This is a genomic window from Acinetobacter sp. AOR12_HL (assembly GCF_027855275.1).
GTDB lineage: Bacteria > Pseudomonadota > Gammaproteobacteria > Pseudomonadales > Moraxellaceae > Acinetobacter > Acinetobacter baumannii.
This window is the reverse complement of sequence record NZ_JAKTIJ010000015.1, coordinates 1-57,671: the sequence shown is the minus strand read 5'-3', so window position 1 is coordinate 57,671 and position 57,671 is coordinate 1. Positions and strand designations below refer to the sequence as shown.

The 57,671-nt window shown below is 39.2% G+C and carries 53 protein-coding genes and 2 pseudogenes (1 of these 55 running past the window's edge); 24 read left to right on the top strand and 31 right to left on the bottom strand.

Annotated elements, in window-relative coordinates:
- Positions 1 to 586, top strand: partial view of a tryptophan--tRNA ligase gene (gene trpS / locus MKL36_RS06440; protein WP_000072941.1) — the 3' portion only. The gene continues 428 nt to the left of window position 1, outside the view; 586 of the gene's 1,014 nt are visible here — the last part of the coding sequence; its start codon lies off the left edge, out of view; the stop codon is at positions 584 to 586.
- 412 nt (positions 587 to 998) lie between these two features.
- On the opposite strand, the gene sucD is transcribed toward trpS, so the two are convergent.
- The 10 genes and pseudogenes from sucD to sdhC all read right to left on the bottom strand — a co-directional run bounded on the left by sucD (position 999) and on the right by sdhC (position 12,660).
- Positions 999 to 1,889: a succinate--CoA ligase subunit alpha gene (gene sucD, locus MKL36_RS06435; RefSeq protein WP_000114637.1), complete on the bottom strand. Its 891-nt coding sequence runs from the start codon at positions 1,887 to 1,889 to the stop codon at positions 999 to 1,001.
- 14 nt (positions 1,890 to 1,903) lie between these two features.
- Positions 1,904 to 3,070: an ADP-forming succinate--CoA ligase subunit beta gene (gene sucC / locus MKL36_RS06430; protein ID WP_001048573.1), complete on the bottom strand. Its 1,167-nt coding sequence runs from the start codon at positions 3,068 to 3,070 to the stop codon at positions 1,904 to 1,906.
- Between the two features lie 147 nt (positions 3,071 to 3,217).
- Entirely contained in the window at positions 3,218 to 4,651 is a 1,434-nt protein-coding gene (gene lpdA / locus MKL36_RS06425; protein WP_000082610.1) for a dihydrolipoyl dehydrogenase, read from the bottom strand.
- Positions 4,652 to 4,713: 62 nt separating this feature from the next.
- Positions 4,714 to 5,910 (bottom strand): 2-oxoglutarate dehydrogenase complex dihydrolipoyllysine-residue succinyltransferase, encoded by a 1,197-nt coding sequence (gene odhB / locus MKL36_RS06420; RefSeq protein ID WP_000179879.1) that lies wholly within the window; start codon positions 5,908 to 5,910, stop codon positions 4,714 to 4,716.
- Complete coding sequence (locus tag MKL36_RS06415; protein ID WP_001984866.1) at positions 5,910 to 8,750, bottom strand: 2-oxoglutarate dehydrogenase E1 component; 2,841 nt, start codon at positions 8,748 to 8,750, stop codon at positions 5,910 to 5,912. Before MKL36_RS06415 ends, odhB begins: the two co-directional genes overlap by 1 nt.
- Positions 8,751 to 8,907: 157 nt before the next feature.
- Positions 8,908 to 9,037, bottom strand: a pseudogene (locus tag MKL36_RS06405) (hypothetical protein).
- A 283-nt stretch (positions 9,038 to 9,320) separates the two neighbouring features.
- Positions 9,321 to 10,031 carry a succinate dehydrogenase iron-sulfur subunit gene (locus MKL36_RS06400; RefSeq protein WP_000086385.1) on the bottom strand — a complete coding sequence of 237 codons (711 nt, stop codon included), beginning with the start codon at positions 10,029 to 10,031 and terminating at the stop codon, positions 9,321 to 9,323.
- A 14-nt stretch (positions 10,032 to 10,045) separates the two neighbouring features.
- Positions 10,046 to 11,881: a succinate dehydrogenase flavoprotein subunit gene (gene sdhA, locus MKL36_RS06395; RefSeq protein WP_000500957.1), complete on the bottom strand. Its 1,836-nt coding sequence runs from the start codon at positions 11,879 to 11,881 to the stop codon at positions 10,046 to 10,048.
- A gap of 12 nt (positions 11,882 to 11,893) precedes the next feature.
- Positions 11,894 to 12,259, bottom strand: a complete 366-nt coding sequence (gene sdhD / locus MKL36_RS06390; RefSeq protein ID WP_000833672.1) for a succinate dehydrogenase, hydrophobic membrane anchor protein — start codon at positions 12,257 to 12,259, stop codon at positions 11,894 to 11,896.
- A complete protein-coding gene (sdhC, locus tag MKL36_RS06385) occupies positions 12,259 to 12,660 on the bottom strand; it encodes a succinate dehydrogenase, cytochrome b556 subunit (RefSeq protein ID WP_001984863.1) in 402 nt (133 codons plus the stop codon). The genes sdhD and sdhC overlap by 1 nt, the downstream gene beginning before the upstream one ends.
- Before the next feature lie 954 nt (positions 12,661 to 13,614).
- Between sdhC and gltA the strand changes: the two genes are divergently transcribed.
- Entirely contained in the window at positions 13,615 to 14,889 is a 1,275-nt protein-coding gene (gene gltA, locus MKL36_RS06380; RefSeq protein ID WP_001287579.1) for a citrate synthase, read from the top strand.
- A gap of 69 nt (positions 14,890 to 14,958) precedes the next feature.
- Here gltA and MKL36_RS06375 read toward each other — a convergent pair whose 3' ends face one another.
- Positions 14,959 to 15,444 (bottom strand): DUF1289 domain-containing protein, encoded by a 486-nt coding sequence (locus tag MKL36_RS06375; protein ID WP_001981983.1) that lies wholly within the window; start codon positions 15,442 to 15,444, stop codon positions 14,959 to 14,961.
- A 111-nt stretch (positions 15,445 to 15,555) separates the two neighbouring features.
- Between MKL36_RS06375 and trhO the strand changes: the two genes are divergently transcribed.
- Positions 15,556 to 16,488 carry an oxygen-dependent tRNA uridine(34) hydroxylase TrhO gene (gene trhO / locus MKL36_RS06370; protein WP_000994655.1) on the top strand — a complete coding sequence of 311 codons (933 nt, stop codon included), beginning with the start codon at positions 15,556 to 15,558 and terminating at the stop codon, positions 16,486 to 16,488.
- A 123-nt stretch (positions 16,489 to 16,611) separates the two neighbouring features.
- On the opposite strand, the gene MKL36_RS06365 is transcribed toward trhO, so the two are convergent.
- Both MKL36_RS06365 and MKL36_RS06360 read right to left on the bottom strand, forming a co-directional pair.
- Complete coding sequence (locus MKL36_RS06365; RefSeq protein WP_001274941.1) at positions 16,612 to 17,136, bottom strand: YecA/YgfB family protein; 525 nt, start codon at positions 17,134 to 17,136, stop codon at positions 16,612 to 16,614.
- Between the two features lie 75 nt (positions 17,137 to 17,211).
- The gene (locus tag MKL36_RS06360) at positions 17,212 to 17,418 is read right to left on the bottom strand and encodes a PA3496 family putative envelope integrity protein (RefSeq protein ID WP_000099358.1); all 207 of its coding nucleotides are present in this window, start codon (positions 17,416 to 17,418) and stop codon (positions 17,212 to 17,214) included.
- A gap of 358 nt (positions 17,419 to 17,776) precedes the next feature.
- Here MKL36_RS06360 and rpoD point away from each other — a divergent pair, with 358 nt between their 5' ends.
- From rpoD to MKL36_RS06330, 6 genes are all read left to right on the top strand, one after another.
- A complete protein-coding gene (gene rpoD, locus MKL36_RS06355; RefSeq protein ID WP_001281941.1) occupies positions 17,777 to 19,663 on the top strand; it encodes an RNA polymerase sigma factor RpoD in 1,887 nt (628 codons plus the stop codon).
- A 97-nt stretch (positions 19,664 to 19,760) separates the two neighbouring features.
- The gene (locus MKL36_RS06350; protein ID WP_000887099.1) at positions 19,761 to 20,048 is read left to right on the top strand and encodes a YbeD family protein; all 288 of its coding nucleotides are present in this window, start codon (positions 19,761 to 19,763) and stop codon (positions 20,046 to 20,048) included.
- 184 nt (positions 20,049 to 20,232) lie between these two features.
- Positions 20,233 to 20,886, top strand: a complete 654-nt coding sequence (gene lipB / locus MKL36_RS06345; RefSeq protein ID WP_000050858.1) for a lipoyl(octanoyl) transferase LipB — start codon at positions 20,233 to 20,235, stop codon at positions 20,884 to 20,886.
- Between the two features lie 80 nt (positions 20,887 to 20,966).
- Positions 20,967 to 21,500: a hypothetical protein gene (locus tag MKL36_RS06340; protein WP_000626048.1), complete on the top strand. Its 534-nt coding sequence runs from the start codon at positions 20,967 to 20,969 to the stop codon at positions 21,498 to 21,500.
- Position 21,501: 1 nt separating this feature from the next.
- Positions 21,502 to 22,686 (top strand): iron-containing alcohol dehydrogenase, encoded by a 1,185-nt coding sequence (locus MKL36_RS06335; protein ID WP_001118410.1) that lies wholly within the window; start codon positions 21,502 to 21,504, stop codon positions 22,684 to 22,686.
- A gap of 265 nt (positions 22,687 to 22,951) precedes the next feature.
- Positions 22,952 to 24,337: an APC family permease gene (locus MKL36_RS06330; protein WP_000183443.1), complete on the top strand. Its 1,386-nt coding sequence runs from the start codon at positions 22,952 to 22,954 to the stop codon at positions 24,335 to 24,337.
- Between the two features lie 38 nt (positions 24,338 to 24,375).
- Here the strand turns inward: MKL36_RS06330 and MKL36_RS06325 are convergent, their stop codons facing one another.
- On the bottom strand, positions 24,376 to 24,936 hold the full coding sequence (locus tag MKL36_RS06325; RefSeq protein WP_000071874.1) for a flavodoxin family protein: 561 nt from the start codon (positions 24,934 to 24,936) through the stop codon (positions 24,376 to 24,378).
- 117 nt (positions 24,937 to 25,053) lie between these two features.
- On the opposite strand from MKL36_RS06325, the gene MKL36_RS06320 reads away from it, so the two are divergent.
- Positions 25,054 to 25,434, top strand: a complete 381-nt coding sequence (locus MKL36_RS06320; protein WP_001001262.1) for a winged helix-turn-helix transcriptional regulator — start codon at positions 25,054 to 25,056, stop codon at positions 25,432 to 25,434.
- Between the two features lie 49 nt (positions 25,435 to 25,483).
- On the opposite strand, the gene MKL36_RS06315 is transcribed toward MKL36_RS06320, so the two are convergent.
- The 7 genes from MKL36_RS06315 to rplU all read right to left on the bottom strand — a co-directional run bounded on the left by MKL36_RS06315 (position 25,484) and on the right by rplU (position 31,304).
- A complete protein-coding gene (locus MKL36_RS06315) occupies positions 25,484 to 25,957 on the bottom strand; it encodes a tRNA (cytidine(34)-2'-O)-methyltransferase (RefSeq protein WP_000582207.1) in 474 nt (157 codons plus the stop codon).
- Positions 25,958 to 26,033: 76 nt separating this feature from the next.
- On the bottom strand, positions 26,034 to 27,407 hold the full coding sequence (cysG, locus tag MKL36_RS06310; RefSeq protein WP_021511329.1) for a siroheme synthase CysG: 1,374 nt from the start codon (positions 27,405 to 27,407) through the stop codon (positions 26,034 to 26,036).
- A 67-nt stretch (positions 27,408 to 27,474) separates the two neighbouring features.
- Positions 27,475 to 28,746: a serine--tRNA ligase gene (gene serS / locus MKL36_RS06305; RefSeq protein ID WP_000566834.1), complete on the bottom strand. Its 1,272-nt coding sequence runs from the start codon at positions 28,744 to 28,746 to the stop codon at positions 27,475 to 27,477.
- Between the two features lie 118 nt (positions 28,747 to 28,864).
- The gene (locus MKL36_RS06300; protein WP_001177768.1) at positions 28,865 to 29,653 is read right to left on the bottom strand and encodes an RsiV family protein; all 789 of its coding nucleotides are present in this window, start codon (positions 29,651 to 29,653) and stop codon (positions 28,865 to 28,867) included.
- A 127-nt stretch (positions 29,654 to 29,780) separates the two neighbouring features.
- Positions 29,781 to 30,476, bottom strand: a complete 696-nt coding sequence (lolA, locus tag MKL36_RS06295) for an outer membrane lipoprotein chaperone LolA (protein WP_001056757.1) — start codon at positions 30,474 to 30,476, stop codon at positions 29,781 to 29,783.
- Positions 30,477 to 30,716: 240 nt separating this feature from the next.
- Positions 30,717 to 30,974, bottom strand: a complete 258-nt coding sequence (gene rpmA, locus MKL36_RS06290; protein WP_000201632.1) for a 50S ribosomal protein L27 — start codon at positions 30,972 to 30,974, stop codon at positions 30,717 to 30,719.
- Positions 30,975 to 30,992: 18 nt separating this feature from the next.
- A complete protein-coding gene (gene rplU, locus MKL36_RS06285) occupies positions 30,993 to 31,304 on the bottom strand; it encodes a 50S ribosomal protein L21 (RefSeq protein WP_000271409.1) in 312 nt (103 codons plus the stop codon).
- A 96-nt stretch (positions 31,305 to 31,400) separates the two neighbouring features.
- Here rplU and MKL36_RS06280 point away from each other — a divergent pair, with 96 nt between their 5' ends.
- The 9 genes from MKL36_RS06280 to MKL36_RS06240 all read left to right on the top strand — a co-directional run bounded on the left by MKL36_RS06280 (position 31,401) and on the right by MKL36_RS06240 (position 42,431).
- Positions 31,401 to 31,700, top strand: coding sequence for a hypothetical protein (locus MKL36_RS06280; RefSeq protein ID WP_021511328.1), 300 nt, complete (start codon positions 31,401 to 31,403; stop codon positions 31,698 to 31,700).
- 47 nt (positions 31,701 to 31,747) lie between these two features.
- Positions 31,748 to 32,725, top strand: a complete 978-nt coding sequence (gene sdsA, locus MKL36_RS06275; RefSeq protein WP_000234081.1) for an All-trans-nonaprenyl-diphosphate synthase — start codon at positions 31,748 to 31,750, stop codon at positions 32,723 to 32,725.
- 14 nt (positions 32,726 to 32,739) lie between these two features.
- Entirely contained in the window at positions 32,740 to 34,800 is a 2,061-nt protein-coding gene (locus tag MKL36_RS06270; RefSeq protein ID WP_000547886.1) for a site-specific recombinase, read from the top strand.
- A gap of 184 nt (positions 34,801 to 34,984) precedes the next feature.
- Complete coding sequence (locus MKL36_RS06265) at positions 34,985 to 35,611, top strand: phosphatase PAP2 family protein (RefSeq protein ID WP_002004370.1); 627 nt, start codon at positions 34,985 to 34,987, stop codon at positions 35,609 to 35,611.
- Between the two features lie 24 nt (positions 35,612 to 35,635).
- A complete protein-coding gene (gene adeI / locus MKL36_RS06260; RefSeq protein WP_000986589.1) occupies positions 35,636 to 36,886 on the top strand; it encodes a multidrug efflux RND transporter periplasmic adaptor subunit AdeI in 1,251 nt (416 codons plus the stop codon).
- 12 nt (positions 36,887 to 36,898) lie between these two features.
- On the top strand, positions 36,899 to 40,075 hold the full coding sequence (adeJ, locus tag MKL36_RS06255; protein WP_000046678.1) for a multidrug efflux RND transporter permease subunit AdeJ: 3,177 nt from the start codon (positions 36,899 to 36,901) through the stop codon (positions 40,073 to 40,075).
- Complete coding sequence (gene adeK, locus MKL36_RS06250; RefSeq protein ID WP_001174793.1) at positions 40,075 to 41,529, top strand: multidrug efflux RND transporter outer membrane channel subunit AdeK; 1,455 nt, start codon at positions 40,075 to 40,077, stop codon at positions 41,527 to 41,529. The genes adeJ and adeK overlap by 1 nt, the downstream gene beginning before the upstream one ends.
- Positions 41,530 to 41,638: 109 nt before the next feature.
- Positions 41,639 to 41,989, top strand: coding sequence for a YbjQ family protein (locus MKL36_RS06245; protein WP_000927245.1), 351 nt, complete (start codon positions 41,639 to 41,641; stop codon positions 41,987 to 41,989).
- Between the two features lie 7 nt (positions 41,990 to 41,996).
- Positions 41,997 to 42,431, top strand: coding sequence for a YbjQ family protein (locus MKL36_RS06240; protein ID WP_000369287.1), 435 nt, complete (start codon positions 41,997 to 41,999; stop codon positions 42,429 to 42,431).
- Here the strand turns inward: MKL36_RS06240 and MKL36_RS06235 are convergent.
- From MKL36_RS06235 to MKL36_RS06225, 3 genes are read right to left on the bottom strand one after another with little or no spacing between them, the layout of a single operon-like run.
- The gene (locus tag MKL36_RS06235) at positions 42,428 to 42,862 is read right to left on the bottom strand and encodes a nuclear transport factor 2 family protein (RefSeq protein ID WP_000371755.1); all 435 of its coding nucleotides are present in this window, start codon (positions 42,860 to 42,862) and stop codon (positions 42,428 to 42,430) included. The two genes, MKL36_RS06240 and MKL36_RS06235, sit on opposite strands and share 4 nt — an antisense overlap.
- Before the next feature lie 54 nt (positions 42,863 to 42,916).
- Positions 42,917 to 43,723: an SDR family NAD(P)-dependent oxidoreductase gene (locus MKL36_RS06230; protein ID WP_001086059.1), complete on the bottom strand. Its 807-nt coding sequence runs from the start codon at positions 43,721 to 43,723 to the stop codon at positions 42,917 to 42,919.
- 25 nt (positions 43,724 to 43,748) lie between these two features.
- Positions 43,749 to 44,426, bottom strand: a complete 678-nt coding sequence (locus tag MKL36_RS06225; protein ID WP_000120765.1) for a hypothetical protein — start codon at positions 44,424 to 44,426, stop codon at positions 43,749 to 43,751.
- Between the two features lie 196 nt (positions 44,427 to 44,622).
- On the opposite strand from MKL36_RS06225, the gene MKL36_RS06220 reads away from it, so the two are divergent.
- Positions 44,623 to 47,502 carry a valine--tRNA ligase gene (locus tag MKL36_RS06220; protein ID WP_000128724.1) on the top strand — a complete coding sequence of 960 codons (2,880 nt, stop codon included), beginning with the start codon at positions 44,623 to 44,625 and terminating at the stop codon, positions 47,500 to 47,502.
- Positions 47,503 to 47,567: 65 nt separating this feature from the next.
- Here MKL36_RS06220 and MKL36_RS06215 read toward each other — a convergent pair whose 3' ends face one another.
- The gene (locus tag MKL36_RS06215; RefSeq protein ID WP_021511326.1) at positions 47,568 to 48,146 is read right to left on the bottom strand and encodes a methyltransferase domain-containing protein; all 579 of its coding nucleotides are present in this window, start codon (positions 48,144 to 48,146) and stop codon (positions 47,568 to 47,570) included.
- Positions 48,147 to 48,234: 88 nt separating this feature from the next.
- On the opposite strand from MKL36_RS06215, the pseudogene MKL36_RS19085 reads away from it, so the two are divergent.
- Positions 48,235 to 48,333 (top strand): annotated as a pseudogene (locus MKL36_RS19085) (hypothetical protein); the annotation flags it as partial.
- A gap of 277 nt (positions 48,334 to 48,610) precedes the next feature.
- Here MKL36_RS19085 and MKL36_RS06210 read toward each other — a convergent pair.
- From MKL36_RS06210 to MKL36_RS06200, 3 genes are all read right to left on the bottom strand, one after another.
- On the bottom strand, positions 48,611 to 49,750 hold the full coding sequence (locus MKL36_RS06210; protein WP_086374065.1) for a DUF3800 domain-containing protein: 1,140 nt from the start codon (positions 49,748 to 49,750) through the stop codon (positions 48,611 to 48,613).
- A gap of 253 nt (positions 49,751 to 50,003) precedes the next feature.
- The gene (locus MKL36_RS06205) at positions 50,004 to 51,020 is read right to left on the bottom strand and encodes a hypothetical protein (protein ID WP_021511323.1); all 1,017 of its coding nucleotides are present in this window, start codon (positions 51,018 to 51,020) and stop codon (positions 50,004 to 50,006) included.
- A gap of 128 nt (positions 51,021 to 51,148) precedes the next feature.
- Entirely contained in the window at positions 51,149 to 52,054 is a 906-nt protein-coding gene (locus MKL36_RS06200; protein ID WP_021511322.1) for an AEC family transporter, read from the bottom strand.
- Between the two features lie 117 nt (positions 52,055 to 52,171).
- On the opposite strand from MKL36_RS06200, the gene MKL36_RS06195 reads away from it, so the two are divergent.
- The 3 genes from MKL36_RS06195 to MKL36_RS06185 all read left to right on the top strand — a co-directional run bounded on the left by MKL36_RS06195 (position 52,172) and on the right by MKL36_RS06185 (position 55,397).
- Positions 52,172 to 53,056: a LysR family transcriptional regulator gene (locus MKL36_RS06195; RefSeq protein WP_000144737.1), complete on the top strand. Its 885-nt coding sequence runs from the start codon at positions 52,172 to 52,174 to the stop codon at positions 53,054 to 53,056.
- Between the two features lie 302 nt (positions 53,057 to 53,358).
- Complete coding sequence (locus MKL36_RS06190) at positions 53,359 to 54,546, top strand: ammonium transporter (RefSeq protein WP_001181774.1); 1,188 nt, start codon at positions 53,359 to 53,361, stop codon at positions 54,544 to 54,546.
- A gap of 152 nt (positions 54,547 to 54,698) precedes the next feature.
- Entirely contained in the window at positions 54,699 to 55,397 is a 699-nt protein-coding gene (locus MKL36_RS06185; RefSeq protein ID WP_000184466.1) for a phosphatase PAP2 family protein, read from the top strand.
- Here MKL36_RS06185 and MKL36_RS06180 read toward each other — a convergent pair whose 3' ends face one another.
- The 3 genes from MKL36_RS06180 to MKL36_RS06170 all read right to left on the bottom strand — a co-directional run.
- Positions 55,398 to 56,732, bottom strand: a complete 1,335-nt coding sequence (locus tag MKL36_RS06180; protein WP_000559382.1) for a two-component system sensor histidine kinase PmrB — start codon at positions 56,730 to 56,732, stop codon at positions 55,398 to 55,400. It lies immediately after the preceding gene.
- 25 nt (positions 56,733 to 56,757) lie between these two features.
- Positions 56,758 to 57,432 (bottom strand): response regulator transcription factor, encoded by a 675-nt coding sequence (locus tag MKL36_RS06175; protein ID WP_000161505.1) that lies wholly within the window; start codon positions 57,430 to 57,432, stop codon positions 56,758 to 56,760.
- A gap of 14 nt (positions 57,433 to 57,446) precedes the next feature.
- The coding region (locus MKL36_RS06170; protein ID WP_270908987.1) for a sulfatase-like hydrolase/transferase at positions 57,447 to 57,671 on the bottom strand (225 nt) is incomplete at its 5' end.

Sequence of the window (57,671 nt, the reverse complement as noted above, 5' to 3'; positions counted from 1 at the left end):
TACGGCTTTTAAAGCGACTGTAGTACCAGTAGGCGAAGATCAAATTCCAATGATTGAGCAAACTAACGAAATCGTGCGTCGTGTAAACCGTCAAATTGGTCAAGACCTTTTACCTGAATGTAAAGCATTGCTTTCTAATATGGCTCGTTTACCTGGTTTTGATGGTAAAGCGAAAATGTCTAAGTCATTAGGCAATACCATTGTTTTAAATGCTTCTGACAAAGACATTAAAAAAGCTGTAAATGCGATGTATACCGATCCAAATCATCTTCGCATCGAAGATCCGGGTCAAGTTGAAGGAAACATTGTATTTACTTATTTAGATGCATTTGATCCAAATAAAGAAGAAGTTGAAGAGCTAAAAGCACACTACCGCCGTGGTGGTCTTGGTGATGGTACAGTTAAAAAACGTCTTGAAGGTGTACTAAAAGAATTGATTACACCTATACGTGAACGTCGTGAAGAACTTGCTAAAGATCCTGACTACATTATGGATGTTTTACGCCAAGGTACTGATAAATGTCGAATCATTACTCAGCAGACTTTGGACGAAGTTAAAGATGGATTAGGCTTATTTAAGTTCTAATTTTTATATTAGAGATATAAATCGAAAAAGCCCTACGGGGCTTTTTTTATAATTATATTTAGATTCAATAATTTAATTTTTTAGAATTTCTATATATTTATTATGATTCACACGCTTTTACCCTTTTAACGTGAAGTAACACTAATTAACGTGAACCTTAATGAACAAATAAGAATGCGTCACTAATATAACTTGAGTAGGTTGATATGAACCTCACGACATTTCTCCTTAAGCCGAAACTGTTTTTAACAGATTCGTTGTTCTACGCAGTGATCACCCCAATCATTGCGTATTTTTTTGTCTTTTTTAACCAAATTATTCCTTATATCAATTTTATTTAACTTTTCAATAATACAAAAAAATACCGCACCATTTTTCAGATGCGGTATTTTTTAAAGATTCAAGGAAGCAATTAAGCTAAACCTTTCTCTTTTAATACTTGCAACATAGTTGAACCAAGCTCAGCTGGGCTACGAGTGTAAGCCATACCTGCTTTTTCAAATGCAGCGAATTTCTCTTCAGCAGTACCTTGACCACCAGAAATGATCGCACCAGCGTGACCCATACGCTTACCTTTAGGCGCAGTTACACCAGCGATGTAACCTACTACAGGTTTAGTCACGTTAGATTTGATGAATTCAGCAGCTTCTTCTTCCGCTGTACCACCGATCTCACCGATCATGATGATTGCATCAGTATCTGGATCGTCTTGGAACAATTGAAGAGCTTCAATTTGGTTCATACCTGGGATCGGGTCACCACCGATACCGATACAAGTAGACTGACCTAAACCAAGCTTAGTTGTTTGAGCAACAGCTTCATAAGTCAATGTACCTGAACGTGAGATGATACCAATACGACCTGGTTGGTGGATGTGACCAGGCATAATACCGATTTTACATTCACCCGGAGTGATCACGCCTGGGCAGTTAGGACCAACTAAACGAGTACCGTTACCGTTAGTTTCTAAATAACGTTTTGCTTTAAGCATGTCGATTGTTGGAACACCTTCAGTGATCACAACGATTAGGCCAACACCTGAATCAACCGCTTCAACGATTGAGTCTAAAACGAATGGAGCTGGTACATAGATTACAGATGCATCTGCATTTGTTTCACGTACAGCTTCTTTCATTGTGTTGAATACTGGTAAATCAAGGTGAGTTGTACCACCTTTACCTGGAGTAACACCACCAACAACTTTTGTACCGTAGTCTAAAGCTTGTGCAGAGTGGAAAGTACCGTTTTTACCAGTAAAACCTTGTACCAATACTTTAGTGTCTTTATTAATTAATACGCTCATGATTGATACTCCCCTTACGCTTTAACTGCAGCTACAACTTTTTCTGCGGCATCAGACAAACCGTTCGCAGAAATTAATTTCAAACCAGATTCATCAAGTAATTTCGCACCTAACTCAGCGTTGTTACCTTCTAAACGAACAACCACTGGAACAGTTACGTTTACTTCTTGAACCGCTGCAATAATTGCTTCAGCAATCATGTCACAACGTACGATACCACCGAAGATGTTGATTAAAACACCTTGTACAGACGTGTCAGCAAGAATGATTTTGAACGCTTCAATTACACGCTCTTTAGTTGCACCGCCACCAACGTCAAGGAAGTTTGCAGGCTGACCACCATAAAGTTTAATGATGTCCATAGTTGCCATTGCAAGACCAGCACCGTTAACCATACAACCAATGTTACCTTCTAAAGCAACATAGTTAAGATCAAATTCAGATGCTTTTAACTCACGCTCATTCTCTTGAGATTTATCACGTAAAGCAGCAACTTTAGGTAAACGGTAAAGCGCGTTAGAGTCGATACCTACTTTCGCATCTACACATAAAATTTCGCCATTTTCACGAACTGAAAGTGGGTTAATTTCAAATAAAGCGAAATCATTTTCAACAAATGCTTGGTAAGCAGCTGTCATGATTTTCACGAATTGACCGATTTGTTTGTCTTTCAAACCTAAAGCAAACGCAACTTCACGTGCTTGGAATGGTTGTAAACCAACTAATGGATCAACTTCAACTTTGATAATTTTTTCTGGAGTTTCTTCCGCAACTTTCTCGATTTCTACACCACCTTCTGTAGAAGCCATGAAAGTAATACGACGGCTAGAACGGTCTACAACCGCGCCCAAGTAAAGCTCACGCTCAACTGGATATACGTCTTCAGCAACAATGATGCTGTTTACTGGTTGACCATTTGCATCTGTTTGATACGTTACAAGACGAGTACCAATGATATTGTTTGCAAATTCGATAACATCTTCTTTAGATTTTGCAACTTTAACGCCACCAGCCTTACCACGACCACCAGCATGAACTTGCGCCTTCATTACAGCGAATTTACCACCAAGCTGTTCAAATGCAGCAACTGCTTCGTCTGCATTGGTTGCCAAGATACCTTCTTGTACCGGCATACCATATTCTTTCAATAACGCTTTAGCTTGATACTCATGTAAGTTCATTTAGTTACCTACTTAACTTTGTTTGTTGTCTTCAATTTGCGCAACATTCTCATGTTGTATAAGCAAATTGCTGTCTACGTCTATCAACTTGATGATTTTTTAATCACACCATCGAATGTGAAAAAGAGCGGAGAACCGCTCTTTATTTTATTTACGCTTACGTTGAATCGCGTGAATTGCACGACCATCTACAGCAAGTGCAGCTTCATGAACAACTTCAGAGAATGTTGGGTGACCAAAAGTCATCAACTGAAGATCTTCAACAGAAGATACAAATTCAAGTGCGATCATACCTTGGTGAACGATATCAGATGCCGCAGGCCCAATCACATGCATACCTAATAAACGGTCAGTTTTTGCATCAGCAACAAACTTAACAAAACCTGCACCTTCACCAGCAGCTAAAGCACGACCATTTACAGCAAAACCGAATTGACCAGTTTTTACTTCATGACCTTTTTCTTTAGCTTGCTCTTCAGTTAAACCAACCCACGCCGCTTCAGGGTGTGTATAGATAACAGAAATGATTGTGTCATAGTTTACTTGAGCTGCATGACCATGAATACGTTCAACAGCCATTACGCCCTCTTCCATTGCTTTATGAGCAAGCATTGGACCGCGTACTAAGTCACCAATCGCATATACACCTTCTACAGAAGTTGCACAGTGATCATTTACTTCAACTAAACCACGTTCAGTTAATTTAATACCTGAATCTTCAGCCAATAAACCTTCCGCATAAGCTTTACGGCCAACACAAACGATTAACTTATCAAACGTTTGTTCTTTGTCTTCACCAGCTTGAGTATATTTAACAGTCACTTCACGACCGTTTACTTCAGTACCAGATACTTTTGCACCAATGCGGATATCTAAACCTTGTTTAGTCAAGATTTTTTGATATTCCTTAGAAAGTGCTTTATCAGCCATTGGCAAGAATGCATCCATTGCTTCAAATACAACAACTTCTGCACCAAGACGACGCCATACTGAACCAAGTTCTAAACCGATTACACCTGCACCAATTACACCTAAACGCTTAGGTACTTCAGGGAAGTTTAATGCGCCAGTTGAATCAACAATAATATCTTGATCTACAGGAGCTACAGGAATATTTACAGGCACAGAACCAGACGCAAGAATTACGTATTTAGGTTCTAAAATTTGAGTTTCACCTTCATGTGGAACAAACTCAACTTTTTTACCAGCAAGTAATTTACCTGTACCTTTTAACCACTCGATACCGTTGCCTTTAAGCAATTGATCAATACCGCCAGTTAATTGGTCAACAATTTTGTCTTTACGAGCAAGAAGTTTTGCAAGATCGAAATTCACTTCACCAGTTGTAATACCGTGATCAGCTAAATGATGCACTGTATCTTCATAACGATGAGAAGAATCAAGCAAAGCTTTAGAAGGGATACAACCTACGTTTAAGCAAGTACCACCTAAAGAAGGCTTACCGTTATGAATACGTTTTTCAATACAAGCGACTTTGAAGCCTAGTTGAGCAGCGCGAATCGCAGCTTCATAACCACCAGGACCACCGCCAATGACAACAAGATCAAATTGTTGAGACATTTTTATCTCCATAAACCAGGATAGAGGATTACTCTACCCTGGTAGGTATTTATTCGAAGAAATTAAAGATCAAGAATGAGTTTAGCTGGTTCTTCTAACAATTCTTTGATTGCTACCAAGAAACCTACAGCTTCTTTACCATCGATCATACGGTGGTCATAAGAAAGCGCTAAGTACATCATTGGCAAGATTTCAACTTGACCATTTACCGCCATAGGACGTTCTTGGATTTTATGCATACCCAAGATACCAGTTTGCGGCTGGTTCAAAATTGGAGTTGAAAGTAATGAACCGAAAGTACCACCGTTAGTGATTGTGAAAGTACCGCCAGTCATTTCTTCGATAGATAATTTACCATCACGTGCTTTAGCAGCGTAAGCAGCAATACCTGCTTCAACTTCTGCATAGCTCATACGGTCAGTATCACGTAATACTGGTACAACAAGACCACGATCAGAAGATACTGCAACACCGATGTCGTAGTAACCGTGATAAACGATATCATCGCCATCAATTGAAGCATTTACAGCTGGGTAGCGTTTAAGCGCTTCAGTTGCTGCTTTAACGAAGAATGACATGAAGCCTAAACGAGCACCATGACGTTTTTCGAAAGCATCTTTATATTGCTTACGTAATTCCATGATTGGCTTCATGTTAACTTCGTTAAATGTAGTTAACATTGCTGTTTCTTGAGTAGCTGCAAGAAGACGCTCAGCTACACGTTTACGTAAACGAGTCATTGGAACACGTTTTTCGATACGTTCGCCAACAGCAACGCTTAATGGAGTAACGTTAGCAGCTGGTTTAGCTTGATGGTTCGCAACATCTTCTTTAGTGATACGACCACCACGACCAGTACCTTGTACGTCAGAAGCAGCAATGCCAGATTCAGTTAACGCTTTACGTACTGCAGGAGCTTGATCAGATACAGTTTCGTTACGCTCAACAACAGGAGCAGCACCAGCTTGAGTCTGAGCAACTGCTTGTTCTACTGCCGCAGGAGCAGCAGCCGCTGCGCCAGCACCAGCTTCGAATTGAGCAATAACTTCGTCAGAAAGAACTGTATCGCCTTCACCTTTAATGATTGCAACCAAGCTACCATCTGCAGGAGCAACAACTTCTAAAACAACTTTGTCGGTTTCAATATCACAGATTACTTCATCACGTGATACAGGTTCACCCACCTTTTTATGCCAAGTTGCGATGGTTCCATCTGCAACAGACTCTGGGAATACCGGTGCTTTAATTTCGGTTGCCATTATTGAGAATCTCCTGATTGTTCAGCTTCGATTGCCAATGCATCATTAATTAGCTGAGCTTGTTGTTTTGCATGCAAGTACGGTGAGCCACAAGCTGGTGCAGCAGAAGCTTCACGACCTGCAAAACTGATACGGATTTGTTTGCCAGATTTTAAGATATCGTCATATAAACGCGGTGCGATAAACAACCAAGCACCTTGGTTCTTCGGCTCTTCTTGCGCCCAAACGAGTTCTTTCACATTTGGATAAGCAGCCAAGATTTCCGCAAGACGTTGCTCTGGGTATGGATACAACTGTTCAATACGTACAATTGCAACATTAGTTAAGTTTTGTTCACGACGTTTTTCGAGTAAGTCGTAATAAACTTTACCGCCACAAAGTACAAGACGAGTTACATCTGACTTGTTAATTTGATCGATTTCGTCAATTACAGTTTGGAATGAACCATGTGCTAACTCTTCTAAAGTAGAAGTCGCAAGTTTATGACGAAGTAAAGATTTCGGTGACATTACGATTAATGGCTTACGAATTGGGCGTACAGCCTGACGACGTAATGCATGGAAAATCTGTGCAGGTGTCGTTGGAGTGATCACTTGCATGTTGTCTTCAGCACATAACTGTAAGAAACGTTCTAAACGAGCTGAAGAGTGCTCTGGACCTTGACCTTCGAAACCGTGTGGTAACAACATTGTTAAACCACAAACACGCTCCCACTTAGTCTCACCAGAAGCAATAAACTGGTCAATCACAACTTGAGCACAGTTTACGAAGTCACCAAATTGTGCTTCCCAAATAATCAAGCTCTTAGGAATTGTAGTTGCGTAACCATATTCGAACGCAAGAACTGCTTCTTCAGATAAAAGAGAGTCGTAAATCGCAAAACGTGGTTGGTTCTCTTTCACATGGCAAAGAGGAATGTAAGTTGAACCATCAACTTGGTTATGCAATTTTGCATGACGGTGTGAGAAGGTACCACGACCCACGTCTTCACCAGTAATACGAACTAGATAGTCTTCATCTAATAAAGTTGCATAAGCTAAAGTTTCTGCTGCACCCCAGTTCAATGGAGTTTCACCAGTTTGCATTTTCACGCGGTCTTCAATTACTTTTTGAACCTGACGCTGCATTACAAACCCTTCAGGAAGCTTGCTCATGCCCTCGCCTAATTCTTTAAGGCGGTTTATGTCAAATGAAGTATCCCAATCGTCTGTATATTCATGGCCCAAATATGGAGTCCAATCTACAAACATTTTAGTGTTCGGTTCAAGAATCAAAGCATTCGCTACATGATTACCCGCTTCTAAATCAGCACGATAATCTTCAACCATTTGGTCAGCTTCAGCACGGTCAAGTACTTTCTCTTGTACCAATTGATCAGCATAAAGTGTACGAGTAGTTGCTTTCTTAGCAATCACTTGATACATCAATGGTTGTGTACCAGATGGCTCATCTGCTTCGTTATGGCCGCGACGACGGTAACAGAACAAATCGATGACTACATCTTTACGGAATTCGTGACGGAAATCATGTGCTAATTGAGTAGCAAAGATAACAGCTTCAGGATCATCACCATTTACATGGAAGATAGGAGCCTGAATCATTTTAGCAACGTCTGTACAGTATTCTGTCGAACGCGCATCACGTGGATCAGAAGTTGTGAAACCAACTTGGTTGTTCACAATAATATGAACTGTACCACCAACCGTATAGCCACGAGTTTGTGACATCTGGAAGGTTTCCATGTTCACGCCCTGACCTGCAAATGCAGCATCACCATGAACAATAACTGGTAATACGTCATCACCGCCGATGTCTCTACGACGTACTTGACGCGCACGTACAGAACCTTCAACTACAGGGCCAACGATTTCCAAGTGAGATGGGTTAAATGCCAATGCCAAGTGAACTTCACCACCTGGAGTCATTACATTACTTGAGAAACCTTGGTGGTATTTAACGTCACCAGAACCTTTCTTATGAAGTGCTTTACCTTCGAACTCACCAAATAAGTCCGCAGGGTTTTTACCCATAATATTAACAAGAAGGTTCAAACGACCACGGTGTGGCATACCGATAACAACTTCTTTACAACCTACGGCACCAGCACGCTGGATAATCTCATTTACCATAGGAATAAAAGATTCGCCGCCTTCAACACCAAAACGTTTAGCGCCGACGTATTTATTACCGAGATATTTTTCTAAGCCTTCAGCAGCAGTTAAGCGCTCTAAGAAGCCTTTCTTTTGTTCATTTGAGAAATTGAATTTACCACGGGCACTTTCAAGACGTTGTTGAATCCAACGTTTCTCTTTTGTGTCCACGATATGCATATATTCAACACCGATCGAACCACAATAGATTGCTTCCATTGCTTCAATCATCTCAGCAAGCGTTGCTTCGCTTTTACCGATCTCAAGATTGCCTGTGTTGAATACTGTGTCTAAATCTGATTTGGTTAAACCGTGTGCTGAAAGATCTAAATCAGGAATATCTTCACGCTTAGCAAGACCTAACGGATCTAGCTTAGCTTTTTGATGTCCGCGATTGCGATAAGCAGCAATGAGTTGTAAAACGCCAATTTGACGACGCTCATGTTCAGTACTTACAGTACTTTGTACAACAGGTTGAACACGATTAGCATTACGTCCTAGTAATAGGAATTGCTCACGCACAGCGCTGTGTGGTTGGTCACCCTTTGGATATTTATCGAAATATTGGCGCCAGTCCTCAGCGACGGAGGTTGGGGAAGTCAGGTACTGCTCGTAAAGTTCTTCAATATACGCTGCACTATCAGCGGAAAGTTCAGTGTCAAGACGCAATGCGTCAGCAACTTCTTGCATTTGTGGACCCATTTCCTATTGCAAAAAATATTACAGGCTGCCTTTTAAGCATACCCATGATGCATAATGTCAAATTGGTAAAAATGACACTACTTACCCAACAGGTCTTCAAGACCATGGGGCGTCATACTACCTAGAGAGAAAACTCCATAGGTAATTAATGAATCACAACGCCCTCAATGGCATCATCACTCACCTTATACTCGATAAAAAACCGAGCAATTTTTTGCAAATCTTTTTAGAAAAATTAACTTTAAAATTAACTTTTCTAAAATGACTTTAACCATAAAAATTAAGCACAGATCTAAGATCGTGCCACTTAATTTAATTTCACTAGTATACGCTTTTTTCACCTATAACTTTGTGGCAAATCGTATCATGTTCTTAACGAACGATTGATTTTTTTGACACATACCATCTATAAATTGGCGAAATACATATCCAATTTTATCTATTAATATATGGTGCTTTATATAAAAACCCCTCTTTTACCGACTAAAGTATAAGACACGTATTATAAAATTAAAAAAAAACGCACATCAAGGATGTGCGTTCTCTATTTGCGCAGAATTAACCCGCTTGATCTAACAACATATTACGGATATGACCGATTGCTTTTGTTGGATTCAAACCTTTAGGACATACTGACACACAGTTCATAATACCTTTACAACGGAACAAACTGAACGGATCGTCAAGACGAGCCAAACGTTCTGCAGTTGCAGTATCACGAGAGTCGATAATAAAACGATATGCATTCAACAACGCTGAAGGGCCCAAGAATTTATCAGGGTTCCACCAGAATGATGGGCATGAAGTTGAACAACATGCACAAAGAATACACTCATACAAACCATTTAAGTGTTCACGCTCTTCAGGAGATTGCAAACGCTCTTTAGGTGGAGCAGGTTGATTATTGATCAAGAATGGCTGAATTTTGTCATACTGATCATAGAATTGGTTCATATCAACAACCAAATCTTTAACAACCGGCAAACCAGGTAATGGACGAATTACGATTTTCTCTGGTAAATCGTTAAGGTTTTGCAAGCAAGCCAAACCATTTTTACCATTGATATTCACACCATCAGAACCACAAATACCTTCACGGCAAGAACGACGGAATGTTAACGTTTCGTCTTGAACCTTCAAAGCAAGCAATGCATCAAGCAACATACGGTGCTTATCAGTCAACTCAAGCTTGAAAGTTTGCATGTACGGCGCTTTATCCTTATCAGGATCATAGCGGTAGATTTCGAATGTACGAGTACCTCTACTCATCTTTATACTCCCGATTAGAATGTACGTGGTGCTGGTGGAATTGGATCAACAGTTAACGGCTTGAAGCGCACTGGCTTATATTCCAAACGGTTATCTGATGAATACCATAAAGTGTGTTTCATCCACTCATCATCACGGCGACCGTATGAATAAGTTGGGTGATCAGCTGGTAATTCATAATCAACTACCGTATGCGCACCACGACATTCTTTACGCGCAGCAGCTGAAATTAATGTAGCTTTTGCAACTTCATATAAGTTTTCAACTTCAAGCGCTTCAACACGTGCAGTGTTAAATACTTTAGATTTATCTTTCAAGTGAATGTTACGCACGCGTGGTTCAAGAGCAAGAATCTCTTTAACACCTTTATCAAGCAATGCTTGAGTACGGAATACACCTGCGTGGTCTTGAACGATATCACGAATTGCATCAGCAACTTCTTGAGCATTTTCGCCAGAAGTTGATTCATCCAATTTACGTACACGAGCTAAAGTTTGCTCTAATACATTTGTTGGAAGCGGTGCATATTCATCACCATGATGCTTAGTTACGTAATCGATAATGTGCTCACCAGCAGCCTTACCAAATACAACCAAGTCAAGAAGTGAGTTAGTACCCAAACGGTTCGCACCATGTACTGATACGCATGAACACTCACCGATTGCATAGAAACCTTTTACAGGTTTAGTGTAGTTGTCTGTACCAGGCTCTGGTAAGCACACTTGACCATGCATATTCGTAGGAATACCACCCATTTGATAATGGATTGTTGGTACTACTGGAATTGGTTCTTTAGTGATGTCAACGTTTGCGAATTTTTTACCAATCTCAAATACAGATGGTAAACGCTTCATAATTGTGTCAGCACCCAAGTGAGTCATATCAAGCAAGATATAATCACCTTTTGGACCACAACCACGACCTTCTTTAATTTCTTGGTCCATAGAACGTGATACGAAGTCACGCGGAGCCAAGTCTTTTAAAGTTGGCGCATAACGTTCCATGAATGGTTCGCCGTCTTTGTTACGAAGGATCGCACCTTCACCACGACAACCTTCAGTCAACAATACGCCTGCGCCCGCAACACCTGTAGGGTGGAATTGCCAGAATTCCATATCTTGTAATGGAATACCAGCACGAGCAGCCATACCAAGACCGTCACCAGTGTTGATATAAGCATTTGTTGATGCACGATAAACACGACCAGCACCACCAGTTGCAAATAATGTTGCTTTTGCTTGGAATACTGCAATGTTACCAGTTTCTTGGTCAATTGCAGTTACACCGAGTACATCACCTGCTTCGTTACGGATCAAATCAAGAGCGATCCACTCAACGAAGAATTGAGTACCCATTTTCACGTTGCTTTGATAAAGCGTGTGCAATAAAGCGTGACCAGTACGGTCAGCAGCAGCACAAGCACGTGGAACTGGTTTATCACCATAGTTTGCAGAGTGACCACCGAATGGACGTTGGTAAATTGTACCATCAGCGTTACGGTCAAACGGCATACCTAAGTGTTCAAGTTCATAAACAACTTTTGGCGCCTCACGACACATAAACTCGATTGCGTCTTGGTCACCTAACCAGTCAGAACCTTTTACTGTATCGTAAAAGTGGAAATGCCAGTTATCTTCTTGCATGTTACCTAACGACGCACCAATACCGCCCTGAGCAGCAACTGTATGTGAACGTGTTGGGAAAACTTTAGTAAGTACTGCAACTTTCAAACCTGCTTGAGCAAGTTGGTAAGATGCACGCATACCAGAACCACCACCACCAACGATAACAGCATCGAAAGTGAGGTTTTGAATATTTGAATAATCTTCTTTAGGGTTTATCGCGCCCATGATATCTTCCTATCAATTCGCCCAGAAAATCTGGATACCCCAGATTGCGTACACAAACACTGCAATAATGACAGCCGTAGTCAGTACAAGGCGTAAACCTTTCGCTGAAGGACCCATTTGACGAGTAGTGACATAGTCAGTAAAAACCTGCCACATACCAATCCATGCGTGTGCGATAAGCGACAAAATTGCCAATAAAGAGAAAATCTTCATTGGTAATGTCATCATGAAGCCAGCCCATTGTTGATAGTCAAATCCGCCTTTGCAGAGGATCCAACCAAAAAGAACAACAGTATAAGCTGCCAATACCACAGCACTTACACGCTGGATAAACCAATCACGAGAACCTGAACCTGTTAAACCTGTAGCACTTTTCATTAGAACATAATCCATACAAAGGCTGCGATAATGGCTACCACAGATAAGATCAATGAAATTGTCGCTGCAATACGACCGCTTTGCAGTTCTTCAGCAAAACCTAGATCTGCAAGCAAATGCTTAACCCCAGCAATAAAGTGGAAAATCAAGCCGGCTACAAATACCCACACAACAAAACGTACGAGGATATTTCCAAAAACGACATTTTTAACGTAGTCAAATCCTTCTGGTGAAGATAATGATTTATCTAGAATCCATAAGAGAACTGGTACTAATAAGAAAACGATGACACCTGATAAACGGTGTAAAATTGATGCAATAGCCACGGGTGAGCGTAAATTTACCGCTAACACCTGACCCATGGACAAATTGACAGGTCTGTTGCTTTTCACAGCGGGCATCCTGTAGGTAGAAACTCCGACCGGAGTTTGTTGAATTAATTCCAAGGAAAGCTGGCATTGTTAGGCAAGCACAGCTCATGCCTAACCTATAAACGACACTGAATTATAAAACGCGAAATATCAAAATACAAACAATCGACTTTGGCTTTTCCGCAAAAACTCATCAAATAAGAATCATTCACATAGCCAAACAGCATCCTTTCCTATCCCGAAGTTAAGATTAAACAAAACATGTGCTTGTTTAATCTCATCTTTTATAAAAAATTGCTTTTCTACAGTTTTATTTAAAATAAGTGCATTTTAGACTAAAGATAAAGTTAATAAATCATCAACTCAAGACAAAAATATAAATAAAACTACTTCTTACCTGCTAATTTTATTCGGTTTTATCTATAAAGAGGGATTATCCGTATTTATATCAAAAGAAATAAAGTGCTACTTGACTGTTAACAATGATCACTATTTTTACAAAAAATGAGTTTTAATTTTTTCTAGACTGTTCAATGAGCTATTTTTTAAACAATTAAACTTAAAAAAAAGACAACTTTTGGAATTATCAAATAGTGATAATGTGGCGATTTTTGAATCACAATTTAAAATTACAGTCTGAGTTTTATGATTTTTTTAATCGGATTGGCATTTTATAACGTTACCCTATTCTTAATTTTTATTTAAAAATTTGCTTACAATTGTACTCACGCTTCATTTTTTTTCTGCACGTTCTTCTTGAATTGACTTATGATACCATCCCGATGCAGTGATTTTACTGACTTTTTTTGCTCGGGTCTTGATGACTAACTCTCTGTGGGAACGTCATTTTTTATCCATAAGTATAATTGACAAAATTTCAGTACTCACTAATCTTATAGCAAATTTTGACACCGTCTGATTCGCACATGAGAAAATTAGGATTTCGAGTCAGATAATCATTCACCAGGACAGGAGATCTATTGAATGTCTGAAGCAACTGGCAAAAAAGCCGTATTACATCTTGATGGCAAAGAAATTGAATTACCAATTTACAGTGGCACATTAGGTCCCGATGTAATCGACGTTAAAGATGTATTGGCCTCAGGTCACTTTACTTTTGATCCTGGTTTTATGGCGACAGCTTCATGCGAGTCTAAAATCACATTTATCGATGGTGACAAAGGTATTTTATTACACCGCGGTTACCCGATTGACCAGTTAGCGACTCAAGCAGACTACCTTGAAACTTGTTATTTATTATTAAATGGCGAGTTACCAACTGCTGAACAAAAAGTTGAGTTCGATGCGAAAGTTCGTGCTCATACTATGGTTCATGATCAAGTTAGCCGTTTCTTCAATGGTTTCCGTCGTGATGCTCACCCTATGGCAATCATGGTTGGTGTAGTAGGCGCATTATCTGCTTTCTATCACAACAACCTTGACATTGAAGACATCAACCACCGCGAAATTACTGCGATTCGTTTGATTGCTAAAATTCCAACGCTTGCTGCTTGGAGCTACAAATATACTGTAGGTCAGCCATTCATCTATCCACGTAATGACTTAAATTACGCGGAAAACTTCTTACACATGATGTTTGCAACTCCTGCAGACCGTGACTACAAAGTAAACCCTGTTCTTGCACGTGCAATGGATCGTATCTTTACGCTTCACGCTGACCATGAACAAAACGCGTCTACTTCTACAGTTCGTCTTGCTGGTTCTACTGGTGCGAATCCATATGCGTGTATCTCTGCTGGTATCTCTGCTCTTTGGGGTCCTGCACACGGTGGTGCGAACGAAGCAGTTCTTAAAATGCTTGATGAAATCGGTAGCGTTGAAAATGTTGCTGAGTTCATGGAAAAAGTTAAACGCAAAGAAGTTAAACTTATGGGCTTCGGTCACCGCGTTTACAAAAACTTCGATCCACGTGCTAAAGTGATGAAGCAAACTTGTGACGAAGTTCTTGAAGCATTAGGTATCAATGATCCTCAATTAGCGCTTGCTATGGAACTTGAACGTATTGCATTGAACGACCCGTACTTTGTTGAACGTAAACTTTACCCTAACGTAGACTTCTACTCTGGTATCATCCTTAAAGCGATTGGTATCCCAACAGAAATGTTTACCGTTATCTTCGCTCTTGCACGTACAGTTGGCTGGATCAGTCACTGGTTAGAAATGCACAGCGGTCCTTACAAAATTGGTCGTCCTCGTCAGCTTTACACTGGTGAAGTGCAACGTGACATCAAGCGTTAATATTCGAAAGAACATTAATGTAAAAAAGCTGCCTAATGGCAGCTTTTTTTATAAATAAGTTTTTAAAAGTTATTCTTCTTCAAACATATTTAATAAGTGATGACTAATCCCATCAGCTCTTAGCCAAGCCAACTCATAACTCGCTTTAGCCAAAGCTAAAATACGTCTTTCAAACTCAGTCCATACTTCTTTAACTTGCGCTTCTGAAATCCCCAAACCACTCTCATGAGCTAAATGCTTATTCTTTTCACATATTTTTAAGGCATGGTAGAGTTTACGCCCTTTACTCGCCCCTTCCATTAACCTGACACGTTTACCTAATATAAATCCTTCTACATGCTGTAGATTCGCCTGCGGCAACATAGGTACCAAAATCTGATCCAATTGATCATCTAAACGCTTCCAGACAGCTAAACGCTGCTCTGCCGTATAGGTATTCCATTGAATTACTTCATGGTTAAAGCGGCGACAACCACGACATACCTGATCACCAAAAACTGTTGAACAACGCCCTGCACATGGGGTGAGAGAGAGCATTCGATGATCACTACTCAAAACAGACTCCTTAAATAAACCATATACTTTTTATGGTTTTCTCGCTTATTACGAATTTTCGCGCTAAAATATGCGCCTTAAATTTCTATCTTAATACATTTGGAGTTTTCCATGAACGCTACTGTAGAACAGCTTGCACCTGTAGAACAGCAAGCGACCGCGGGTTGGGTTGTTGCAGCACTATATCAATTTAAAGAAGTTCAAGATCCAGCTGATCTTCAACAACGTCTTTTAGACTTAGTGAAAACAATTAACCTTTGCGGAACTCTGATTGTAGCAGGTGAAGGAATTAATGGTACTGTTGCTGGTGACCGTGAAGCAATTGATACGATTCATCAATTTTTGTTAAACGAAGGTTTTAACGCTATGGAATATAAAGAATCCCATAGTTCTGACAAACCTTTCCGTAAAATGAAAATCAAGCTTAAAAAAGAAATCGTGACTTTAGGCGTTGAAGTAAAACCTCGTGATTTAGTGGGTCACTATCTTGATCCTAAAGAATGGAATGAGCTTATTGCACGTGATGATGTGATTCTAATCGACACACGTAATGATTATGAATATAAAGCCGGAACTTTCAAAGGTGCGATTGATCCAAAAACAGAAACTTTCCGCGAATTTCCTGAATATGTAAAAAAAGAGTTAGAACAACATAAAGATAAGAAAATCGCGATGTTCTGTACGGGCGGTATTCGCTGCGAAAAATCAACTTCTTTACTTCTTCAAGAGGGCTTTAAAGAGGTTTACCACCTTAAAGGCGGTATTCTTAAATATTTAGAAGAAACTCCTCCTGATGAAAGCCTTTGGGAAGGTGAATGTTTCGTATTTGATGGACGTACTGCTGTAACTCATGGTGTTGAAGAAGGTGCAAACATTAAATGTCATGCTTGTGGCTGGCCTTTAACTCCTGAAGAGTCTGCGCTACCAAGCTATGAACATGGTGTTTCTTGCTTGTACTGTATTGATAAAACCACTGAAAAACAAAAAGCTGGTTTCCGTATGCGCCAATCACAAATTGCTGCCGCTAAACGTAAACGTCTATAAGATTTAATAGAGTTTCAAAAAAGGCATTTAGTTTTCTAGATGCCTTTTTTTAATTCATACAAATAAATTCTGACAATAAAAAACGCCCTAGAAAGGACGTTATTTATTATTTCTTCTAATAAATTAATTTGGAGTATGGTACATCAAATATAACTCATTCAAATTATCTGGGATTTCTTCTGCCAGTTCATCCATTAACTGTCCATTGCGACGGAAAGATTCCATCTGTGGATCTTCTTCATCAATTCCGCTAAAAACCATGATCGGTAAAGTCAAATCAACCAATTGTTCTTCATACTCAGGGGCAAACCAAGCCTCTTCGTTTAAGAACATTGCATCAACAAACCCTACACTCCAATCGCCTAGGCTTGATTCAACGTCAGCTTCTTCAACTTCAAATGGAAATTCAATCCCATTTTCATTTGCTAAATCTTGACGAATCGACTCTAGCCAAACCTTGATTTGTTGAATAATTTCAGCCGGAACCTTTTTCTGGTTACCTTCGAACAATTCATCTAACCAACGGTCAAACTGAGGGCCTACTGCAATTGCACACAAAAATCCATGAGTTGCAGCAAAGTCTAGACCATACTCATTGTGGTCTCCATCTAGATATTCACTTAATTGGTCTAAATCTAATGCACTCATTGTGTGTTACCTGACTTTAAAAAGAAATTGACGATAGCATAGCACTTAAGCTGACGATGCCCTATTTAGTTTTGATTAGTCTTCGTCATCAAGATCATCATCGTCTAAATCATAATCGAAATCTTTTAACTCACGCTCTAAACGGCGCTGTGCCAATAGATCATCAATTAATCTACGTTTTTCCAACGATTCTTTTGCACTGATTTTGCCTGATGACTCATCAAAACCGACATCATCATCATCGCCGTAGTTATCATCTAGTTCAAAATCTGTAGAAGACACTAAAACTACCTCATAATGAAAAAATGTGAATGGGTCTAGCCGCTATTTATCTGTCTTACTTTTCCTTGTCAAGTTTTATTTATATTTTTTTCATTTAATTGCTCATTTGTACTTTTTTTCACCCAAAAAATTGTGTATTTATAAAACAGAACAATCTTTTGATAAGCGAAGATTTCTACAAATTTTTCTATGATTTAACCTTGAAAAAAATGATTTTAGCCCAATATTCAAAAAATAGTCGTGAATTCAAAGATATTTTTTATTTAACGGTCACCGATCAAAGCCCAAACATTTCAAGCAAATTGTGCTATCATGCACGGTTTTTCACTGCCACAGATTCAACAAAGAGTAAGCAAAGATGAGCGATATGCATTCCCCTACTTCTCAAGTAGCGGCTCTGATTAGCCGAGGCAAAGAACAAGGTTACTTAACTTACGCTGAGGTTAACGATCATCTGCCGGACTCGATTACTGAAAGCGAACAGATTGAAGACATCATCCAGATGCTTCAAGACGTTGGTATTCCTGTACACGAGCGTGCACCTGAATCTGACGATACCATGTTCGGCGAATCAGCTGATGCAACTGATGAAGTTGCTGAAGAAGAAGCTGCTGCCGTACTTGCATCTGTTGAAAATGAGCCTGGACGTACGACAGACCCTGTACGTATGTACATGCGTGAAATGGGTACAGTAGAACTGTTAACCCGTGAAGGTGAAATCAGCATTGCTAAACGTATTGAAGAAGGCATTCGTGATGTCTTGAACTCAATCGCTTACTGGCCAAATGCTGTTGAAGTTGTATTAAAAGAATATAATGATTTTTTAACTGGCGAACGCCGTCTTGCCGATATCTTATCTGGTTATTTAGACCCTGAAACTGATGAAGATATTCCTGAAGTTTTAGAAGATGTTGAAGAGCTTGAGGAAGAAGACGAATCATCTACAAAGTCAACGAAAGAAGTTAAGCTTGATGATGACGATGAAGAAGAAGAGTCTGAAGGTGATGATGATTCTGAAGGTGATTCAGGTCCAGACCCTGAAGTTGCAAAAGTTCGTTTTGCTGAATTAGAAGCTGCATGGGCTCAAACTAAAGCTGTCATCGAAAAACATGGCCGTAATAGCCCTGAAGCAAATGAAGCTCTTGAGTCTTTAGCAACTGTATTTATGATGTTTAAATTTACTCCACGTTTATTTGACATCATTTCAGAAATGATTCGCGGAACTCATGAACAAATTCGTGCCAATGAACGTGAAATTATGCGTTATGCAGTACGTCGTGGTCGTATGGACCGTAACCAGTTCCGTACATCTTTCCCGAAACAGGAATCTAATCCTGCTTGGTTAGATGAACAAATTGCTAAAGCTCCAGCTGAAATCAAGGCTCACTTGGAAAAAGTTCGTCCTGATGTTTTAGCCTTCCAGCAAAAAATTGCAGATATCGAAAAAGAGCTTGGCCTAAACGTTAGTGAAATTAAAGATATTTCTAAACGTATGGCAATTGGTGAAGCCAAAGCTCGTCGTGCGAAAAAAGAAATGGTAGAGGCCAACCTTCGTTTGGTAATTTCGATTGCGAAAAAATATACCAACCGTGGTTTACAGTTCCTTGACTTGATTCAAGAAGGGAACATTGGTTTGATGAAAGCCGTAGACAAGTTTGAATATCGTCGTGGTTATAAATTCTCGACTTATGCGACTTGGTGGATTCGTCAGGCAATTACCCGTTCTATTGCCGATCAGGCTCGTACAATTCGTATTCCTGTACACATGATTGAAACGATTAACAAAATTAACCGTGTATCGCGTCAATTATTACAGGAAATGGGCCGTGAACCTACTCCTGAAGAGTTAGGTGAACGCTTAGAAATGGATGAGGTTAAAGTTCGTAAGGTTCTTAAAATTGCGAAAGAACCAATTTCAATGGAAACTCCAATCGGTGATGATGAAGATTCGCATCTTGGCGATTTCATTGAAGACCAGAACATCACTTCTCCAATTGATGCTGCGACTTCAGAAGGCTTAAAAGAAGCAACTCGTGAAGTTTTAGAAAACTTAACTGAACGTGAAGCAAAAGTATTGAAGATGCGTTTTGGTATTGATATGCCAACCGATCATACTTTAGAAGAAGTAGGTAAGCAGTTTGATGTAACACGTGAGCGTATTCGTCAGATTGAAGCGAAAGCATTGCGTAAATTACGTCACCCTTCTCGTTCTGAACACTTGCGTTCTTTCCTAGAGAATGACTAATTTTTGAAATCTTGAAATTTCGAGACTAGTCCCCATTTAATAGAAAGAGCTATAAACGCCTGCGATGATGCAGGCGTTTCACATGATGAGGTTACTTATGTTAGACCGCACTCCATCTCGCGAACTCCGTGAAGACCTTTGGGTATTTCCAATGGACTATCCAATTAAACTCATTGGCGATGCGGGTGAAGAATTACGTATAGCTGTCGTTGATATTCTAGTGAAACATTTTCCTGACTTTGACCAAACAACGTTAAAAGTACAAGAATCACGTACAGGCAAATACCATTCATTAACCGCGCAATTACGCTTTGATGAATTGGAACAAGTGCATGCTTTGTATGCAGACTTGGCTGCTTGTCCGCAAATAAGAACTGCGCTTTAATTTTAAAATGCCATGACAAATTTAATGTCATGGCATTTTTATTTATACCAATCTTTATAGAAATAATTACAAATATTTAGAACCGCTTAGGCAAAATACTTTAAACTCATCAAGAGCATACTCTCATAATTTAAAAGTTGAGAGACTTCCCTTCTGTTAAGTACCATGCACAGGAAAATGTTTAATGAGCCTTGATAAACCCACTTTGATTATTCGTCAGTGGAACGATTTACAAGATTATCAAAGCAAATTCGAATCGATGAAGAACCTGACCAATCAACGTGATGAAAATACAGCAGACGAGCTGTGGTTACTCCAGCATCATGAAGTACTAACTCAAGGTCAGGCTGGAAAACCAGAACATATTCTGATTCCATCAAACATTCCTGTGGTACAAACTGACCGTGGTGGACAAGTGACATGGCATGGTCCTGGTCAACTCGTCGCTTACTTTATGTTTGACCTTAATCGACTGAAATGGAATGTACGCACATTGGTCAGTTTTGCTGAACAATTTATGATAGATGTTTTAAAGAAATATAACATTGAAGCATATGCAAAGCCTGATGCACCAGGCGTTTATGTGGATGGCAGAAAGATTGGTTCATTAGGCTTCAAAATTCGCCGTGGACGTAGTTATCACGGTTTAGCCCTAAACTTGGACTGTGCTCTAACTGGTTTTCAAACCATCAACCCATGTGGTTATGCAGGGCTAGAAATGGTCCGCATACAAGATTTAGTGACTCCATATCCATCATTTGAACAACTTTGTCAGGACTTTATTGAGTATATTAAAGCTACTGGGTACTTTAATGACCCAGAAGTCAAAATTGAATAAATGATTTTGAGATGGAATAAAAATATATTAGAGTAATTACTCTAAATTTGCTTTTGTATAATTTTAAGAAGGGATAGCAAGTGATTTCGACAAAAGCTGTAAAGCCCACTCTGCAACTTGCCTACGTTAAGCTCATGATGGACGTTGTTGGTCGAGGCTTAGTCATGGCGAGTCAAGTAGATAGTGAAATACAAGAGGAAGTGTCTAAATTTCCTGTTCACTTTGTACTTTCAATGAATGTCTTCCCAAATGGACCAGCATTTTTTGCACGAGTGACAGAAGATAAACAATTAGAACTGCTGAAAAGAGCGGAAAAAAAGCCTGATTTAACCATTACGTTTAAGCATGTAACTCATGCTTTTTTGGTTTTCTCTTTTCAGGAAAGTACTGCTCAAGCCTTTGCAAATGACCGTATGATTGCTGATGGTGATGTATCCGCAGCAATTCGTTTAGTTCGCTGCCTCAATAAAATGGAGTCTCTCATTTTACCGAAATTGGTGGCTTCACTCGCTGTTAAAGAATACCCAACTGAACTTACCCTAAAAGAAAAATTCAACCAGGCTGCAAATATTTATTTAAAAGTAGCTAAGTCTTACTTCAAGCGGAGCGCATAACATGGCTAAACCATATTACGAATTCTTTTGTCCTGTAAAAGTCATTGCCGGTAATGCTGCTTTAGAACATATTCCGTTTGAACTTGCGACTTTAGGTGCAAAACGCCCTCTTATCATTACCGATAAAGGTGTTCGTGCAAATGGCTTGTTAAACCCTATTGAAGCTGCTTTTAGCACAACTGATGCAGTCATTGGTCATGTTTTTGATGATGTTCCACCAGACTCAAGCCTTGAAGTTGTTCGACTTGCCGCGGAAGCTTATCGCACAAATAAATGTGATGCGATTATTGCTGTGGGTGGTGGTTCTGTTATCGATACCTCTAAAGCAACTAACATTTTAGTATCAGAAGGTGGAGATGATCTTCTTCAATATTCTGGTGCACACAACCTACCAAAACCATTAAAACCATTTTTCGTCATCCCGACTACATCAGGTACGGGATCTGAAGTGACCATGGTTGCTGTTGTGTCTGATACACAAAAGAATGTTAAATTGGCATTTGCTTCATATTACTTAATGCCACATGCTGCGATTTTAGATCCACGCATGACATTAACTTTACCACCTCACTTAACTGCAATGACGGGTATGGATGCGTTAACACATTGTGTTGAAGCATACACCTGTATGGCAGCCAACCCACTCAGCGATGCCTATGCAAGTGCAGGTATTAAAAAGATTAGCGAAAATCTATTTAATGTCTTAGAAAATCCAAATGACTCACAAGGTCGTTTAGAACTTGCACAAGCTTCTACAATGGCAGGTATCGCATTCTCTAACTCGATGGTAGGCCTTGTACACTCATTAGGACATGCATTAGGTGCAGTTGCTCACCTGCCCCACGGGCTGTGCATGAACTTATTCTTACCTTATGTGCTTGAGTACAATAAACAAGTCAATGGTCAGAAAATTGGCGAGTTGTTATTACCACTTGCAGGTGCGGATATTTATGCCCAGACTCCTGCTACTCAGCGTGCAGACAGAGCAATCGCAACTATTTTAGCAATGCGTGATCGTTTATTTAGCTTAACCAAATTACCACGTACCTTACGTGAAACAGGTAAAGTTACTGAAGCACAGCTTGATGAAGTGGCAGAGAAAGCACTAAATGATGGCTCAATTATTTATAATCCTAAAGAAGCAAGCTTAAAAGATCTACGAGAGATCTTACAAAAAGCTTGGTAAGTTAAGATTTAGATATCTAAAGCAAAAAGCTAAAGGTCTGATTTTTATGACAAATCAGACCTTTTTTATATCTATGAATTTTTATTCATCATTTTCTTTGGAAATATGGCAAAAAATTTGCTAAAAAATCCACGAAAGTACTGACAATTTGCATCAATTTAGGATAGATTGGCGCACTTTATCTTTTATGTAGGGGGGATCGTTCGTCTCAAACGATCCTTAACACCAAGCTGATCCTTGATCAACGATTATGAGGATAACGCCGTTGACAAACTTATCTGGGACTAAACCAACAGCTAAACTTCAAAAGAATCTTGTGCTTTGGCACATCATTATTATTGGTTTAGCTTATATTCAGCCATTAACTTTATTTGATACTTTTGGTTTAGTATCAGAACGAAGTGGTGGACATGTACCTACTTCTTATATCTTTGCCTTAGTTGCAATTTTATTGACGTCGATCAGTTATGGACACATGATCAAACGCTATCCTTCTTCAGGATCAGCATATACCTACGCCCAAAAGTCAATTCACCCTAATGTTGGTTTTATGGTGGGTTGGTCATCTTGGCTAGACTATCTACTTTCACCACTCGTCAATATCATTTTGGCCGATATTTATTTAAGAGCTTTGTTTCCAGAAGTAAATAATTGGCTATGGGTTATTGGCTTAACTGCATTAATGACTGTGATTAACTTATTTGGCGCACGCTTTGTCGCGCGTTTTAACAGTACAATTGTGGTTATTCAACTTGGTGTTATTTTTTACTTTGTTTATCAAGTATATATTCTCCTTACCCAAGGCGTATATGCTGATGGTACGCTTAATCCCGATAAAGCCGAATTATGGTCATTAACTCCTTTTTGGAATGATATGACTTCTATTAGTGCTTTGATTGGTGGTGCAACAGTACTGTGCTTTTCTTTTACAGGTTTTGATGCTTTATCTTCACTTGCAGAAGAAACTAAAGATGCTGAAAAAACACTTCCAAAAGCAATTTTCTCAACAGCATTGCTTGCAGGTATTATTTTTATCGTAAGCACTTACTTTATCCAGTTGTATTTCCCTAGCAACCCAAACATCTATTTTAAACCGTTAGATGAATCACAACCTGTTATGGTTGCAGCAATTGGCAGCATTGCATTTAAAACATTAGTTTTATATTTTGCTGTAGTTGCAGTAATGGCATCCGGTATTTCAGCACATGCTGGTGTATCTCGCTTAATGTATGTAATGGGCCGTGATGGGGTTATCAATAAAAAGCTGTTTGGTCATATTAGCCCAAGATTGCATACTCCGACTTACAATATTCTTATTGTTGGTGTAGTTGCATTATCTGCTGGCTTTTTAGACCTTGAACATATTGTTAACTTAATTAGTTTCGGGGCCTTAACTGCTTTTAGTTTTGTAAACTTCTCGGTGATTTCGCGCTACGCGCTGAGAGATGGTAAAAACAAATCTATCAAAGATATTATTAATTACATTATTGTACCAACGCTTGGCTTTGCTAGTGTGTTCTTAATGTGGTTAGAAATTGACAAGCTTGCTTTGCAAATTGGCTTAGCTTGGGCAGTGTTTGGGGTAGGTTATCTTGCCTATAAAACCAAAGGCTTTAAATATAATGCTCCTCAACATAATGAACATGAATAATAAAAAAGGCGCTTAAAAGCGCCTTTTTTATGGACTCATTAACCATATATTTTATTTACAATGGCTTGCACACGTTTTGCATAAACTTTAGCTGTTTCCAAATCTCCTGTTGGAATTTCATCTACACTTGCATCCGAAGGTGATTGAACTAAAAGCCCTACCGAACCGCCTAAGTTGTTTACATCTTCACGTGTTGCATCTTTTGTATTCGCTGGCAATAAACCCAGACTCACCCAAATGCCACCATGCTGTGATGCTAAAGTTTGCAGCTGGATAAGCGTAACTTGTTTATCCCCATTTAAACTTGCACTATTCGTAAAGCCTGCAAATACTTTATCTTGCCAACCACGTGTGAACCAAACCTTTGAAGTTGCATCAGCAAATTTTTTAAATTGCCATGGTGCTGTACCCATATAAGTCGGCGCACCAAACACAATACCTTTTGCATTATTCAATGTTTCCCAATCTTGCTCAGTGATATTACCTTCCTGATCAATCTGGATAAGTTGAGCATTAATTTCATTAGCAAAAGTTTCAGCCACTACTTTAGTGTGGCCATAACCTGAGAAATATACAACCGCAATATTAGAATTAGACATGGAAGAAAACCTATGTTTTATTAAATTCCATTTAATGATATATTTTAGATACTAGGTGTCAATTAGTTACCATTTGGTAACTATCCTATTTTTTTTAGAAAAGAGAGGGTAAATTAGATGAATGAATGTCTAAAATATAATATTTTTCAACAACATTGCCCTGCTCGACTGTTTTTTGAAAAAATTGCAGACAAATGGGTTTTACTCATCTTAAATATTCTTGAGCATGAAACTCAGCACTTCAACTTACTTAAAAAAAATATTGAAGGGATCTCACCTAAGGTCTTGTCTCAGAAGCTAAAAATGTTAGAGAGAGACGGTTTTATCGAACGAAAAATTCAGGATACTTCCCCTATTCGTGTCGATTATTCCCTCACGCCACTTGGGCAAAATGTAGCTGCTATGGCGTATCAGTTAAAAGAGTGGGCTGAAACTAATATTGAGCAAGTTTTAGCAGCCCAAATGACTTATGATGAAAAAGTGCTAGAGCAAGCTTGAATAAAAATAAGGCCACTAAGGGCCTTATTTTTATTTAGTACTTAAGAAATTAACCTAATTTTTTAAAGCCTTGCTGACGCCATGCTTCATATACAATTACGGCAGTTGCATTAGATAAGTTTAAACTTCTTGAGTTTTCTGCCATTGGTAAACGAATCCATTGTTCTTGAGGGAACATCAGACGAACATGTTCAGGCAAGCCGCGTGTTTCTGGCCCCATCAATAAAGCCACAGGTCTATTTAAATCAACTGTATGAGGCGTAGCAGAACCTTTCGTAGTTAAAGGAAAAACATGCTCAACACCTTTTGCTTTTAAGTCCGCAAGACAAAGCTCTATGTTGTCCCAAATTTGCATTCTTGCCCATTCATGATAATCAAGCCCTGCACGTTTAAGCTTTTTATCATCAAGTTCAAAGCCTAAAGGCTTAACTAAATGCAATTGAGCGCCTGTATTCGCGCATAGACGAATAATATTACCTGTGTTAGCAGGAATCTCAGGCTCGTATAGAACAACATGAATCACTTAATTACTCACTTAAATTACTTATTGGTTAGCTCAGGCAATAATTACATCTCTTTTGCAGATATCAATAAGCCTACTAATTCCACTGTAACTGTTCACGCAAACGTACAACCTCACCAATAATTGTGAGTGTCGGCGCATGAATTTGATGTTCTGTCACTTTAGATGCAATATCAGCAAGTGACCCCACCACAACCTTCTGTTCAGGTGTCGTACCCTTTGAAATTAATGCAACTGGCATATCTGGACGTTGCCCATGAGCAATCAGCTGCTCACAAATACGCTCTAATCCCACCAACCCCATATACAGTACTAATGTCTGGTTTTCGTATACCAGCTCATTCCACGGTAACTCAGGAGAACCTTCTTTTAGATGGCCTGTAAGAAAGCGGACACTCTGGGCATAATCACGATGGGTAAGCGGAATACCTGCATAAGCTGAACAACCTGACGCAGCAGTAATACCGGGAACAACTTGAAATGGGACGCCAGCTTGAAATAACTCTTGGATCTCTTCACCACCACGGCCAAAAATAAAAGGGTCTCCCCCTTTTAAACGGCAAACACGTTTACCTTTTTTCGCGTAGTCAACCAATAATGCATTAATACCTTCTTGAGGAACACTATGGTTAGAACGCGCTTTACCCACATATATTTTTGTTGCGTCTCGACGGCACAATTCTAAAATAGGTGCAGAAACAAGGCGGTCATAAATGACTACATCAGCTTGCTGCATTAAACGCAAAGCTTTTAAAGTAATGAGTTCAGGATCACCAGGACCTGCACCCACCAAATAAACCTCGCCTTTAGGCGCTTTCCACTCCTGCAGTGCTTGTTCAAGCATGCTATCGGCAACATCTAGATTGTCATTAAAAACTTGTTCTTTTAAGGGGCTTGCATACAAGTTTTCCCAAAATATACGGCGCTCATCTGGATTAGAAATTTTTTCTTTAACCTGATTGCGCCATTTTCCTGAAAACTCAGCTAACTTGCCCATGCCGTGTGGAATAGAGGTTTCTAACTGGGTACGGATTTGACGAGATAGAACAGGAGATGTTCCATTTGAAGCCACTGAAACAATTAATGGAGATCGATCAATAATCGCAGGCACCATAAAACGGCAATGTGGAATATCATCGACGCTATTTACAAGTAAATTGCGCGCTTCACACTGCTCAAAAACTGTTTTATTTACTTCTGCGTCATTGGTCGCTGCAATAACTAAACGATAGGGTGTACTTAAAAACTTTTCAGTAAAAGCTTCAATAAACGACACACCGCCTGTTGTTGTAATTAATTGCAGAAGCTGATCTTCAATTGCAGGAGCAACAACATCAATTATTGCTCCTACCTTAGCTAATAAGGTTGCCTTGCGTAAAGCAATATGCCCTCCGCCCACAATCAGACAACGTTGCTGCTGCAACTTCAAAGAGATTGGAAAAATATCCACCTTAAACCTCTACATCAATCATCTGACTATGTTTAAGCAAAAACCGTGCACAATTTAGATGCAAAGCTTAATCAATAAACGTTGCACCACCCATATATGGGCGTAATACTTCTGGAATCTCAATTGAACCGTCTTCGCGTTGGTAGTTTTCCATTACTGCAAGTAAAGTACGCCCTACAGCAAGGCCTGAACCATTTAGAGTGTGCACCAATTCGGTCTTCTTCTGATCCATACGGTAGCGTGCTTTCATACGACGTGCCTGGAAATCACCCATATTAGAGCAGCTTGAAATTTCACGGTAAGTATTTTGACTTGGAACCCAAACTTCTAAATCATAAGTTTTAGTCGCACCGAAGCCCATATCACCACCACAGAGCAAAATTTTGCGGTAAGGCAAACCAAGCGCCTGTAAAATGCCCTCAGCATGTGCAGTAAGCTCTTCAAGTGCCTGCATAGATGTTTCAGGCTTAACGATTTGCACCATTTCAACTTTGTCAAATTGGTGCTGACGAATTAAACCACGTGTATCACGACCATAAGAACCCGCTTCACTACGGAAACATGGTGTATGGGCCGCATATTTTAATGGTAAGCGATCTGCATCAATAATTTCATCACGGACAAAGTTAGTGACTGGAACTTCTGCTGTAGGGATGAGGTAGTATTCTTTTTCACCTTGAAGTTTAAATAGATCTTCTTCAAATTTTGGTAACTGACCTGTCCCACGTAATGAATCAGCATTTACCAAATAAGGCACATACGCTTCGGTATAACCATTTTTTAAAGTATGGGTATCGAGCATGAACTGAGTTAAAGCACGTTGTAGACGAGCTAAAGGTCCCTTCAACACACTAAAACGTGAGCCTGTGAGTTTAGTGGCAGTTTCAAACTCTAGTCCGCCCATCCACTCGCCTAAATCAGTATGATCTTTGATTTCAAAATCGAACTGACGAGGTGTACCCCATTTTGAGATTTCAACGTTATCATTTTCATCTTTACCAGCTGGTACAGATTCGTCCGGCAAGTTAGGAATGCTAAGCGCTTTTTGCTCAATCTCGTTTTGTAGCTCTGATAAAGCAACTTCGGCAGCTTTAATTTCATCACCAATGGCTTGCATACGTGCCATGATTTCAGAAGCATCACCACCGGATTTTTTAATCTGACCCACTTGTTTAGCACCGGCATTTCGCTCTGCCTGTAACTTTTCAGTTTTTGATTGCAAGTCTTTACGGCGAGTCTCTAAAGATGCCCATTCTTGAACATCTAACTGAACACCACGTTTTGCCAAAGCTGCATTAACGACTTCAATATTATTTCTGAGTAACTTAGGGTCGATCATAATCAATCATAATATGGGTAAAAAACTGGCTATAGTGTAAGCCCTTAACACTAAAAAATATAGTGATCATCTTCATAACGAATAGCTTTCACACAATTCTTAGAATAGATCTTATATTTTATAAGTTATAGTTCGGTACACTCGGTAAATACTCAGGTTTAATATATTTAGCTGCTTCAAAATATGGCAAGGTTAATTCAGACATACCTTCTGCATAAGAAGCTAATTCATAAATTGGATAGACAAAAACAATCCCATTTGCACCATAGTAGAAATTATCACTTAATTGCAGTTTTTCGCGGCTAATATTGTGCTCTTGAAGCCAATTAGTATTTGCATCAAAAAGTGCATCAACCAACTGTTTTTCAACATCTGGCTTAATAAGTTCTTCAACGGTAATGTGCTTTTTATTTAGCAAGTCAAAATTTACAAACTCTTGATGTGACATACCATGTGCTGCCCCCGCAGAGTATGAATATGTCTGGAATGCAAAGGTTGCAAGGTTATAATTTTGCCCTAAATAACGGACATAGATTGCACTCTGACTTGAGCTCGGCTCCCCTTCCGGCACCTCAACAGGTTTATCAGCCAAATTTGCAAAAGCATTCGGGTCTGCTTTCTTTATACGGTTCGTAAAATAATCATTAATCCATTTTTGATTGGTTTGTACGGTCTGAAAATCATATTCAGTGCAGCCGTCTTCAAGACAAACTTTAGGTTTTGGCAGCTTTACCGGAACAACTTTTGCTTGAATGACAGGGACTTCAGCTTGCTTTTGCTCTTTTACTGAAGCACTAGAAGCCGGTTGTTCATCTTTAGCCGTAGATTTTGGCTGACAACCGCTCACCGCAACCATGGCAGCTAACATTGGAAGAATGAAAATAATTTTTTTATCGTAAAGTTGCATGTTAATCCCCGTAAACTCACTCCTACCACTATACAAAGCGTAAGTTTAAGACGGGGTTAAAAAATGTATCTAGGCTTGATATATAAAAAGAAAGCCATCGTAAAGATGGCTTTCTAAATAATCAGGCTTATTGATCAATAATATCGGTACCTTTCGGAGGCGTAAAATTGAAAGTTGAAGCTGGAATTGAGGCATTTACTTTAACATTCTTGAAACGAACATAAGTCGTTTGACCTAAAGAATCTTGCAATACCATGAGTGTAGGCGCTTTGTTGGCACCAAAACTAATCGTTAAGCTTTGGAAAGCTCCATCTTCTTTTTTAGGGAATAATGTGAAATATAACTTAGATTTATCTGGCTGAGTTACTCGGTAAGACTTCATGATTTGGTTAGTATTACCAGAGAGTAATAAAGCAGGTGTATCAGCGACCTGATCATCTAGGCTTTGGCGCACAGCCTGTTGTAGATCAGGGTCATAAATCCAGACTGTTTTTCCACTTGTTACAATAGTTTGCTTAGAGGGACTTACAGTTTCCCAATAAAACTTCCCCGGACGTTCAACTTTCATTGAACCTTTAAATGTCTGGTTCATATGCTGAGCACTTAAGCCTTTTTTCTGTGCTACAGTTTTTGTATTCGCTTTCGTTGTCTGTTCAAAATCGGCAGTCAAACGCTGTAAGCCTGATAACTGATTTACCAGGTTCCCAATTGCCTGTTGCTCCGGTGCTGCTACGGGTGCAGCAAACGCTGTAGTACTCATTACAGGAGCAAGCACTGAGGCGCTGAGTGTAATAGCACACATGGTTTTACGAAGCATATTCATGTCATCACCTTTTTAGTTGCTGTAAGATAACTTGCTAGCCTTTCAATTAATCCAGCTAAACAAGCTCTTCATTCAAGACTTATATTAACCGACAAACTTTGTGCTAATCATTGAGAAAATAAGATATTTTGTTATGTTATTCATGTTGTTTGTAGAATTTCATTCATCATCATGAAGACAATATTGATGTATTTCCATAAAAAAAGCCCACAAAATGTGGGCTTTTTCTTAAGCTAAAACTTAAACAGTTTCAACTTTTACGTAGCGACGGCCAAATTGACCTTTCACTTCGAATTTTACTACGCCGTCAGCAGTAGCAAATAAAGTATGGTCACGGCCCATACCAACATTTGCACCAGCGTGGAATTCAGTACCACGTTGACGAACGATGATGTTACCAGCAGTTACAGTTTGACCACCGTAAACTTTAACACCTAACATTTTTGGGTTTGAATCACGACCGTTCTTCGTCGATCCACCGGCTTTTTTAGTTGCCATGTCTCTTACTCCTCGTGATTAGCCTGAAATACCAGTAATTTTCAACTCAGTGAACCATTGACGGTGACCTTGTTGTTTACGGTAGTGTTTACGACGACGCATTTTGATGATGCGGATTTTGTCGTGACGACCATGACCAATCACTTCTGCAGTTACTTTAGCGCCAGCTACAACTGGAGCACCGATTTGAATGTTGTCACCGTTTACAACCATTAATACATCATCAAATGTAATAGTTGCGCCAGATTCAGCCTTCAATAATTCAACTTTAAGGGTTTCACCCTCAACTACACGGTGCTGTTTACCACCGCTTTGGATTACTGCGTACATAACGTACTCCAATCAGCCCGTGTCGTCGTGCCGATAAAGGGATATATCGATCTTAAAACGAACGCCACTGGGGTTATACAAGGCGACAGATTTTAAGTGAAATTTGATCAAACGACAAGTGCTTTATCTTTAACTAAGCAACAGAAGCCATCATTATTACATAATAAAAATAGCTTCAATTTGATTTTAGTACTTTTCATTGATTCTGAATGGAATTTAAAATACAGTTCCAAACACAACTTGCAACAAGAACAAGCTGTATTCATGTTGACGTTATTAAAATTTATTGTTTTGTCGGAAACACATCGTTTTGCCGAAATAAAGAACAAAGAACTCTTCATGAACATACAAATGATTAATATCAATTGCTTGTTTCCCTGTTTAATGCACTTTTAATTGATACACTAACGCCACTTATCTACCAATACGGGGTTTTTCTTCATATGGTCATCGATTTTAAGCAAGACATTCTCGCTCCTGTTGCTACAGACTTTGCTGCGATGGATCACTTGATTAATGAAGGAATTAGCTCAAAAGTCGGCTTGGTCATGTCAGTGAGTAAACATGTAGTTGAAGCTGGCGGCAAACGTATGCGCCCAATCATGTGTTTACTTGCAGCACGCGCTTGCGGCCTCGACAATATGCAAAATGCACAGCGTCTGGCAGCTATTATTGAAATGCTTCATACCGCAACTTTAGTGCATGATGATGTAGTTGATGAATCTGGACTTCGCCGTGGTCGTCCTACTGCAAATGCAACATGGAACAATCAAACGGCCGTATTGGTTGGTGACTTCCTTATTGCCCGCGCTTTTGACCTTTTGGTTGATTTAAACAACATGACCTTATTAAAAGACTTCTCAACAGGTACATGTGAAATTGCTGAAGGTGAGGTATTACAGCTCCAATCTCAGCATCAACCGGATACAACCGAAGAAACATATTTAAAAATTATTCACGGGAAAACTTCTCGTTTATTTGAACTTGCAACCGAAGGTGCGGCTATTTTGGCTGGGCAAGAAGCTTACCGCGAACCTTTAAGATTATTTGCAGGCCATTTCGGAAATGCATTCCAGATTATTGACGATATTTTAGACTACACTTCAGATGCTGAAACATTAGGTAAAAATATTGGTGATGATTTAATGGAAGGTAAACCGACTTTACCGTTAATTTCAGCATTAGCACATTCAACCGGTGAAGAGCATGCCATTATCAGACGCAGTATTGCGACTGGTGGTGTTGACCAATTACCTAAAGTGATTGAAATTGTGCAAAAGTCTGGTGCTTTAGACTATTGCCAGCGCCGTGCCCAAGAAGAAACAGAAGCAGCACTGCAAGCCTTATCAATCTTGCCTGATACACCTTATCGTCAAGCGTTGATTAATTTAACTCGGCTTGCATTACATCGAATACAGTAGATATTATTTTGCCTATGCATATAAATTTTTCAGAACATTTTTTTAAAATCCAGAAACAGCTTGAAAACCCTCAAGCTGTTATTGACGAAAATATTCTCATTGACCTAGTCAATGCTTTACGGCCATCCGATCCTCAAGATACGGATGAAATAGAGCAAAAAATACAAGCCTTTATTGATAGCCTATTACTTACTCCTACCGCTCCAGCCCTTTTACAAACCTTTTTATTACGCCTCATTAATCAATATAAGCAAGTCAGCTTATATGCAGATAGCGGTATTTTGTCTTTAGATGGTTTCTGGAACCAGCTTGGGCAAAGACTTGGCGGCCATTTTCTGCCACTTATTGAAGATGCAAGCCAGCTTAAAATTCTGATTGGAAAAATTTTCTATTTAGAAAGTGATTCAATCTGGTTAAACAATGTCGATGACAAGGATTGGGCAACTTTGTTCGGACTTATTGGGCAAAGTAATAGTAATGTCGATGAAAAGCATGCCATTCAGCGAGAAATGATTAAGGCGATTACTGTCTTATCTTACCGTATTAGTGGTATTGGTCTTTATCCTGAATTTATTAACGCTCAACCTGAGTTAACCGAATATGAATCGCCATTTTTGGTACAAAACCGTGAAATTATTGAGTTTATAGAGAAGTACAAAAAACAGGATATTTCTAGCAACGACATTGCTGTGCTTCCACCACCTGATGCCTCTCAAGCATTTGTAATGCTAGAGCAGTGTCGAGACGTCGTTTTAAAAATACGTCGAGCGACCAAAAGAATCGGTGTTAGTTTAAGTTTGACCTATCTTTTGTCTTTACTTGAACAGTGTTTAGATCGGATTGAATTATTACTCTATCTAGTTGTAGACGATAGCGAGGGACGTTACGTTTCTTTAGGAAACTTAATTTCAGACTTAACTAAAGCACATTATAGTGAAAAAAGTGTCCGCTCGTTACTCAGCACGACCAGTGAGCTTATTGCCTTTCAAGTCACAGAGAATGCAAGCCGTACTGGCGAACACTATGTAAGTACAGACACCAAAGGCTTTTGGGGCATGTATAAAGCCGCTGCTGGTGCAGGTGTGATTATTGCCTGTATGGCCTCATTAAAAATTCTTGCTGCACGTATGACGATGGCTCCGCTCATGCAAGCCTTTACGTTCAGTATGAACTATTCACTGGGCTTTATTCTGATTCATGTATTGCACTTTACTGTTGCAACAAAACAACCCGCAATGACAGCTGCCGCACTTGCAGCCACAGTTCAGCAACGTAAAGGCTCTAAAACGGCACAAATTGCAGAATTAGCCGCACTTATTATCAATATTATTCGAACTCAGTTTATTGCTATTTTGGGTAATATCTCGATTGCAATTCCTACTGCTGCTCTTATTACCTTTGCTTGGCAGTTCTATCTTGATGAGCCTTTATTAACTCATACCAAGGCAACTTATCTATTACATAGCCTAAACCCTTTTACCTCATTAGCCGTTCCGCATGCAGCGATTGCTGGGGTGTGTTTGTTTTTATCTGGCCTAATTGCGGGCTACTTCGACAACATGGCAGTTTATAGAAAAGTAGGACCCCGTTTAAAAGCACATCGACGTTTAAGAAACTTATTTGGGCAAGAACGCCTGAACCGTTTTGCAGAATATATTGAACGTAATTTAGGGGCGCTCGCAGGTAATTTCCTATTTGGCGTAATGTTAGGAAGTATGGGAACAATTGGCTTTATTTTGGGCCTACCTCTAGATATTCGTCACATTGCCTTTGCGTCAGCGAACTTCATTCAAGGTTTAATGACTATTAATGGTAGTCCTGATATTGGCTTGATTATAGTTTCATTTTTAGGCGTACTCTGTATTGGTCTCACCAACTTATTTGTGAGTTTCACACTCACTATTATTGTGGCATTACGTGCACGTCGAGTTCGCTTTGAACAATGGAAGCCATTAGCCAAACTGGTCATGACCCATTTTCTTACCCGACCAAGTGACTTCTTTTGGCCACCGAAACAGCCTCTAGAATTAGAAGAAAATGCCCAAGCCAATAGTGGAAAAAAAGCAGAACATTAAATGTTTTGCTTTGTACACAAAATGTGATGTCCGTCAATTTTGTTGTGATTGTTTTTCCAAATGTTAAAAAAATTTCAAAATGAATTTACGATGATCTATCAGGCTTGAAAAAAAGTGTACTGGCAAGTACACTTTCAACGGCGTTCAATAGTGAAAAACTATATGAATAAGCAAAGGTGTGTTTATGCCCTATCTATTGCTTTGTATTGGTTGCGTTTTTTTAGGATTAGGTGTTCTTGGTCTTTTTGTACCAAGTCTTCAATCTTTGGACTTGCTCACCGTTCAAACATTGAGTCACCATCGTTTAGATTATCTTAATACTATAACCACCTTTCTTGCACGCGTAGGCGGCATGCCTTTTGTATGTTTTTTATCCTTTCTAGTATGTATATATTTAGCATGGTATAAAAAATATATTACTGTTATTTTCATTAGCTTGGGAGTTATTGGCAGTATCACCATGGGTTGGCTGCTCAAGTGGTGTGTTAACCGGCCTAGACCTCCTGAGGCATATCATATTGTTGAAAGTTACGGTGCATCGTTCCCAAGTGCACATAGTGTTTATGCATCAACACTGGCTTGTCTGGCAATGATTATGTTATGCCATAAGCACAACATTAACTCTCCTTATATTGTTTTGATCTCCTGTCTTTGGTTTGTGTGTATGGGGCTTTCAAGAATATATGCAGGAGTTCATTTCCCAACAGACGTACTCGCTGGTTGGGGCATTGGTTTTATTTGGATTGCACTGCTTTGGCTCTGGTTATTACAAACACAAAGTAGGTTAAGTAGAAAACAAATATATTTTTAGATTTTATCTAAACGAGGTGGAACAATGATGTCGGCTAAGCTTTGGGCACCAGCCCTTACTGCTTGCGCATTAGCAACAAGTATCGCGCTTGTTGGTTGTAGCAAAGGCTCCGATGAGAAACAGCAAGCTGCTGCTGCTCAGAAAATGCCGCCTGCAGAAGTAGGTGTTATTGTTGCTCAACCACAAAGTGTTGAACAAAGCGTTGAGCTTTCAGGCCGTACTTCAGCATATCAAATTTCTGAAGTTCGTCCTCAAACAAGTGGCGTGATTTTAAAACGTTTATTTGCTGAAGGAAGCTATGTTCGTGAAGGTCAGGCGCTTTATGAGCTCGACTCTAGAACGAACCGTGCAACGTTAGAAAATGCAAAAGCATCACTCCTACAACAACAGGCAAATCTAGCTTCACTACGTACCAAGTTAAATCGTTATAAACAACTTGTTTCTAGTAATGCTGTGTCTAAACAGGAATATGATGACTTACTTGGTCAAGTCAATGTTGCAGAAGCACAAGTTGCAGCAGCTAAGGCTCAAGTAACAAATGCAAATGTAGATCTTGGTTATTCTACAATTCGCTCTCCTATTTCTGGCCAATCTGGTCGTTCTTCAGTAACGGCTGGTGCTTTGGTTACTGCAAACCAGACTGACCCGTTGGTAACGATTCAACAATTAGATCCTATCTATGTTGATATTAATCAGTCTAGTGCTGAGTTATTGCGTTTACGTCAACAACTAAGCAAAGGCAGTTTAAATAACAGTAACAACACGAAAGTAAAATTAAAGCTTGAAGATGGTTCTACCTATCCAATCGAAGGGCAACTTGCTTTCTCTGACGCTTCTGTAAACCAAGATACAGGAACAATTACATTACGTGCCGTATTCTCTAACCCGAATCATTTATTGCTTCCGGGTATGTATACCACTGCGCAAATTGTTCAGGGCGTTGTTCCAAATGCTTACCTGATTCCTCAAGCTGCCATTACTCGTTTACCTACAGGGCAAGCTGTAGCAATGCTTGTTAATGCTAAAGGGGTTGTTGAGAGCCGTCCTGTTGAAACCTCTGGTGTTCAAGGACAAAATTGGATTGTGACTAACGGCTTAAAAGCCGGCGATAAAGTCATTGTTGATGGTGTTGCCAAAGTTAAAGAAGGGCAAGAAGTATCAGCAAAACCTTATCAAGCTCAACCAGCAAACTCTCAAGGTGCAGCACCAAATGCTGCGAAACCGGCTCAATCAGGTAAACCTCAAGCAGAACAGAAAGCAGCTTCAAATGCATAAGGGGTAGATTGAATGGCACAATTTTTTATTCATCGCCCCATATTTGCGTGGGTGATTGCATTAGTCATTATGTTGGCGGGTATTCTTACGCTAACAAAAATGCCTATTGCACAATATCCAACGATTGCACCACCAACCGTAACGATTGCTGCGACTTATCCTGGTGCATCGGCTGAAACAGTTGAAAATACTGTAACCCAGATCATTGAACAACAAATGAATGGTCTTGATGGCTTACGTTATATTTCATCTAACAGTGCTGGTAATGGTCAGGCATCTATTCAATTAAACTTTGAACAAGGTGTTGACCCTGATATTGCACAGGTTCAAGTTCAAAACAAATTGCAATCTGCAACTGCGCTTTTACCTGAAGATGTACAACGTCAAGGTGTAACAGTTACTAAATCTGGTGCGAGCTTCTTGCAAGTTATTGCATTCTATTCACCAGATAACAACCTGTCAGACTCTGACATTAAAGACTATGTAAACTCGTCAATTAAAGAACCACTTAGCCGTGTTGCCGGTGTTGGTGAGGTACAGGTCTTCGGTGGCTCATACGCAATGCGTATCTGGCTTGATCCAGCTAAATTAACAAGCTATCAACTTACTCCTAGTGATATTGCAACTGCCTTACAAGCGCAGAACTCGCAAGTTGCTGTAGGCCAGTTAGGTGGTGCTCCGGCTGTACAAGGTCAAGTTCTTAACGCAACAGTAAATGCACAAAGCTTATTGCAGACTCCTGAACAGTTTAAAAATATCTTCTTAAAGAACACAGCATCAGGTGCTGAGGTTCGATTAAAAGATGTTGCTCGCGTAGAATTAGGTTCGGATAACTATCAATTTGACTCGAAGTTTAACGGTAAACCGGCAGCTGGTCTTGCAATTAAAATTGCAACAGGTGCTAACGCACTCGACACAGCCGAAGCAGTTGAACAACGTTTATCTGAACTACGTAAGAACTATCCAACAGGTCTTGCAGATAAATTGGCTTATGACACGACTCCATTTATCCGTCTTTCAATTGAAAGTGTAGTACACACATTAATTGAAGCTGTGATTTTGGTATTCATTGTCATGTTCCTATTCTTACAAAACTGGCGTGCAACGATTATTCCAACGCTCGCAGTTCCAGTAGTTGTATTAGGTACATTTGCGGTCATTAATATCTTTGGCTTCTCAATTAACACCTTAACCATGTTCGCTATGGTATTGGCAATCGGTCTTCTGGTCGATGACGCCATTGTTGTAGTCGAAAACGTTGAGCGTGTGATGAGTGAAGACCATACCGATCCGGTTACCGCCACTTCTCGCTCAATGCAGCAGATTTCTGGTGCGTTAGTAGGTATTACCAGCGTATTGACAGCGGTATTCGTACCAATGGCTTTCTTTGGTGGTACAACAGGTGTAATTTACCGCCAGTTCTCGATTACCCTTGTAACTGCAATGGTTCTGTCGTTAATTGTAGCGTTGACGTTCACACCGGCACTTTGTGCAACTATCTTGAAACAGCATGATCCTAATAAAGAACCAAGCAATAATATCTTTGCGCGTTTCTTTAGAAGCTTTAACAATGGTTTTGACCGCATGTCGCATAGCTACCAAAATGGTGTTAGCCGCATGCTTAAAGGCAAAATCTTCTCTGGCGTGCTCTATGCTGTTGTAGTTGCCCTTTTAGTCTTCTTGTTCCAAAAACTCCCGTCTTCATTCTTACCAGAAGAAGATCAGGGTGTGGTCATGACACTTGTACAATTACCACCAAATGCAACGCTTGACCGTACCGGTAAAGTGATTGACACCATGACTAACTTCTTTATGAATGAAAAAGATACCGTGGAATCTATTTTCACTGTTTCTGGTTTCTCATTCACAGGTGTTGGTCAAAACGCGGGTATTGGCTTCGTTAAGTTGAAAGACTGGAGCAAACGTACGACACCAGAAACTCAAATTGGTTCATTGATTCAGCGTGGTATGGCATTAAATATGATCATTAAAGATGCATCATACGTTATGCCGTTACAGCTTCCAGCAATGCCTGAACTTGGTGTAACTGCCGGATTTAACTTGCAGCTTAAAGACTCAAGTGGTCAAGGCCATGAGAAACTGATTGCAGCTCGTAACACGATTTTAGGTTTGGCATCACAAGATAAACGTCTTGTAGGTGTACGTCCAAATGGTCAGGAAGATACTCCTCAGTATCAAATTAATGTAGATCAGGCTCAAGCTGGTGCTATGGGCGTTAGTATTGCCGAAATCAACAATACAATGCGTATTGCATGGGGTGGCTCATACATTAACGATTTCGTTGACCGTGGTCGTGTGAAAAAAGTTTATGTTCAAGGTGATGCGGGCAGCCGTATGATGCCTGAAGACTTAAACAAATGGTATGTACGTAATAACAAAGGTGAGATGGTTCCATTCTCGGCGTTTGCTACAGGCGAATGGACGTATGGTTCTCCACGTCTCGAACGTTATAACGGTGTGTCATCAGTTAACATTCAAGGTACACCTGCACCTGGCGTGAGCTCTGGTGATGCTATGAAAGCAATGGAAGAAATTATTGGTAAGTTACCTTCTATGGGCTTACAAGGTTTCGACTATGAATGGACAGGCTTATCACTTGAAGAACGTGAGTCTGGTGCTCAAGCGCCGTTCTTATACGCACTTTCATTGTTAATCGTATTCCTTTGCTTGGCTGCACTATATGAAAGCTGGTCAATTCCGTTCTCGGTTTTACTTGTGGTACCACTTGGTGTCATTGGTGCAATCGTATTGACCTACTTGGGCATGATTATTAAAGGAGATCCAAATCTCTCAAATAACATTTACTTCCAAGTAGCGATTATTGCGGTTATCGGTCTTTCTGCAAAAAATGCGATCTTGATTGTTGAATTCGCAAAAGAATTGCAGGAAAAAGGTGAAGATCTACTTGATGCAACCTTACATGCTGCAAAAATGCGTTTACGTCCAATTATCATGACCACCCTTGCCTTCGGTTTCGGTGTACTTCCACTTGCACTTTCAACAGGTGCCGGTGCAGGAAGTCAGCACTCTGTAGGCTTTGGTGTACTTGGTGGCGTACTCAGCGCGACGTTCTTAGGTATCTTCTTTATCCCTGTATTCTATGTGTGGATTCGTAGTATCTTTAAGTACAAACCAAAAACCATAAACACTCAGGAGCATAAATCGTGATGCAAAAAGTATGGTCTATTTCAGGTCGTAGCATTGCGGTATCTGCACTTGCGCTTGCTTTGGCAGCTTGTCAAAGCATGCGCGGCCCAGAACCAGTCGTGAAAACCGATATACCACAAAGCTATGCATATAACAGCGCTTCTGGTACGTCTATTGCTGAACAGGGTTATAAACAGTTCTTTGCTGACCCGCGTTTGCTTGAAGTGATTGATTTGGCTCTTGCCAATAACCGTGACTTACGTACAGCAACGCTCAATATTGAACGTGCTCAACAGCAATATCAGATTACACAGAACAACCAGCTTCCAACAATCGGAGCAAGTGGTAGTGCAATTCGTCAGGTTTCTCAAAGCCGTGATCCGAATAATCCCTACTCTACTTATCAAGTAGGTTTGGGTGTAACTGCTTATGAGCTAGATTTCTGGGGTCGTGTTCGTAGCCTCAAAGATGCTGCTTTAGATAGTTATCTTGCAACACAAAGTGCTCGTGATTCGACTCAAATCAGTCTGATTAGCCAAGTTGCTCAAGCATGGTTAAATTATTCGTTTGCAACAGCAAACTTAAGACTGGCAGAGCAAACGCTTAAAGCACAGTTAGATTCTTACAATCTCAACAAAAAACGTTTTGATGTAGGTATCGACAGTGAAGTTCCATTACGTCAAGCACAGATTTCTGTAGAAACTGCGCGTAATGATGTAGCGAACTACAAAACTCAAATTGCTCAAGCACAAAACTTGTTGAACTTGCTTGTAGGTCAACCTGTTCCACAAAACTTGTTACCTACACAACCTGTAAAACGCATTGCTCAACAAAATGTGTTTACTGCCGGTTTACCAAGTGACTTGTTAAATAACCGTCCAGATGTAAAAGCTGCTGAATACAACTTAAGCGCTGCGGGTGCGAATATTGGTGCTGCAAAAGCACGTTTATTCCCAACCATTAGCTTAACAGGTTCGGCTGGTTATGCATCAACTGACTTAAGTGATCTATTTAAGTCTGGTGGTTTTGTATGGTCAGTTGGTCCAAGCTTAGATTTACCAATCTTTGACTGGGGTACACGCCGTGCCAATGTAAAAATTTCTGAAACCGATCAGAAAATTGCATTGTCTGATTATGAAAAATCAGTTCAGTCGGCTTTCCGTGAAGTCAATGACGCGCTTGCAACTCGTGCCAATATTGGCGAGCGTTTAACCGCACAACAACGTCTAGTAGAAGCAACTAACCGCAACTACACACTTTCAAATGCCCGCTTCCGTGCCGGTATTGATAGTTACTTGACTGTTCTTGATGCGCAGCGTTCTTCATATGCAGCTGAACAAGGTTTGTTATTGCTTCAACAAGCAAACTTAAACAACCAAATCGAGTTATACAAAACTCTAGGTGGTGGTTTAAAAGCAAATACTTCAGATACAGTGGTACACCAACCATCTAGTGCTGAACTTAAAAAGCAATAAGTTTTAAATCACTTTCTTATAAAAGCTCACTTCGGTGGGCTTTTTTATTGCAACTCATCTGAATATTTTTTATCTTGAAAGCTTAAGAAATTTAGTTTGATAAAAAACAATGTTATTAAGTAATTTAGAAAGTGTTCCAGGCCACCAAATTTTAAAGCAGCTGGATGTTGTTTACGGAAGTACCGTCCGTAGTAAGCATGTGGGTCGCGACTTGATGGCAAGTTTAAAGAATATTGTAGGTGGTGAACTTACTGGTTATACCGAATTATTAGAAGAATCTCGCCAAGAGGCTATGCAACGTATGATTGTAAAAGCCCAGCAACTTGGTGCCAATGCAATTGTTGGTATTCGTTTTTCTACCTCAAATATTGCCCAAGGTGCTTCTGAGTTATTCGTATATGGCACAGCAGTGGTTGTGCAGCCTCAAGCACCTCATCTGCCCGATCCATTTAATGCATAGGTAGAAAATGGACAATCTTATTTTTCAGCTTGTTATTTTTCTCATTCTTTTCAGTATTGGTTGGGCTTTTGGCCGCCATATTGAACGAAAACATTTAAATGAACTTCTAGAAAAAGAGCAACAATTTGCCCATATCAGAATTGATACCAATCGTTTTGCCACAAGTGATCAGTTAGGCCATTTTATTAGCAGTAATGTAGTTATTTCGCATGACTACTTTAAATATGTGCTGGCCTCTATAAAAAATATTTTAGGCGGTCGGCTGACCAGTTATGAAAGTATTGTTGAACGTGCTCGCCGCGAGGCGATTGTACGACTAAAACAACAAGCTCAAAGTGTCGGTGCCAATCACATTATGGGAGTTCGGCTGAGTACAACCGAACTGGGTATGCAAGGTGGAATGGTAGAGGTATTTGCCTACGGAACAGCAGTCAAAGATTAACACTGCCCCATAGCAGAAAAATGTATACGCGGATTGCCAATATTTTTAGTTAAGTGTTGGCAAATTCCGGTAATTTTCCATATGCCCTGTTGTTTTGCCAAAGTAAAATAATAGCGACCAAAAGAATGAAAATAATCATTTTCCGAAAAACGATAAATTTGATAATTACATTCTAACCATGCTTGGTCTTGTTCAATCCGAATAAGAGGATTGCTTAAATTGTGTTGTAGCCGCAAATGTGACAAAGCTTGTTGCCGTGAACCTTTATATTCATGACAAGACACCACGCATAAAGGCTCCCCTCTAAACTGCAAATAATCCACCTCAAGTTGATCGGCCAACAACTCATCAAACGCATCCCAATTTTTCTGGTCAAAAACCAATTGAAAACGCGTAATGACCTCTAAAATACGATGGTAGTCTTGATCCATGGTGAACCTTCTATGCGGGTTTTTCCACCAATTTAGCACGGCGAAATCTTTTTTTTATTTCACTTTTGTTTTCCGGATCATTTTATAGAGTAGTTTCGGTGACATACGGGAAACCATCACGCCTAATTTTTCTTTAGTACCACCCACTACAATATATTCCTGTCCTTGCATTAATGCCTTAACTGACTGTTCTGCAAAAACATCGGCCTCTAGTCCATTTTCGATTGCTTCATCTTGGTGGCCTTGAGGTTGCCCTGCACCATTTAGTGCATTAAACGAAACATTAGTTTTTACAAAGCCCGGGAAAATAACCGAAACCTCAACACCCTGATCGGCAACTTCGGCACGTAAACTGTTGGCCCACATATGAATAGCAGCTTTAGCAGCCGAATAACTCGCACGGTACTGCGTACCTAAAAGCCCTGCCACGCTAGAGACAAATACGACTCGGCCAGACTTTTGTTTAAGCATGGTCGGTAACACAGTTTTGGTTAATGCGACTTGTGAGAAATAATCGACTTCCATAATGGCACGTTCTGTTGCCATTGTGGTGTCTTGAATTAGAGCACGCTGACTTAAACCCGCATTATTAATAAGCCAGTCAATTCGTCCTTTTGCTTTTAAAATCTGCTCATAAGCCTCTTGAACTTGCTCTTGATTGGTAATGTCTGCAACTACCGACAAGTGCTGATCCGGATGGAGTAAACCAACGCGAACTTCTTCTAACTCTTCAAAGCGACGCGAAGTTAAAATCACTTGAGCACCTTGCAAAGCAAACTCACCAGCTAAAGCTTTACCTAAACCGGAAGAGGCTCCCGTAATCCACACCACTTTATTTTGCAAAGTATCAAGTTTGGCCATTTTAACTTCCTATTATCTTTTTAAATTATGCTGCTTGATGCATGAAGGCCAAAAAGTGGTTGATATAGTGAGTTGCGGTCGTTTGATCAACCTGCGTCCCCAATTTTTCCAAACGTTTATAGCCCAAATGCGTTGTCATATTAATGACCCCATTTAGGGTTTTATCGACAACCAAATTAAATTTTAAACGTTTTTTAGGTTCACGTACTAGGCTTGTTACACCTAAATCCACAATTTGAATCAAGGTCTGAAAAGCTTTTTCTACGCTTTGCATATTGCCCTCACGTATTTGTTCCGTCAGCGTTTGGGCCTGTTGTACAAGTTGAGGTGTGATCGGGTATGTAATATAAACCTCTTGCTCACGTTCTTTCATGAGTGAGGTCATATAATCAACTAAAGGTAAAAGTCTTTCATTACCGAAAAAAGAGACTGACCAAGGCATATATTTTCGGAAAGTATCTAAAATTTGCTGAAGAACTTTCTCGGACTCATACCGCTGTTTTTGAGTCATGGTAGAGTTGTCTTGCTCATCCTTTAACAATACAGAGAAAACTTGCTCAATAATTTCACACGACAAATCGGAAAGAACGTCCCCCAATACTTTCGACTGGCTTTCTCTTACCCCAGCATGTAATTTCTCTCGAATTGAAGCAAATTGGGTATAGGTTGAATCGGAAATCTTTAAAAAAACTTTGTAGCTCATGTGTCGCATCCCTTTTCAATTCTTTTGTAATTTTTCTGCCGTGCCGCTACACGATTAAATTGTGATCCATGCTTCATAAATCTACCGTTTTTTGAAAAAAATACAAAACCGTTTATCTGTTTTCAGCACATTAATTTCGAGGCAATTTTTTGCTACAATAGATGCAATTTTTTATGCATATTCGATCTAAGCTACTATGACTGACGCTCAAACCGCTCAAAATATTGCCACCACCTACGATCCAACCGAGATCGAAAAGAAGTGGTACAAAACGTGGGAAGAACAAGGTTACTTCAAACCTTCTGGTCACGGTGAATCATTCTGTATCATGATTCCACCACCAAACGTCACTGGTAGTTTGCACATGGGCCATGGCTTTAACAATGCCATTATGGATGCCCTCACCCGTTATAACCGTATGATGGGTAAAAACACTTTGTGGCAACCGGGTACCGACCATGCTGGTATTGCAACTCAAATGGTTGTTGAGCGTCAACTTGGCTTACAAGGTATTACTCGTCACGACTTAGGCCGTGAAAAGTTCATCGAAAAAGTTTGGGAATGGAAAGAACAATCTGGCGGCACAATTACCAAACAAATTCGTCGCTTAGGTTCTTCGGTAGACTGGTCACGTGAACGCTTCACGATGGATGAAGGTTTATCAAACGCCGTTAAAGAAGTATTCGTTCGTTTACACGAAGACGGTTTAATTTACCGTGGTAAGCGCCTAGTAAACTGGGACCCTAAACTTCAAACTGCGCTTTCTGACCTTGAAGTAGAAAGCAAAGAAGAAAAAGGTTCACTTTGGCACTTTAAATATTTCTTTGAAGATAAATCAGTTAAAACTCAAGATGGCAAAGACTATTTAGTCGTTGCAACGACTCGTCCTGAAACATTACTTGGTGATACTGCTGTTGCTGTTCACCCTGAAGATGAGCGTTATGCACACCTTGTTGGTAAAAATATTGTATTACCAATTACTGGTCGTTTAATTCCAATCGTTGCTGACGACTACGTTGAAAAAGACTTTGGTACGGGCTGTGTAAAAATCACTCCTGCTCACGACTTTAATGACTATGAGTTAGGTAAACGCAATAGCTTGCCAATCATTAATATCTTCAACAAAAACGCCGAAGTTTTAGGTGAGTTTGAATATATTGCCAAAGCTGGTGAACAAATTTCTAAAACCATTACTGCACCTGCAGATTATGCTGGTTTAGAGCGCTTCGAAGCACGTAAAAAATTAGTTGCTCAAGCGGAAGCTGAAGGCTGGTTAGACCAAATCCAACCGTATGACTTAAAAGCGCCACGCGGTGACCGTTCAGGTGTGATCATTGAGCCATTATTGACTGACCAATGGTACGTAAAAATTGCGCCGCTTGCTGAGCCTGCAATTGAAGCGGTTCAAGATGGTCGTATTAAGTTTGTTCCAGAGCAGTACAGCAACATGTACATGGCATGGATGCGTGACATTCAAGACTGGTGTATTTCACGTCAGCTTTGGTGGGGTCACCGTATTCCAGCTTGGTACGATGCTGATGGCAACATCTATGTTGGCCGTAGCGAAGAAGAAGTTCGCGCGAAAAATAACATCGCGGCCGATGTTGAGCTTAAACAAGACGAAGACGTACTTGATACATGGTTCTCATCTGCACTTTGGACATTCTCGACTTTAGGTTGGCCAGAACAAACACCTGAACTCAAAACTTTCCACCCGACTGATGTGTTGGTGACTGGTTTTGACATTATCTTCTTCTGGGTTGCCCGTATGATCATGATGACCATGCACTTCATGAAAAATGAAGATGGTTCATCTCAAATTCCATTTAAGACGGTTTACGTTCACGGCTTGGTACGTGATGGTGAAGGTCAGAAAATGTCGAAGTCTAAAGGTAACGTTCTTGACCCATTAGACTTGATTGACGGTATTGATTTAGAAAGCTTAGTCGCAAAACGTACGACTGGCCTAATGAACCCGAAAGATGCAGCGAAGATTGAAAAATCAACGCGCAAAGAGTTCCCAGAAGGCATTAATGCTTATGGTACTGACGCAGTTCGTTTCACGTTCTGTGCCCTTGCAAACACGGGTCGTGACATTAAGTTCGACTTAAAACGTGTTGAAGGCTACCGCAACTTCTGTAACAAAATCTGGAACGCAACTCGTTTCGTTCTGATGAATGTTGAAGGCCAAACTGTTGGTACCGACGCTCGTCCTGATCTTTGGGAACTTCCAGAACAATGGATTATCAGCCGTCTGCAAAAAGCTGAAGCTGCTGTACACCAAGCGTTTGCAACATATCGTTTAGATCTTGCTGCTCAAGCAATTTATGACTTTATCTGGAATGAATACTGTGACTGGTACGTTGAGTTAACTAAACCAGTTCTAAACGATGCAGAAGTTTCAGAAGAACGTAAAGCTGAAGTACGCCGTGTATTGCTTGCTGTCATGGAAGCATCATTACGTTTGGCTCATCCATTAATGCCATATTTGACAGAAGAAATCTGGCAAACACTTGCACCAATGCTTGGTCAAGGCGGCCCAACAATTATGACTGCTCAATATCCTATTCCTGAGCAAGCAAAAATCAATGAACAAGCTGAAGCAGATATGCAATGGCTTCAAGGTTTGATTGGTGCGGTACGTAACATTCGCGGTGAAATGGGCTTAGGTAATGCGCGTTTATTACCAGTATTACTTCAAAACATTTCTAATGCTGAACGTGAGCAAATTACTCGTATTGAAGCGTTGTTCAAAGCATTGGCTAAAGTTGAAAGTATTGAGTTCTTAGGTAAAGATCAAGAACCACCGCTTTCTTCTTCAAGTGTTGTAGGTCATGCATCGGTATTTGTACCAATGAAGGGCTTAATCGACCCTAAAGCTGAGCTTGCTCGTTTGCAGAAAGACTTGGATAAAATCCAAAAGCAACACGATCAAATTGCAAATAAACTTGCAAATGAAGGCTTTGTATCTAAAGCACCAGCAGCGGTTGTTGAAGGTGAAAAAGCGAAGCTTGCTGAATTTGCTGCGCAGTTAGATAAAGTTAAAGCGAATATGGAGCAAATTGCTGCGCTTTAAGCTTTTTTAAGTAAACGAACCCAGAATCTGTGCAAACAGGTTCTGGGTTTTTCTATATTTAGAAATTACTTTTTTTGTAAAATCAGCATATGAAGATGCCATGATTTTATATAACCATTCAATAAAGGTAAATTTTCATTAATTTCTTTATGAAACAATAAATTAAACTCGCATAAAAACAAATAGGCAATATCTTGGTAAGTAAAACCTATAAATTTTGTAGGTTCTCTAATAACCCATTCATCTTGAATCCCCAATAAATCAACTACCAGAATTCCGCCTTCAGGAAGTGCATTTATAATTCGTTTAATTACACTATAAAAATAGCTTGGCTCACAAAAGAATAGACTTGATGAGGCAATAATTAAGCTTGCAGACGGGAAATTAAAGTCTTCAAAAGATTCATGATAGAAAGTAAATTTAGAGTCATCTTTGAATCGCTCAGCACAGACTTTTTGTGCATCAATTGAAATATCAAAAGCATGAACATTAAATCCCTTTGAGAGTAGATAAGCAGATTCATTGCCAGCGCCACAACCACAATCAATAGCAATTAAAGGTAAGTTAGGGAAATGAACTAAAGCCTTGTCTAAAATAGGTCTATGTTTAAGTTCTTTTGATAATTGAATAAATTTTTCATTCATAAATTCGATCTTTTACTTTTTATAATTTCCACACTATATTTTATAAAAAATCTAATCTCAATAATTTCTTATTTCATAAGCTATCTACCAAATCGCGGGCCAACTTGCAAATGAAAGCTTTATGTCTAAAGCACCAGCAGCGGTGGTTGACGGTGAAAAAGCGAAGCTTACTGAGTTTGCTGCTTAGTTAGATAAAGTTAAAGCGAATATGGGAAAAAATTGCTGCGCTTTAATGCGGTAATTTGATTCCCTCTCTCAATTGAGTTTTTTATAGGAGATAACTATAAATTAATTCAAATAAATACATCTCTTTAACATTTGAAATAGAGCTCCAGAAGATAATTTTTAATTTTAGCCTAATGCACTACTTCGCTCATCAAGCACAAAAAGATGAAAATATTGATGAATATTTCAAAATTCAAAAAAAATTAGAAAATATTTTAAATAACGGAGTAAATTAATAACTAGCTTAATAAATGCATTCTTCTTGCTTTCGATATACCTTCTGTAATCTCTATATCAATTCCATCTCTATGATTATAAATATATTGAATTGGTCCTAGATTTTTTATATCTATTTCAACCTTATAATTTTTATCCTTATAGTTATATCTTTTATCTTGCACAAAAATATATCTAGCTACACAAAAACAAATAATATCAGCTATTTCCAACAAAAAATCATGGTTTGGTAATACAAATTTCGGCTGTTTTATTGGCAATCCGTGAGTAATAAAACTCCACATCAATGTTAATCGTGATTGTGTAAATAAATTTTTTGCCCATCCGTCATCTTGAGTACGTTCAAATATAAATTCTGGAGATAAACCTTTAGATGTATATTCCACTATATTTGTAAAAGTTAGAGAGGAAAAAACTTCTTTCTTAATTTTTTTTTCTATTTGTGGAGATAATTTCTTTGGACTAATTCTTGCTAAAGCTACATGAACTTTTAATAAATCTTTTTGAACAAATTCTTTTATAATTTCTATTATTTTATTAACTTGATTGACTACAACAGAAGAATGTTCAATATGTTGAAATATAATATTTTTTCTTCTACTCTCGGTCGTAAATAAATCTTTTACATGAAATACCCATTCTTTTGGCTCTATAGATGGTACTAAATTCCTTTTAATTTCATTAAATTGCATAAGAAGATTCTGTTTTTGACTGTCATCTCCTAAAAAACTTACACATGAATAGACATACAATTTACTCTTTTTTAATTCCCTAAAAGCTTCATCTCCATAAATACCGACAACTCTATCCAAGCTATTCATTGGTAATTTAATTTGGAGTGTATGACCACAATTATCGCAAATTTCATGTATACTTTCTTGACGCAAAAAATTACCTGCACGATCCCTAAACATTGAAGTAGGAGGCCTTTTTGCCAGCCAATTAGGTTTATACTTCTTTAAACAATTTTGGCACTCAGTAACACCAAAATTATTTTCATTAAAATACTTAGGATAAATACTGATATCAACATTAGTACTCTCATAAAACTTATGACTAGTGAAAAAAAGATTTACCTCATTAATCCAATCTTTAGGATCCAGATTTAAATCACGAATAAGATCATTAATATCTTCATACATCTCCCTACTCAACACACTTCACTCCTAAACTACTAATAAAAATGTTTATTTTTTAAATTTAATATAAGATATCCTCTATAAACTGAGAGAAAAATCTTTATTCTTAATCTTATATAGTCTCATATTGAAATAGCTATAATTTTTAAATTTACTAAGTTCACAATTTATTAGCAACCTCATTGTAGCAAATACATTTTCATAGCAAATTACTGTTGTCATCAGTTGAATATACCAATAGGCTTATCAAAGATAATTAAAGCACCCCCTGCCCCAACAACATCTCTACCCCACTCACTTTTTTCATATGCTTTAAACGCTCTTTTTCCCACTTCAACTGTTGTTTTAACTCAGCACAATCAGCATTTATAGCTTTATACACATCACTAATATGTACATGCTCTGCTTTTACATTCTTTGCTAACTGAAACGAATCTAAAATCTCACCAATTTGACTTTCAAGTTGCTGACTTTGTGCATCTAAAGCCAGTTTATAAAACCGCAACTGCTCGGCAGATAATTCTTTAGCACCTAGCCCTTTGTTCTGCTCAAGCTGTAACTGGAGTTTGAGTAAATAAAACAAATCCTGCTTTTCGTAGGCCTGACTTGCTTGTTGGAACAACTCAGTTTTTTCTTCTTTTTTGGTTTCATCTTGCTCACGGTCTGGGTGAATCATCGCGGCAATTTTTAAATAAACTGTTTTTAACGACTGCGCTGCCATTTGCTCAGCTTGTTCACGTTTTTGTTGCTGTCTTTGCTGTTTGGCTTGTTCACGCGCTTGTTGTTGCTCGGCAGCGTACTTTTCAAAGTCTTCTTCAAACTCTGAACCTTGATCAGCATTTTCTTCATATTCAAATTCTACTCGCCGAGCTTTTTTATTCTTCTTTGCTGACTCTTGTGTATGTTGCTGATAAAAATTATCGATCTGCTTCACTAACTCCAACTGTTCAGCAGACAGCATTTTGGAGCGCTTCAACATTTGCGCAAGCTGGGCAATTTTTTCATCCAGTTGTTGTATGTCTGCTTTGGAAAACTCATGGCTATGTAATATATTCCAAAGTTGCTCTAACTGCTGAAATAGCACTGTATGTAAATCGTTATATACAGGCATCAGTTTTTGTCGTATGTATTGTTGAATCTCAGCTTGTGCATTTTGCCATGTGCTCAGACTAACTTTTTGCTGTTCTATTTTATCAATCAGGCGATTCAGTTTTTTCTGCTGTGCAGATGGTTCAGACCTTTGCTGCAAGCTCACTTTGAGATCAAAGGACATACTCATCCACCCGAAAAAGAAAAAAGTGTAGCAATAATCAGATGAGGAAGGTAGCTAAGCATTCTTTAAGTCAGAATCAGCCTATTCATTTTTAGAAAATAGAATGTAATTTGCCCAAACTTTATATTTTAAGAAATCCACCAAATCACTAATGGCAAAGTCACGGCAGCACATAAGGTTTGAAAGCTAATCACGGCTGCCATAAGCTGACTATCACCACCCAAAACTTTGGTTAAAATGTATGAAGCGGAAGCAGTCGGTAGCGCAAAGAAAATGACTAAAATTTGTGTTTGCAAGCTTGGTAAACCAAACCACGTACAGACCGCGTAAGCTAAAGCAGGTACTGCTAAAAGTCGTGCAAACGTGTCTGCTGCCAATACCATAATGTCTTTTTTAATTTGCATAAACTGCAAAGCTGCGCCAACACATAACAAACCTAGTGGCAAACTCGACACTGAAAAAAGCTTAATAAACTGAGTAAAGCCTTCCCAAATCGGGATATGCAGTGCATTGACTGCTGCCCCGACCACACACGATGCAATTAAAGGGTTTTTAAGGAGTGCAATCAAAACAGGTTTAATTGCCATGTGTTCTTTAGAGGTTAGAGCAAGCACCGAAATAACATTCACAAGCGGAATGCAAAGCGCCAATAAAATTGCCAGAATTGCCATTCCTTCACTTTTAAAAAGCGAAGTGACTAAAGCCAAACCAATATAGGTATTAAAGCGAACCATACTTTGTACATGCACACCAAAACGTGCGGGTGGTATGTGCCAAAACATTCGAAGTATGTATAAAAAAGCGGTCACTGCTAAAACCACAATTAACATCGCAATAATGGCTGTACTCAAGCTTTGTAAATCAATTTTTGCAGTCGAGAGCGTACTAAAAAGCAAAGCGGGGAATAAAATATAGTAATTGAGCTTCTCTGCCCCAGCCCAAAACTCATCACTAAAAAAACGATATTTTTTAAATAAGTATCCCGATGCAATTAGTGCAACTAAAGGAAAAAGAGATAAAACAATGCTATTCATTTCTTTTCTCGAGTTTTGTTGGGGGCTTGCTAGTTTAGGAACTACCTTGGCTTACTCATATATTAAAGATAATGAAAACTCATGATAAAATGAGTTTTTACTCATAATAAGTACAATATGACATTTACCCAGCTTGAAATTTTTGCACTCATTGCTGAACTAAAAAGCTTTACTGCTACAGCAGAAAAGCTGGGAATTTCACAATCGGCAGTTTCCCATGCGCTTAAATCATTAGAACAACAATGGGGCATTAACCTGATTTCAAGAACTCAAAGTGATATTGAGCTGACGACGACAGGTCAGCAGCTATTGACCCATGTAAAAGAGCTATTGAGTATTTCGGACACTTTAGAAAAAGAAGTGGCTGCAATCCATGGTTTAAACGAAGGCACACTACGTATTGGATCTTTTGGGGCTTCATCCTCTATTTATCTATTGCCTGAAATTTTAGAAACCTTTCGGCAACGCTACCCAAAAATCGAAATTTATATCGATGAAGGTGAAGATAAAGAAGTTGCTCAGTGGTTATTAGAGCGACGCATCGAAGTTGGTTTTTTGATTATGCCAGATGAGCGTTTTGATACATTTCCCTTAATTGAAGATCGTTTTGTGGCCCTAATTCCGAGTGGTTACCCGCTCGCGCAGCAACTCTATATTGATCCAGCACAGCTAGAAAATTGTCCTTTCATTATGACAATGGCGGGTAGTCGACATCAGGTCGAATTAATTTTAAAAAATTTTAATGTCAAACCAGATATCAAATTTTATGTTTCACAAATTCTAAGTATTGTGAGTATGGTCCACAACCAGTTAGGGATTTCGATTGTCTCTGATATGGTAATCACCAAAGAGTTACTCTCGCTTTATCCAAACGTAGTTAAACGACCATTTAAACCAAACCTTAAACGTTCTATTGGTCTTGCAGTAAAAAATAAGAAACACATCAGTCCAGCCGTAAAAGCATTTATTGAAGTTGCTCAAGAGGTTTGGTCCGATCATTAATTGAATATAGATAATTTTTAAAAATTTAATAACGATCTCTTTCAGATCAATTTATCAACATATTAGATGACTTGTAACGTAAAAAGCGCCCTTATTGCCCTATCTTGAATAAATCAACGCACCATTTATCGCCAAAATCCCCTATTTCAATCCAAATTGGTGCGCTTATTGCATATTCACTTTTATGCAATTGAGTTTGTTTCGACAAACTTAGGTTTTTAGATTCCTTAAATCTATTTTGGTGCAATTTACAGACTCAGATTTGTTCCAAAATGGAATTTAGCACTTTTTTCGAGCATGCTATGCAAAATGTAGATCTATTTTTCTTATTACTTGGTGCAGTTTTGGTTCTTGCCATGCACGCAGGTTTTGCATTCTTGGAACTTGGTACAGTTCGCCACAAAAATCAGGTGAACGCGCTTAGTAAAATTCTGACTGACTTTGCCCTCTCCGCAATCGCATATTTCTTTGTTGGCTACTACATTTCGTATGGTCAGCACTTCTTTCATGATGGTACGGTTTTATCAAGTGATCATGGCTATAACCTTATGCGTTGCTTCTTTTTACTCACTTTTGCTGCGGCCATTCCCGCCATTATTTCTGGCGGTATTGCAGAACGCGCAAAAATGCGTTCACAAGCGATTGCCACACTCGCATTGGTTGCACTGGTTTATCCGTTCTTCGAGGGAATGGTCTGGAATGGCAACTACGGTCTGCAAAAGTGGTTAGAAACAACTTTTGGCGCAGCTTTTCATGATTTTGCCGGTTCAGTCGTAGTACATGCTATGGGCGGTTGGATTGCACTTGCTGCTGTCATTTTGTTGGGCGCACGTTCTGGCCGTTATAAGAAAGATGGTCGTGTAAGTGCTCACCCACCTTCTTCTATTCCATTTTTGGCGCTTGGTTCATGGATTTTAATTGTAGGCTGGTTTGGCTTTAACGTGATGAGTGCACAGCGTGTTGATGCAATCTCCGGTCTCGTTGCGATTAATTCACTTATGGCAATGGTCGGCGGAACGATTACAGCAAATGCGATTGGGAAAAATGACCCTGGTTTCTTACACAACGGTCCACTTGCAGGTTTAGTCGCTATTTGCGCAGGTTCTGACATTGTTCATCCAGTCAGTGCTCTTGTGATTGGTGGTGCAGCGGGTGCTATGTTCGTGTATCTATTCACCTATACCCAAAACAAACTCAAAGTTGATGACGTTCTTGGTGTCTGGCCGCTACATGGTGTATGCGGTGCATTTGGTGGTATTGCCGTAGGTATTTTTGGTCAAAAATGGCTAGGTGGTTTAGGCGGCGTATCATTCATCTCTCAGCTCATCGGTACAGCACTCGCGATTGCTATTGCACTGGCTGGCGGTTTTATTGTTTATGGCATCCTTAAAGCGACCATTGGCATTCGCCTATCTCAAGAAGATGAGTTCCGTGGTGCAGACTTATCTATTCATAAGATCTCAGCAAACTCTGAAGAAGGTATGTTTTAATACTTTCTAAAGTGCTTAAGGCGACGATACTACTCGTCGCTTTTTTATTTTTTATGGAAAATTGAACTTCTTTCACCAGTATAGTTTAAGAGCAATTTAAGGTTAATTTTATGTAATTAGTCACACCTATTGTCGATTGATATTGCATCAGAATGACTAATCAAAAACTTTTTTTCCAAATTAATATTCTCTTTCTTTTTTTCAGTTTTTTTATTCTTCTATTTGTATTTCCAGTCGGTGGAAAAATTGATATGTACCTCATCCAACCTTGGATTGATTCAACAGGTCATTTTTTCAATCGGGACAATTGGTATCTTGAAAGACTTAATCATGAAATTGTAAAACAAATCATCACCGCCGTTTATGTTATCTTTTTTGGTTTATGGCTTGCGTCATTTAAATTAAAAAAATTAAAACCTTATCGCTGGCAATATGGCTATATGTTTTTTGTCAGTATGCTCGGTAGCAGTATAGTTGGCCTAATAAAGTCACAATCTGCTCACGCCTGCCCTTGGAATATGGTTCACCCTAATACTTTAGGAAGCTATATTTGGGACTTTAGCGCTAAACATGGCCATTGTTTTCCAGGCGGTCATGCAAGTGCAGGTTTTATTTTAATGACAGGTTATTTTGTTTATCGTCTTGAACAACCTAAACGTGCTTACTTTTATTTATTCTCCGGTATTTTATTAGGTTTCATGATGGGTTGGGCGCAAATGATGCGAGGAGCACATTTTCTAAGCCATAACTTATGGACAGGCTGGGTCGTTTGGGCAATAAATATTTTATTTTATGCGATTTGTATTCATCGTTTTGAGTTTGAAAAACAAGTGAAACAAGAACTTACGTAATCATACTCTTGTTTCATGTAAATGTAAGACTTTAGGTAATTTCACTAATACAGAAAGACCGCCAAGCTCTAAGCTCTTATCGAGAGTTAAAGTCCCACCAAGCCTTTGAGTTGCACGATCTACAATAGATAAACCTAGACCACTTCCCACCTCAAGATGGTGATGCACGCGATAAAAACGCTTAAGGACTTTATCGTAATTTTCAGGGTCTATTCCTGCACCGCTATCTTCAATTTGAATACATGCGTAGTGATCTGGATCGGTATAAACTGAAATATTAATAACACCCTGATGCGGGGTGTACTTAATTGCATTATCAATTAAATTAAAAATAATCGAATGTACAGTAGGTTCAATACTATGCATTTCGATGGGTTCATTTCTAACAAAACCTAAATCGATTTCTTTTTGCATAGCCAAGTTGACCAACTGCTCCACACAATTTAATGCCACATCATTGAGTTGAAAATAACCAGTAGGCTCGACCATACTTAAAGTTACATCTTGCTTTGCCAATGCTAAAAGCTGAGTCACCAAATGCTGAATACGCGCCAAACCCTTGCTTAAGTTTTGCAATGATTCATGCTCAGGAAACTGGCTTAGCAAAATCTTGGTTTGTAAGTTCAATGCAGTCACAGGTGTTCGTAATTCATGAGCAGCATCGGCAATAAATTGCTTCTGTTCATTTTGAGCTTTAGAAATACGCTCAAAAAGACGGTTCATTTCGTCAATAGTAGGTAAAAGCTCTTGAGGATAATCATGTACTTCAATTGGAGTGAGTTCTTCGGAATCGCGTTCTTTTAACTCATTTTTAAAATCATCTATTGGTTTTAAACCACGACGAATAATGGCTGCTAAGGCAAATATTGCAAAAGGTAAAATAATTAAATACGGAATAAACATACTGCCCGCAAGCTCCCAAGCGAAAGCTTCACGAACCCTCTCTTGCTGACTGACCTGAATCTGGTAATCCTTCAAAGGTAAAACATAAGTTCTGACTATACCTTGAGCGGTTTTATGAGAATAAAATCCCGCTTGCTCAACAGGTGGAACCAGCAAATGTAAATGATGAGACAAATGGGCCTGATCCTTATAAGCCCAAATATCGATAAACAGATCTTCTTCGTGGTAAGTTTTATGAAAATCAAACTTACTGCTTACAGTTTTTAAAGGGTGCTCAGCTGTTCTTTCCGCTAAATACTTCATTTGAGTATCTAGAATTTCATCGACTTCTTGAAGTGCAACCTTATAAGCACTAAAAATTAAAATACAACCTAAGATGACACTGAAAATTGAGGTGCCCCAAATCAGCCGTTTTTTTAATGAATAATGCACTTTTATGAAGTCCCGAAATTTTAAATTATGATTGCCCCAAACGGTAGCCCAGTCCTCGGATGGTTCGAATAAAATCTTTACCCAGCTTCGCTCTTAAATGGTGAACATATACTTCAATAGTATTACTGGTCACATCACTATCAAAATCATATAACTTATCTTCTAAGTTGGCTTTAGAAAAGATTTTATTTGGGTGAGTCATAAGTGGAATTAAGATTGCCCATTCACGATTTGATAGATCAATGCGTTGACCTTTAAACGTCGCAATATGCTGTTCAACATTTAAAACCAGATCACCACTTTCTAATAGTTGATCTTGACTCGCAAGTTGAGCTTCTACTCCACTACGGCGTAGTAAGGCATGAATACGGGCAAGCAACTCATCAAACTCATAAGGTTTAATTAAATAATCATCTGCACCCAAATTTAAACCATCGACACGGTTTTGTAATTGATCTCGAGCAGAAATAATTAATACTGGTGTTGCTGCTCTTTGACGGATCTGCTTCAAAACTTGCATACCATCCATCATAGGCAATCCTAAATCCAAAAGAATAAGATCAAATTTAGTCTTCGCCAACTGAGCCAAACCATCTAAACCGTTATTGACCCATTCCACCTCAAATTGATGATATTGCAGCAACGTGATCGTTGATTCTGCAATCATAAAATCATCTTCAATCATCAAGATTTTTGTCATGTTCTAGGCTCGCTTTAGTTTACATGGGCACAAGAGTGCAACATGTCCAGTTGAGGGTTGATGACCTGAGTTGTTACATCCAGCAAACTTAACAAACTTGGGAATAAATTATCCTGACTTAACTTTTGTTTAGTTTGTTGGCTAAAACAATTCACTTGAGCAAGATTATGTTGTTTCCAACTTTCAGAGAACCACATAATCATTGGTACATGTGTTTGTTGGCTCGGTGCGATTGCATA

Bases quoted from the DNA above. Each gene is read 5' to 3' on its own strand.
- sucD (WP_000114637.1), bottom strand. From the start codon at position 1,889: ATGAGCGTATTAATTAATAAAGACACTAAAGTATTGGTACAAGGTTTT.
- sucC (WP_001048573.1), bottom strand. From the start codon at position 3,070: ATGAACTTACATGAGTATCAAGCTAAAGCGTTATTGAAAGAATATGGT.
- lpdA (WP_000082610.1), bottom strand. From the start codon at position 4,651: ATGTCTCAACAATTTGATCTTGTTGTCATTGGCGGTGGTCCTGGTGGT.
- odhB (WP_000179879.1), bottom strand. From the start codon at position 5,910: ATGGCAACCGAAATTAAAGCACCGGTATTCCCAGAGTCTGTTGCAGAT.
- MKL36_RS06415 (WP_001984866.1), bottom strand. From the start codon at position 8,750: ATGCAAGAAGTTGCTGACGCATTGCGTCTTGACACTGAACTTTCCGCT.
- MKL36_RS06400 (WP_000086385.1), bottom strand. From the start codon at position 10,031: ATGAGTAGAGGTACTCGTACATTCGAAATCTACCGCTATGATCCTGAT.
- sdhA (WP_000500957.1), bottom strand. From the start codon at position 11,881: ATGGGCGCGATAAACCCTAAAGAAGATTATTCAAATATTCAAAACCTC.
- sdhD (WP_000833672.1), bottom strand. From the start codon at position 12,259: ATGAAAAGTGCTACAGGTTTAACAGGTTCAGGTTCTCGTGATTGGTTT.
- sdhC (WP_001984863.1), bottom strand. From the start codon at position 12,660: ATGCCCGCTGTGAAAAGCAACAGACCTGTCAATTTGTCCATGGGTCAG.
- gltA (WP_001287579.1), top strand. From the start codon at position 13,615: ATGTCTGAAGCAACTGGCAAAAAAGCCGTATTACATCTTGATGGCAAA.
- trhO (WP_000994655.1), top strand. From the start codon at position 15,556: ATGAACGCTACTGTAGAACAGCTTGCACCTGTAGAACAGCAAGCGACC.
- MKL36_RS06365 (WP_001274941.1), bottom strand. From the start codon at position 17,136: ATGAGTGCATTAGATTTAGACCAATTAAGTGAATATCTAGATGGAGAC.
- rpoD (WP_001281941.1), top strand. From the start codon at position 17,777: ATGAGCGATATGCATTCCCCTACTTCTCAAGTAGCGGCTCTGATTAGC.
- MKL36_RS06350 (WP_000887099.1), top strand. From the start codon at position 19,761: ATGTTAGACCGCACTCCATCTCGCGAACTCCGTGAAGACCTTTGGGTA.
- lipB (WP_000050858.1), top strand. From the start codon at position 20,233: ATGAGCCTTGATAAACCCACTTTGATTATTCGTCAGTGGAACGATTTA.
- MKL36_RS06335 (WP_001118410.1), top strand. From the start codon at position 21,502: ATGGCTAAACCATATTACGAATTCTTTTGTCCTGTAAAAGTCATTGCC.
- MKL36_RS06325 (WP_000071874.1), bottom strand. From the start codon at position 24,936: ATGTCTAATTCTAATATTGCGGTTGTATATTTCTCAGGTTATGGCCAC.
- MKL36_RS06320 (WP_001001262.1), top strand. From the start codon at position 25,054: ATGAATGAATGTCTAAAATATAATATTTTTCAACAACATTGCCCTGCT.
- serS (WP_000566834.1), bottom strand. From the start codon at position 28,746: ATGATCGACCCTAAGTTACTCAGAAATAATATTGAAGTCGTTAATGCA.
- MKL36_RS06300 (WP_001177768.1), bottom strand. From the start codon at position 29,653: ATGCAACTTTACGATAAAAAAATTATTTTCATTCTTCCAATGTTAGCT.
- lolA (WP_001056757.1), bottom strand. From the start codon at position 30,476: ATGAATATGCTTCGTAAAACCATGTGTGCTATTACACTCAGCGCCTCA.
- rpmA (WP_000201632.1), bottom strand. From the start codon at position 30,974: ATGGCAACTAAAAAAGCCGGTGGATCGACGAAGAACGGTCGTGATTCA.
- rplU (WP_000271409.1), bottom strand. From the start codon at position 31,304: ATGTACGCAGTAATCCAAAGCGGTGGTAAACAGCACCGTGTAGTTGAG.
- sdsA (WP_000234081.1), top strand. From the start codon at position 31,748: ATGGTCATCGATTTTAAGCAAGACATTCTCGCTCCTGTTGCTACAGAC.
- MKL36_RS06270 (WP_000547886.1), top strand. From the start codon at position 32,740: ATGCATATAAATTTTTCAGAACATTTTTTTAAAATCCAGAAACAGCTT.
- MKL36_RS06265 (WP_002004370.1), top strand. From the start codon at position 34,985: ATGCCCTATCTATTGCTTTGTATTGGTTGCGTTTTTTTAGGATTAGGT.
- adeI (WP_000986589.1), top strand. From the start codon at position 35,636: ATGATGTCGGCTAAGCTTTGGGCACCAGCCCTTACTGCTTGCGCATTA.
- adeJ (WP_000046678.1), top strand. From the start codon at position 36,899: ATGGCACAATTTTTTATTCATCGCCCCATATTTGCGTGGGTGATTGCA.
- adeK (WP_001174793.1), top strand. From the start codon at position 40,075: ATGCAAAAAGTATGGTCTATTTCAGGTCGTAGCATTGCGGTATCTGCA.
- MKL36_RS06245 (WP_000927245.1), top strand. From the start codon at position 41,639: ATGTTATTAAGTAATTTAGAAAGTGTTCCAGGCCACCAAATTTTAAAG.
- MKL36_RS06240 (WP_000369287.1), top strand. From the start codon at position 41,997: ATGGACAATCTTATTTTTCAGCTTGTTATTTTTCTCATTCTTTTCAGT.
- MKL36_RS06235 (WP_000371755.1), bottom strand. From the start codon at position 42,862: ATGGATCAAGACTACCATCGTATTTTAGAGGTCATTACGCGTTTTCAA.
- MKL36_RS06230 (WP_001086059.1), bottom strand. From the start codon at position 43,723: ATGGCCAAACTTGATACTTTGCAAAATAAAGTGGTGTGGATTACGGGA.
- MKL36_RS06225 (WP_000120765.1), bottom strand. From the start codon at position 44,426: ATGAGCTACAAAGTTTTTTTAAAGATTTCCGATTCAACCTATACCCAA.
- MKL36_RS06220 (WP_000128724.1), top strand. From the start codon at position 44,623: ATGACTGACGCTCAAACCGCTCAAAATATTGCCACCACCTACGATCCA.
- MKL36_RS06215 (WP_021511326.1), bottom strand. From the start codon at position 48,146: ATGAATGAAAAATTTATTCAATTATCAAAAGAACTTAAACATAGACCT.
- MKL36_RS06210 (WP_086374065.1), bottom strand. From the start codon at position 49,750: ATGTATGAAGATATTAATGATCTTATTCGTGATTTAAATCTGGATCCT.
- MKL36_RS06205 (WP_021511323.1), bottom strand. From the start codon at position 51,020: ATGTCCTTTGATCTCAAAGTGAGCTTGCAGCAAAGGTCTGAACCATCT.
- MKL36_RS06200 (WP_021511322.1), bottom strand. From the start codon at position 52,054: ATGAATAGCATTGTTTTATCTCTTTTTCCTTTAGTTGCACTAATTGCA.
- MKL36_RS06195 (WP_000144737.1), top strand. From the start codon at position 52,172: ATGACATTTACCCAGCTTGAAATTTTTGCACTCATTGCTGAACTAAAA.
- MKL36_RS06190 (WP_001181774.1), top strand. From the start codon at position 53,359: ATGCAAAATGTAGATCTATTTTTCTTATTACTTGGTGCAGTTTTGGTT.
- MKL36_RS06185 (WP_000184466.1), top strand. From the start codon at position 54,699: ATGACTAATCAAAAACTTTTTTTCCAAATTAATATTCTCTTTCTTTTT.
- MKL36_RS06175 (WP_000161505.1), bottom strand. From the start codon at position 57,432: ATGACAAAAATCTTGATGATTGAAGATGATTTTATGATTGCAGAATCA.